This is a genomic window from Pseudomonas sp. AIG (assembly GCF_977020205.1).
In genome coordinates this window covers 55303-111077 of record NZ_CDROCK010000005.1, presented here as the reverse complement: position 1 = coordinate 111077, position 55775 = coordinate 55303, and the positions used below count along the sequence as shown (strand labels likewise).

The following is a 55775-nucleotide window of genomic DNA, read 5'->3' as shown; positions in this document are numbered from 1 at the left end:
TTGAACGCAGCACAAATCGGCTCCCTCTCCCTCGGGAGAGGGCTGGGGTGAGGGGCTACAATTCCAGTCACGCCAAATCAATGCAAGCGAACAAAAAAAGGCCTGCTTCCTTTAAGGAAGCAGGCCTTTCAATTATTTAATGACTAACTCAGCAGAACCGATCAATCACCCGAACTTCATTGTTGTTCTGCATTGAGCCCCACGCCTGTTTCAGCGTTTGCAGAACATTTCCGATGAAGTCCCTGTCGGCCGCGGCTTTCTTGCCAACATAACCGTGGCCGCGACGGTACATCTTCAGGCGGGCCAGCAAGTTCTGATGGTTGCGGTCGAACTCTTCTTCGCCAGCATGGGGCGCCAGGCAGTCGATATGCACCTGGCCCGACTTGCTGATCCACAGAATATGGCTGTCGTGGCTGTCTTTTTGCGCAGCGAACATACGAGCCAGTTCTTCGATAGTTGGTTGATTGTTCAGATTCATGATGTTGCCCCTTGACCAGTCTGGTGATCTTTCAAAGTTGATTCGCTAATACAGGTAGCCCATCGGTTAGTTGATCCCTGGCACCGAAACCAGGACGTCAGCGCTCGCCCGTGGAAAGTACGGGGTCGTGCATCTGTTGCATGTAGTCGTGTTGAATAACTGCTACGCAATAGCGTCACAACGAGGAGAAGCAGCGAAAACCGGGAGGCTCCTTGACGACATTTACCGTGTCGACCACAAGCGTCTTGAGAATTTTCGCCAGCGCTTCTCGTCCTTGTACTGGACGTTCAGGCCAGGTCAGCTTCTTCAATCTGCCTTGTGGGCAGCGTGTATCCGGAAAAAACAACTCGGCGGTCAGACGAGTTTGCTCAAGCGTGTTACCGATGTTCCCGATCGGGGAACGTCTTCATCATGCAAAAGCAAAACGACGCCGTCAACGGTTTTGTAGTGATTATTTTTGTTCACTACATATTGTCGGACAAAGCAGTTTTGGAATGAGAAAGAATCCGTTCAGGCAACGGAAAAAGGCGCGCACACGCGGTAGAACGTGCACGGATAACCGTCCACTTCACGCTGCTGCCGGGTGAAATCGCCGCCGCTCAATACAGGGATCAGCCCGGCCCAGAAGCGCTGGGCCGGCAGATTGGCGTCGATATGGAAAATCTGCCATTGACCGGGGATCTGGCTCAAGAGGGCAGAGATGACAAACTGCGCGACGCCTTGGCCACGAAAGCGTCGGGCGATGAAAAAGTAGCCGATGTTGTGTTCGGCACCGGGAATGTGGATTTCGTTATCGACGGTCACGAAACCGGCGAGTTCTCCGTCGACCTGAATCAGAAATGGTTGGGTGGCCGGGTGGCGCCAGTAGTCGATTTTCGGCTGGATGGAGAAGAAACCATGCGGAGCGAGCTTTAGCGGCAGCCATTCGCTGAAGTCGTGCATGTAGAACTGCATGAGGTTTTCGATGATTTCCAGCTCATCGCGCTGGGCTGGGTGCAGTTCGATATTGGCCATGCGCCGGGTTCCTGAAAGTGATGAGCCTTGCAGAAACACTAGCGGGTTTTATTTGGCAGCTGGTTTCGGCGTGCGCTTGGTTGTGCCTGTGGTTTTGCTGCGGGTCGATGAATTGCGTTTCTTCTTCCACGGGGCCGCCGCTTTACCGGCCGGCGGCGGGCCGCTGATGGTCAGGCTGAGGCTGGAGCAGCGCGTCACCTGTTTGCTCATCCATGCCGCTTGTTTGGTGACGAACTCTTCAAGACTCATTTCGCCGCTCTGCACCATGTCCAGCGCCTGCTCCCAGATCGCTGTGGTGCCGGGGTCAGCAATTGCGCGGGGCACTGCGTCGATCAGGCTGAACGCCGCCGGCGTAGCAGCGAGGGCCTTGCCGTTTTTCACCAGATAGCCACGGTCGAGCAAGCCTTGGATGATCGACGCGCGGGTGGCCTCGGTGCCGATGCCGGTGGTGTCCTTGAGTGTCTGTTTGAGCAGCGGATCTTCAACCAGTTTGGCGACGTTTTTCATCGCCTTGATCAGGTCGCCCTCGGTGTAAGGCTTGGGCGGTTGCGTCCACAGATCCTTGAGCTTCACTGCGGCGATGGCGCATTCGACGCCTTGGCTCAGGGTGGGCAAGGTTTGCGGCGCGGGTGCCTCGCGGCCCTTGGCCGGAGCCAGTGCCTCGGGCAATGCGCGTTTCCAGCCCGGTTCGATGATCTGTTTGCCCACCGCACGCAACGCTTCACCGGCGCAATCGAAATCGGCCTGGGTGCGATCGTATTCGTGATTGGGCAGGAACTGCGCCAGATAGCGTGCGCGGATCAGCGTGTAGACCGCACGGTGCTTGCCGCTCAGGCGTTCAAGATTCTTCGCGGCGGCGGTGGGAATAATGCCGTGGTGAGCGCTGACCTTGGCGTCGTTCCACGCTCGGGAGCGGCGCTGGGGGTCAAGATGGCCTTGCAGTGCGTCAAGACTCGAGTCGGCCTGACGCAGCGCGGCGAGAATTCCCGGTGCCTCACTGTGCTGGCTTAGCGGCAAGTATCCGCAATCACTGCGCGGGTAAGTGATGACCTTGTAGGTTTCATAGAGCGCCTGGGCGATGTCGAGGGTTTCCTGCGCGCCGAGGCCGAGTTTCTTCGAGCAGACCTCCTGCAAGGTGCCGAGATCGAAGGGCAGCGGTGCCACTTCGCGCATGCGCTCGGTTTTCAGCTTGACCACCCGGGCACTGGCAGCGCCGTTGATGGCGACGGCCGCTTGCTGGGCCAACGCCTGATTGAGGCAGCGATCCTGATCGTCACAGACATCCGACGGCGCACGCCATTGCGCGGTAAACGGAATGCCGTTGTGCAGCAGATCGACATCGATCGCCCAGAACGGTACCGGCACGAAATCGGCGATGCTGCGGTCGCGATCCACCACCAGCCGTAAGGTCGGTGTCTGCACCCGGCCTACCGGCAACACGCCTTGATAACCCGATTGCCGACCGAGCAGCGTAAACAGTCGACTCATGTTCATGCCAATCAGCCAGTCCGCCCGCGAGCGGCCCAGCGCCGAGTGATACAGGCTGAAGGTCTCGGCCCCCGGTTTCAATGCGGCCAGAGCCTTGCGGATCGAAGCTTCGTCCAGCGCCGACAGCCACAAGCGGCGGATCGGCCCGCGATAACGACAATGCTCGACCAGTTCCCGGGCGATCATCTCGCCCTCACGGTCGGCGTCGGTGGCGATGATCAGTTCGCTGGCCTCGCCGAGCAGGCGCTTGACCGCTTTGTACTGGCTGGCGGTACGCGGCTTGACGGTCATTTTCCATTTGTCCGGAATGATCGGCAGATCGGCCAGCACCCAGCGCTTGTAACGTGCGTCATAGGCATCCGGCGGGGCCGTTTCGAGCAAGTGGCCGATGCACCAGGTCACCGTGACATCCGTTCCCAGCCAGCAGCCGTCGCCGCGACGCCTGGCGCCGAGCACGGCCGCAATGTCTTTGGCCTGGGAAGGTTTTTCACAGAGGTACAGCCGCATAACCACCATCGTCGATCAAGGTCGGAACAGGTGCACAGAATGGCCGGACTTGGCGTCAGGGGCAACTTTTATCTGTATGGATATACAGATAAAAAACATTGCAGCAGGTGACGGGCAATACCGGGACGCAGGCCCGGCTATCGAGAAATTGATTAGCGCCCGGTTGGCGCGTGTGTCAGGTTTTTCGCCGATTCAAACACGCGAGTGACAGGACGATCTCGCCAGAAGATCGCCGTGGTCTGTCGACACTGACTACTCAGAAACAAGGAAGTCCATCATGGCCCAAGCCAAATCCAAAACCACCAGCGCCTTCGACCAAGTCGACGCTTTCAGCCACTTGTATGACCGTGGCAATGGTCTGGTCAACGGTAAACCGTCGTTCACCGCCGACCAGGCAGCCGACGAAATCCTGCGCAAAAACCTGTCGTGGGGCGACAAAAACGCGGATGGCAAGATCGACCTCAGCTATACGTTCCTGACCGAGAAACCGGCGAACTACAACGTCAAACTGGGCAACTTCAGCGAGTTCAGCGCCCAGCAAAAGGCCCAGGCCGTGCTGGCCATGCAGTCCTGGGCCGACGTCGCCAACGTCACCTTCACTGAAGGCAAGGGCGGCGATGGCCACATGACCTTCGGTAACTACGATGTCAGCACCGGTGGCGCAGCGTTCGCTTACCTGCCGAGCGGCGGCAGCTATGACGGCCAGTCGTGGTACTTGATCAACGATCAGTATCAGGTCAACAAAACCCCGGACACCAACAACTACGGGCGCCAGACCCTGACCCACGAGATCGGTCACACCCTTGGCCTGTCGCACCCGGGCGCGTACAACGCTGGTAATGGCAACCCGACCTACAACGACGCGAAGTACGCCGAAGACACCCGCGGCTACAGCCTGATGAGCTACTGGAGCGAAGCCAACACCGACCAGAACTTCAGCAAGGACGGCAGCGGCGCGTACGCCTCGGCGCCGTTGCTCGACGACATCGTCGCGGTGCAGAAACTCTATGGCGCCAACTACGCGACCCGCGCCGATGACACCACCTACGGTTTCAACTCCAACGCCGAGCGCGATTTTTACAGCGCCACTTCGGCGTCCTCCAAAGTGGTGTTCTCGGTGTGGGATGGCGGCGGTAATGACACGCTGGATTTCTCCGGCTTCAGCCAGAACCAGAAGATCAACCTCAATGAAGGTTCGTTCTCTGATGTTGGTGGTCTGGTGGGCAACGTTTCCATTGCTTACGGTGTAACCGTGGAAAATGCCATCGGCGGTTCAGGCAATGACCTGTTGATCGGTAACGCCGTTGCCAACGAACTGGTCGGCGGTGCCGGCAATGACATCCTTTACGGTGGTGGCGGTGGCGACACGTTGTGGGGCGGTGCCGGCGCAGACACTTTCGTGTTCGGCGCTGCCAGCGATTCGACCATGACCGCGCCGGACTGGATCATGGATTTCACCAGCGGCCTGGACAAGATCGACCTGTCGGGTATCGCCGGTTTCGCCACGGGCGCGGCGTCGCTGAACTTCGTCAGCGGTTTCACCGGGCATGCGGGCGACGCGATCCTGACCTATTTCGCGCAGACCAATCAGACCAGCCTGATGGTTGACCTGACGGGGCAGGGGGCGGTGGACTTTGCTGTGGGCGTCGTTGGGCAAGCGGTGGCGACCGATATTGTTGCGTGATGCCTGAAGAGCGGCCCTCACCCTAACCCTCTCCCAGAGGTAGAGGGGACCGATTGGGGGATGCTACAGAAATACATCGACCTGATAGCGCTTTGCCGAATCCATAATCGAAACCGCACGCTCAGGTCGATGTAGAACGAAAGACACCACCGTAGGCTCCCTCTCCCTCTGGGAGAGGGCTGGGGTGAGGGGCTTTTGATGTTGAAGGGCCGTTCGGCTGCAAACCCAACCCAACCAGCCCCAATGGGCTATACCTGAACCGGTCTCTTCGCCGTACCCAGGAGAACCCCATGAAAACCTCCGGCCCCAGTCCCGTCATCACCCTCGAACAACTTCCCGGCTGCCTGATAGTGAAATTCCACGGCATCCAGGTTGCCGCCTCTTCCCACGTCATGATCCTCAACGAAGCCAACTACCCGCCGGTCTATTACATCCCCCGCGAAGACATCGACGAAAAGTACTTCGCCCGCACCGACCACACCAGTTATTGCCCATACAAGGGCGACGCCAACTACTTCAGTCTGCAAGTGCCGGGGCATGAAGGGGCGAACGCGGTGTGGACTTATGAGAAACCGAAAATCTCGGTTGGGCCGATCAAGGACTACGTGGCGTTTTATCCGGATCAAGTGAAGTTCGAAGTGATCAAAGCTGAGGCCTGATTAAAAAGAGGCGAGAGCGCAAAAGCCCTCGCCACTTCAGCCGCCGTTAATTCTTGTCGAGATCGATATTCTTCGTCTCACGCAGACAGATCATCCCCACCACCAGGCTCACCCCGGTAATCAGCACCGGATACCACAGCCCGTAAAAGATGTCCCCGGTGTACACCACCAGCGCAAACGACACCGTCGGCAGGAACCCGCCAAACCAGCCGTTGCCGATGTGGTACGGCAGCGACATCGAGGTGTAGCGAATGCGCGTCGGGAACAGTTCGACCATCAGCGCCGCCAGCGGGCCGTAGCACATGGCCGAGATGATGATCAGCGCCACGATCAGGGCGACGATCATCGGCTTGTTGATTTGCTGCAGATCGGCCTGTTGCGGGTAGCCGGCGAGGGTGATCGCGCCACGCAGGGCGGCTTCATCGAAGCCATCGATTTTGACGTCGCCAACACTCACTTGCACGGCGCTGCCAGCAGGCGCAGCGGCGCTGGAGTAGGGCAGGCCTTGCTTGACCAGGAAGGTTTTGACCTTGTCGCACGGGCTGTCGAATTTGGCTTTACCGACCGGGTCGAACTGGAAGGTGCAGGTCGCCGGATCCGCCAGCACCGTGATCGGCGCCTGACGGCTGGCCTGATCGATCGCCGGGTTGGCGTAGTGCGCGAGGGATTTGAAGATCGGGAAGTAAAGCGCCGTGGCCAGTAGCAAGCCGAGCATCAATACCGGCTTACGCCCGACCTTGTCCGACAGCCAGCCGAAAAAGATGAAGAACGGTGCACCAATGACCACGCTGATGATCAGCAAGGTGTTGGCCACCGCCGGGTCCATTTTCAGGAACTGAGTCAAGAAGAACAGCACGTAGAACTGCGCCGCGTAGAAGGTCACCGCTTGGCCGGCGTTGATGCTGAACAGGGCGATCAGTACGACCTTCAGGTTTTCCCATTTGCCGAAGGATTCGCGGATCGGCGCCTTCGAGGTTTTGCCTTCCTCTTTCATTTTCAGGTACGCCGGCGACTCGTGCAGACTCAGGCGAATCCAGGTAGAAATGCCCAGCAGCACAATCGACAGCAGGAACGGAATGCGCCAGCCCCAGACTTCAAACTGATCGCCGGTGAAGTAGCGGCAACCGAGCACCACCAGCAGCGACAGCAACAGGCCGAGGGTCGCGGTGGACTGAATCCAGCTGGTGTGGAAGCCGCGTTTGCCGATTGGCGCATGCTCGGCCACGTAGGTCGCCGCGCCACCGTATTCACCGCCGAGCGCCAAGCCCTGAAGCATACGCAGCAGCACCAGAATGATCGGCGCGGCGATGCCAATGCTGGCGTAGGTCGGCAGCAGACCGACGCAGAACGTCGCCACGCCCATCAAAATGATCGTCGCGAGGAAGGTGTATTTGCGCCCGATCATGTCCCCCAACCGACCGAACACCAGCGCCCCGAACGGCCGCACGATAAAGCCAGCGGCGAAGGCCATCAGCGCAAAGATGAACGCTGTGGTGTCGTTGACCCCGGCGAAAAACTGCTTGCTGATCACCGCCGCGAGGGCGCCGTAGAGGAAGAAGTCATACCACTCGAACACCGTCCCCAGTGAGGAAGCGAAGATGACTTTGCGTGTATCCGGGCTGGTCTCCGCGCTGCGCACGGCGTCCAGCGGCTGAACGTGTTCTGACATATCGGTATCCCTCACAGTGATTGTTTTTGTTGTTCCACTGGTGTTGCGTGTCCGGGTGATGCCTTGAATGGGATGCAAATCCCTGTGGGAGCGAGCTTGCTCGCGAAGGCGTCCTGTCAGTCAACCTCTATGTTGAATGATCTACCGCTTTCGCGAGCAAGCTCGCTCCCACAGGTACGGTGTTTACAGCTTTGGAATTGAGGATCAGTTGTGCAGCCTTCTCGGCAATCATCAGCGTAGGCGAACACGTATTGCCCGAGGTGATGCGCGGCATGATTGACGCATCGGCAATGCGCAAACCGGGCACGCCGTGGACGCGCAGCTGTGCGTCGACCACCGCCTCAGCGTCATTGCCCATGCGGCAAGTACCCACCGGGTGGAAAATCGTCGTGCCGATCTTCGCCGCCGCTTCCTGCAATTGTTCTTCACTGTGCAGACGGGGGCCGGGCAGATCCTCCCCCGGTTTGAGCGCGCGCAGGGGAGGGGCGCTGACGAGGCGGCGGGTCAGGCGAATCGCATCCGCCGCTACGCGCAAATCTTCAGGATGGCTCAGATAGTTGGGTTGAATCAGCGGCGCCTCCTGCGGATCCGCCGAACGAATATCGATGCGCCCACGACTCTGCGGACGCAGATCGCACACCGAAGCAGTAAACGCCGGAAAGCTGTGCAACGGCTCGCCAAAACGCTCCAGCGACAGGGGCTGCACGTGGTACTCAAGATTCGCCGAGGTCTGCTCCGGCCCCGAGCGCGCAAACGCGCCCAACTGACTCGGCGCCATCGACAGCGGCCCGCTACGGTCATACAGATAGCGCAGGCCCATGCCCATCTTGCCCCACACGCTGCCGGCGATCTGGTTGAGGGTTCGGGCATTTTCCAGTTGGTAGATCAGGCGCAATTGCAGGTGATCCTGCAGGTTGCCGCCAACACCTGGCAGCTCATGAATCACGCCGATGCCCAAGCGTTCCAGCAGCGGCCGCGGACCAATCCCGGAGCGTTGCAGAATGCTTGGCGATCCAACGGCACCGGCGCACAAGACAATCTCCTTGCGCGCCTTGAATTGCTTGGTCTGACCTTCGTGACGCCCACTGACTTTTGTTGCGCGACCGTCCTCTAGCAGCACACGATCGACCTCAACCCCTGTCAGCACCGTCAGATTCGTCCGGTCGCGCACCGGTTTCAAAAACGCCTTGGCCGCGTTCCAGCGCACCCCGGATTTCTGATTGACCTGGAAGTAACCGCAACCCTCGTTGTCGCCCTGATTGAAGTCGTCGATGCTGGCGATGCCGCTCTGCTCGGCGGCACTGCGAAAGGCATCCAGAATCGGCCACGACAGGCGCTGTTGTTCAACGCGCCACTCACCCTTGGCGCCGTGGAATTCAGCCGCGCCAGCGAAGTGGTTTTCGCTCTGTTTGAACAGCGGCAGCACGTCATTCCAGGCCCAGCCCGGATTGCCTTCGTCCGCCCAGCCATCGTAATCGTTGGCCTGGCCGCGCATGTAGATCATGCCGTTGATGGACGAACAGCCGCCCAGCACTTTGCCGCGCGGATAGCTCAACGCGCGGCCATTCAGGCCCGGTTGTTCTTCGGTCTTGAAGCACCAGTCGGTGCGCGGGTTACCGATGCAGAACAGGTAACCGACAGGAATGTGAATCCACGCATAGTTGTCGCGCCCGCCGGCTTCGAGCAACAGCACGCGCTGCTGCGGATCTGCCGACAGCCGATTGGCCAGCAAACACCCGGCAGGGCCGGCGCCGACCACGATGTAGTCGTATTCCTCGAGGGAAGTCTGCATTCCCTGACCTCGCTTTTTGTTTTTATTGTCGGACACTCTAGTTGTTAGCTTTCGTCAAAAGAATGTTAGTTTTTGCGCAGCCGCTGTGCGTTTTTAAACAGCCTGGATAGACCATAGCCGACAAGGACACGCCATGTTCGACTGGAACGACCTGCAGTTTTTTCTCGAACTGCAACGCAGCGGCCGCCTGCTCACCGCCGCCCGCCGTCTCAACACCACCCACGCCACCGTCGCCCGCCACATCGAAGCCATCGAAAAAAGCCTCGGCACCGCGCTGTTCGTCCAGCACGCCCAAGGCTACGAAATGACCCCGGCGGGGGAGGCGCTGCTTAAACATGCTGAGGCGATGGAAAACGTTGCGTTGCTGGCGCAGGAAGAGATCACCCAATCCACCGCGCCACTGGGCAAGATTCGTGTTGGCGTCACCGAAGGGCTGGGCATCAAGTTTCTCGCCAGCCGCATGATCGGCTTGTTCGAGCGCTATCCGGGATTGGAAGTGGAACTGGTCGCCGTACCACGCTTTGTCAGCATCCTCAACCGCGAGGCGGAAATCAGCATTCATCTGGAGCGCCCGGCGGCGGACATGCTGGTGACGCGCAAACTCACGGACTATCGACTCGCGTTGTACGCCAGCCAACGCTATCTCGATAAGGCGCCGCCACTGCAAAGCCGCGAAGACCTGGGGCGGCATGCGTGGATCGGTTATGTCGATGATTTGCTGTTCAGTCAGGAATTGATGTTTCTCAATAGTTTCTGCCGCAGCCCTCGGGTTGTGTTCCATAGCACCAGCGTTATTGCGCAACAGGAAGCGGCGCGGTCGGGATTGGGCATTGCGGTGTTGCCTTGCTACATGGCCGAGTCGGATCCCGATCTGGTGCCGTTGCTGCCGGATGAAAGCATCGAGCGCAGCTACTGGATCAGCACGCGGCGCGAGTTGCACAAGTCGGTGCGGCTGCGGGTGGTCTGGGATTATGTGGTGGGGTTATGTGAAGCGGAGCAGGGGCTTTTACGCGGACAGTCCCGCCAACCGTAGATCCTTTGTAGGAGTGAGCCTGCTCGCGATAGCGGTGTGCCAGTCGACATCTGACTCACAGACATACCGCTATCGCGAGCAGGCTCACTGCTACAGGGGGGGGCGACAAATTCAAAGTTGATTTATATATGGATATCCGTATATTCGGATTTCCGTATGTGATGAGCCCGTCCCATGATCACCCCCACCGAAGTCTTCAAGAGCCTCGCCGACGAAACCCGCGTCCGCGCCATGCTGCTCATTTCCGATCAAGGTGAGCTCTGCGTCTGCGAGCTGATGTGCGCACTCGGCGACAGCCAACCGAAAATCAGCCGCCACCTCGCACAACTGCGCAGCAGTGGCTTGCTGCTCGATCGCCGTCAGGGGCAGTGGGTCTATTACCGTCTCAACCCGGAGCTGCCGGCGTGGGTGCGCGAAATCCTCCAAGTGACCTCCAGAGCCAACGCCGATTGGCTGAAGGACAACGCTGCCCGTCTGCAGAACATGGACGGTCGTCCTGTCCGTGAAACCGCGTGCTGCTGAGGAAGGAGAAAACCATGCGAATCCTGTTCATGTGCACAGCCAACAGCTGCCGCAGCATCCTCTCTGAAGCCATGTTCAATCACTTGGCGCCTGCCGGGTTTGAAGCGGTGAGTGCCGGCAGCTTTCCCAAAGGCCAGGTCTTGCCGCGCAGCCTGACGACGCTGCAACAGGCCGGCATCGCCATTGATGGTTTGCACAGCAAGGGCAACGACGCCTTCGAAAGCAACCCGCCGGACATCGTCATCACCGTGTGCGACAAAGCCGCTGGCGAGACCTGCCCGGTGTATTTCGGCCCGGCGCTGAAATCCCACTGGGGGCTGGAGGATCCCTCCGACGTGACGGGCGACGAAGCCAAGATTGACGCGGCTTTCCGCGCAACATTGGCGCGCATCGGACATCGCTGCCAAGCCTTTCTCGATCTGCCTTTTGAAACCCTCAGCCGTGATGAACTGAAAACCGCGCTCGACCGCATCGGCGCGCTTTAAGGAGGATTTATGTCCGAACTGCCCAACCTCGATCTCAATCTGTTCGATAACGCCAAACCGTCGCAAGCGGGCGAACACAAACCTCGCATCCTGCTGCTCTACGGCTCGACCCGCGAACGCTCGTTCAGCCGTTTGCTGGTAGAGGAGGCCGCGCGCCTGCTCGAACACTTCGGCGCCGAAACGCGGATCTTCAACCCGTCCGGTCTGCCGCTGCCCGACGACGTTCCTGTCGACCATCCAAAGGTGCAGGAACTGCGCGATCTGGTGCTGTGGTCGGAAGGGCAGGTCTGGTGCTCACCTGAACGTCATGGCGCGATGTCCGCCGTGTTCAAGGCGCAGATCGACTGGGTGCCGCTGGAACTCGGTGCCGTGCGCCCGACCCAGGGCAAAACCCTGGCCGTGATGCAAGTCTGCGGCGGTTCGCAGTCGTTCAACGTGGTCAACCAGTTGCGCGTGTTGGGGCGCTGGATGCGCATGTTCACCATCCCCAACCAATCCTCGGTGCCGAAGGCCTATATGGAGTTCGACGAGGCCGGGCGGATGAAAGCGTCGCCGTTCTATGATCGTGTGGTCGATGTGATGGAAGAACTGGTGAAGTTCACCGTGCTGCTGCGCGATCAACAGGCGCATCTGGTCGACCGCTACTCCGAGCGCAAGGAAAGTGCTGAGCAACTGATGGCGCGGGTCAACCAGCATTCGATTTGAGGCCGTCCCTCGGCGAGGGACGGCTGCGTTCACGGGCGGCAACGGCGGGCGCAATCCAGCTTTGATTGATGGTGATCAACCTTGTGTCGGTCAGTTCGGCGCAGCCTTGGAAAGGTGCTGAACTCAGTGCAAACACCTGCACAGGAGTCTTGATCATGACCATGATGAAAGCGGCGATATTCGTCGAAAAGAATCGCATCGTGCTGGATGACAAACCGATCCCCGAGGTTGGCCCGCTGGACGCGCTGGTGCGTATCACCACCACGACGATCTGCGGCACTGACGTGCACATCCTGCGTGGCGAGTATCCGGTGGCCAAAGGTTTGACCGTCGGTCACGAACCGGTGGGCGTGATCGAGAAACTTGGCTCACAGGTGCGCGGATTATTCGAAGGCCAGCGGGTGATTGCCGGCGCGATTACCCCCAGCGGCCAAAGCTACGCCTGCTTGTGTGGCTGCGGCTCCCAGGACGGGCCGGAGACCCGCCACGGTTTTCGCGCCACCGGCGGCTGGAAATTCGGCAACATCATCGATGGCTGCCAGGCGGAGTACGTCTTGGTGCCCGATGCCTTGGCCAACCTGTGTCCGATACCCGACGGATTGAGTGACGAACAAGTGCTGATGTGCCCGGACATCATGTCTACCGGATTTTCCGGTGCCGAACGTGGCGAAGTCAGTATCGGCGACAGCGTTGCGGTATTCGCGCTGGGGCCGATCGGCCTGTGCGCGGTGGCCGGGGCGCGGCTCAAGGGCGCGAGCGTGATCATTGGCGTCGACGCGGTGGCCGAGCGCATGAGCGTCGCGCGGCAGTTGGGCGCGACCCATGTGGTCAATTTCAAGGACGGCGACGTGGTCGAGCAAATCATGGCGTTGACCGACGGGCGCGGCGTGGATGTGGCCATCGAAGCCTTGGGCACCCAAGGCACGTTCGAGTCTGCGTTGCGGGTGTTACGCCCGGGCGGACGCCTGTCGAGTCTGGGGGTCTACGCGTCGGACCTGCGCATTCCCTACGATGCCTTCGCGGCAGGGCTGGGCGATTACAGCATCGTCAGCACCCTGTGCCCCGGCGGCAAGGAGCGCATGCGCCGGTTGATGGCGGTGGTGCAAAGCGGTGGCGTCGATCTGTCGCCGCTGGTGACCCACCACTTCAAACTGGATGATATCGAAGCCGCCTATGAACTGTTCGCGCATCAGCGCGATGGGGTGATGAAGGTGGCGATCACGCCTTGATCGGCAACGCGCTCCGCACTGTTGGCGGGTGCGAGGCGCAGGGATGGCGTTACAGGCACAGGCGATGAATGACCTGGTGGGCATCATCAGGATCGCTGTGGGTGGCAAACCCCATGGACTTGGCGAGGTCGCGCATGGCCGTGTTGCTGGCCGAATCCACCGAGTACAGGTACCGGAAACCGTTGTGCCGGGCGGCCTTGATCAGGTGTTCCATTAGCAACGTGGCCAGGCCCAGGTGTGTCCATTCATCGGCGACCGTCACGGCGCATTCACAGTCCTGTTCGCCCGTGGCGGCATAGCGGCTGATGCCGATTTCGATCAATTCGCCATTTTCGTGAGCCAGTGCGACGTAGGCCGCGCGTTGCTTGCTGTCGACGTCCATCAACTGATCGAGTAACGCGGTGCCCGGCTCACTGATCTGCGCAAGAAAACGCAGGTGTCGGGACTCGGGCGACAAGCGTTTGATGAACGCGTATTCGCGTTCGCAATCCGTGGCGGCCAGGGCACGGATCAAGACGTGGCGGCCATCCCTGAGCGACTCGATCCAGTATTCACCTGGGTGCGCGGCATAGGCCGGCGCCGCGCGGTCATTGTGGTCTTTGACAGTGAGCATGATAGGAGCCTCCATCGGGGCTGAACGAGCAACGCGCAGGAGAGTGCGCTGAGTCTGTTCTACACCGATGTCAGCCCCGGGAACTGATCTGGATCAGATTCCGACGCGCGGCCACTGGTTTTACCGGGCGATGGCGCTCCTCGTTCCGCAATCAGACTCAACCCGGCGGCGGTTCGCGGGTGCTGCGTTGCGCAGCGGGGCGCGGTTGCCCGTCGGGAATCGACAACGTCGCGCGCAGGCCGCCCTCAGCGCGGTTGACCAGAGTGATTCGTCCGCCCAGGCGCGCGGCGATGGTGTTGACGATGGTCAGCCCCAGCCCCGCGCCTTGGGCGTTGCCGCGACTGTAGAAGCGCTCGAACAACCGCGCCCGCTCCGCCTCATCAATGCCCGGCCCCTGATCTTCAACGCTCAAGTGATAAAACCCCTCGGCCTGGCTGAGCAGCACGGTGATCACCCCGTGTTGGGGGGAAAAGTTGGCGGCGTTGGTGATCAGGTTGCTCAGGGCAATGTCGATCGTGCCGGGGCTGGCCATGATGTTGAACGGCTGGGCGCTGTCTTCAAAGGCCAGTTCCAGCTGTTTACTCAGCAACCATGGCGTCAACTGGACCAGGCTGTTGCGCACGGTTTCGCCGAGGTCGATGCGTTGTAGCGGCGGCGGATTGGGTTTCGGTTCCAGCCGCGCCATGGTCAACAACTGATTGACCAGGCGACTGGTGCGATCGACCCCGGCGATCAGAAACGCCAGCGATTCACGCCGCTCCTGTTCGGTGCCGGCCTCTTGCAGGTTTTGCGCATGCACCCGCAGCACCGCCAGCGGCGTGCGCATCTCGTGGGCGGCATCGGCGATAAAGCGTCGTTCACGGCCAAGCACTTCCTGAATCTGCGCGAGCATACGGTTGAGCGCCGCCTGCATCGGTTCCAGCTCACTGGGCAGCGGCGCCAGTTGCAACGGTTCCAGCGAACCGCTGTGGCGGGCGCGCAGGGTCTCGGCCATGTTCGCCAGAGGCTTGAGGCCCCAGCCGATGGCCAGCCAGACCATCGCCGCGAGCAGCAGGCTGCCGATCACGTTCGGCCACAGGGTGTGGCGGACGATGCGGTCGACCAGGTCGGCGCGCACATCGTCGCGCTCACCGACCCAGATGCGCAGGTTGTTCTGTGGGTCTTCGAGGAGAAAGGCACGCCAGTGACGGTTGTTCAGATCCACCACATCGCTGAAGCCGGGCTGCGTCGGCGGCGTCTTGAAGGACGGTGCACTGGCGGTGTGCACCAGCACATCACCGGCAGGATTCCACACCTGAAAGGCGATTTTGCGTTCGTAAGGATGACCGTCGCGGAGCGGCACCGCTTCGCCCAGCGCCGAGTTGAACGCCTGGTACAGTTCGGCGTGCTGCTTGCTGGCCAGGGGCATGCGCATCACGCCTTGCAGCAGGCGCGCGTTCTGCGCCAATTGCGCGTCGTAGACCTCGGCGATTTCGTGGTTGCTGTCGTGCAGGTTGAAGGTGCTGAGGACTGCGAGGCCGGCCAGCAACAGACCGATGATCAATGTCAGCGTGCGGCGGCGGATCGAGGTCATCGACGCTCCTCCACCAGATAACCCACACCGCGAATGGTACGGATCAGGTCGGTGGAAAACTTTTTGCGCAGGTGGTGAATGTGCACTTCGAGGGTGTTGCTTTCGGCTTCTTCGTTCCAGCCGTAGAGCAGTTGCATCAGTTGATCGCGGGTCATCACCCGGCCCGGCGGCGACAGCAGTTCGTGCAGCAACTGATATTCCTTGGGCGTCAGGGCCACCGGTTGGCCCTGATAACTGACTTGCTGGGTGCCCGGGTTGAGGCTGATGCCGGCATGCTCGATCAACGCTTGAGCGCGCCCGGCACTGCGCCGCAACAAGGCGCGCAGGCGTGCCTTGAGTTCGTCCAGGTCGAACGGTTTGATCAGGTAGTCGTCGGCCCCGGCGTCGAGCCCGGCGATGCGGTCTTCGGTAGCATCGCGCGCGGTAAGAATCAGCACCGGCAGATTCGAACCGCTGTCACGCAATCGGCGCAGCACTTGCAGGCCGTCCATGCGCGGCAGACCGAGATCCAGTACGGCGACATCGAAGGTTTCACTGAGCAGCGCATGCAACGCACTGCTGCCGTCCTTGAGCCAGTCGACGGTGTAACCCTCGCGGCCCAGCGCCTGATGAATGCCTTCACCCAGCGCCACGTCATCCTCAACCAGTAATAAACGCACGCGGACTCCTGTCAGTCGAGTTTCTTGTTCACGTCCACCAGCAGGGCGGCGATCTCTTTGCGACGCCCGGCATCGGCACTTTCCCGGCCCGGACGCGGCGCGGCTTGCTGGGCTTTGATCAGCGCGGCTTTGGCTTCAGCGTAGCGCTTCTGACGGTAGAGGTGATCGCCCCAGAAGTACAGGCTGTCGATGCCGTTGGGGTTGAGTTGCAAGGCTTGCTTGAGCAGTTGCTCGGCCTTGTCGCTGTCGCCGAAACCGATGGGCCAGCCGGGCACGCGGTCATACAGCGCGGCGAGGCTGGTGTAGGCCGAGCCTTGCAGGGCTTTGGGGTCGAGGGTCAGGGATTTCTCCAGATCGGCCTTGGCGTCCTTGGCCTTGCCCAAGGCACCGAGGCCACCCTCGGCACCGGCCCAACTGCTGGTGACGATGCCTTTCCAGATCCACGCTTCGGCCACCGCCGGGCGCTGGGTGGTGAACGCGTTGGTTTCGTTGGCCAATTGCTCGAACGCGGCAGCGCGCTGTTTTTCCGCCACCTCATATTGGATGTGCGCCCAGCTTTGCTGGATGCCCTCGAGACGTTTCTGATCGGCCGGTTCCAGCGCCCAGACGCTTTGACTCAGGGCAGCGAGCAACAGGCATGCGGATAGTTTTTTCATGGCTTTGGCGACTCGTTGTCAGGTTTTTCACTGAGGCGGCGGATCAGCGGCAACTGCTTGCGCAGGCCTCGATCAACCAGATGCGGGAGCAGATTGTTCAGGCGGACGAAGAAACGTTCCGGCCAGCCCAGGTAGAGATCGCGACGATCGCCGGCAATCGCATGGATCACCGCCGAGGCCACGGTTTGCGGGTCGTCGACGTTGGCCTTGAGCGCGTCGTTCAATGCTTGCGCGGCGGCGCTGTTCATCGAGGTACGCGTGGCGCGCGGCGCGACGTACAGCACGCTGACGCGAGTGTCGGCGAGCTCCCGGCGCAGTGCCTCGGAGAACCCGCGCAAAGCGAATTTGCTCGCGCAATAACTGGCGTAACCGGGGTAGCCGATCGAGCCATAGGTCGAACCGACGTTGACCACCATCGCACTGTCGGCCTGCTTGAGCAGCGGCAACAGCAGTTTGGTCAGGCACATCGGCGCACTGATGTTCACCGCCAGCATCGCGTTGATGTCGCTGTCATCCAGCTGTTCGAGCATGGCGAAGTGATTGACCCCGGCGGCGTTGATCAGCAGGTTGATGCCACCGATGGCTTCGGCGGCGACCAGCACTTTGCGCCGGTCGCTGAGGAAGGTCAGGTCGGCGCCGACCCAGCACAACGACTCGGGGTAGCGCTTGAGCAGCGGCGCCAATGCCTCTTGATGCCGCGCCACCGCGAGCACGTGGGCACCGGCGGCGCACAAGGTTTCGGCGATGGCCAGGCCGATGCCGCCACTGGCACCGGTCAACACCACCCGCGCCTCACGCAGCTGCATGTTGAGCCTCCGCGTCACGCGGCAAGCCACGGAACATGTCGGTGTACAGGCGATAGACGACTTTCGAGGCATGAATCACGGCGGCTTGATCGGCAGGATCTTCCAGCTGATTCATCAGGTGCCGATAGGTTTGCATGTGCTCGATGTCGAGCGAACCGTGGGAACTCAGGTAGCTGAACGCGGTTTCCGGCAACGCCAGACGCTCACGAATGCTGCCCGCCGCGTGGGTGGCCAGGGCGATGCTGGTGCCTTCGAGCACATTGACCATGCCGAACAGACCCACCGGATTGCCACGGGCGATCAGGTCGTAAAGAAAGCTGACCATCAACTCAATCGACAACGACGGCTGACCGTCGCGCACCGCATCACGATCACCGCCACACGCGGCGATGTCGTTGAGCACCCAGTGCTCGTGGCCGTATTCGTCTTCGATATACTCGGCCACCGCTTTGCGCAGCCATTCCAGACGTGTCGGCAGGCGTGCACCGCAGGCCATCATCAGCGGCACGGTGTGGCGCACGTGGTAATACGCCTGAGCCAGAAACGCCCGATAACTGTCGAGACTGACCTTGCCTTGCAGGGCATCGACGATGATCGGCAGGTTGAACAGTGCGTGGCGTTCTTGTTGCGTGGCTTCTTGCAGGGTGTCAAAAAAACTCATGATGCGGACTCCTCGGAAACAGCGGATTCGGTCAATTGCGTGTGGTACTGCGCGACGATGGCGTCGCGGCGCGGGCGGCCATTGGCGGTGAGCAAGCCATTGGCGGCGCTGAAGGGGTGCGGCAGGCGCGTCCACTGATGCACCTGGGCGTAATCGGGCAAGGCTTCGTTGGCTTCGGCGACGGCAGCGGCCAGTTCGGCATCGGTGCAGTCCGGACGATGTGGCCAGAGCAGGGCGTGATTGCGCGGCAAGGCTTCGCCGTAAACGAATGCCTGGGCGATGTGGCGGCGCTGGGTCAGCTCGGACTCGACCCATTCCGGGTTGACGTTGCGCCCGAAACTGGTGACGAACTGGTGCTTCTTGCGGCCCTTGAGATAGAGAAAACCTTCCGGGTCGAACTCGCCCAGATCGCCGCTCGGCCACCACTCATCAGCGTACGGTGCATCGCCCAGATAACCGAGCAAGGCCGAGCCCTTGATCAGCACTTCGCCGTCCTCGGCCAGCCGCACTTCAACATGCGGCAGCGGTCGGCCGACGCTGCCGGGGCGGCGCGCACCGGGGCGATTGAGGCACACCACCGAGGCGCATTCGGACAAGCCGTAACCTTCGTAAACCGGCAGCCCGACCCGTTGCGCGCGATGCAGCAGATCCTCCGAGACCCGCGCACCGCCGACAGCGGCAAAGCGCAGGGTTTGCGGGTCGAAGGCTTTCTGCTCGGCGGCGCTGACCAGCAACAACAGCAACTGCGGCACCAGGATCAGACTCTCCGGTGCACGGCTGGCCAGATAACCGAGCAAGCGCGGAATCTCGACGCCGCTGGCGCCCTGAATGCCAAGGGTTTTCTGGCTTGGCAAACTCAACATGGCGCCGGCATACAGGGCGGCGTAGCAGCCAAGGTTCTCCAGCAGGATAGCCAACGGCAACAGCGCCAGATGATGCTGCGGGCCGGTCACTTCGCTGGCCTGATGCAGCTCTCGTGCAACCCGCAGCAGGCTGTCGGCGCTCAGGCACACACCTTTCGGCGTGCCGGTGGTGCCGGAAGTGAAGGTGAGTTTCGCGGTGCCGGCGGGCATGCGACGGGGGCCACTGAACGCGCGGCACCAGAACTCGCCACGTTGTACATAGCCGGCCGCGAGCAGTTCGGCTTTAAGTTCAGGCTCGGCGATCACCCGTTCGGCCTGGCTCTGTTCCAGACAATGAGCGCGTTGCGCCGCACTGAAAAACGGCGGCAGCGTCACGCAGGTCAGGCCTTCAAACAGCACGGCCAGATCCCAGAGCATCGCGTCGACGCCGTTGTCCAACGCCAGCGCAATCACCTGCGCTTGCTCATCGCGCAAACGCTCCTGGCGATACAACACCTCGGCATACACCGTGGCGTAATCGAGTTTCAACGTGTCGCCCCACAGGGCGGTCGCGTTGTCATTGCGCCGGGCATGGTCGCGCAGGGTTTCCTGGAAGCGTTGCAATTCAAGCGACATGACAGGCTCCTTCAATCGAACCGGGCAAACCCAGGCGGGTAAACAGGCCGATATTGCGCAGATGGATGAACCCGGCGCGGATGTTGCCGACGTGCACCCAAGGTTTACTTTCGTAATAACTGCCCCAGTGTTGACGCTCGTCACCCAATCGTTCCGGGTCAGCGGCGCACAATGTCACTGGCTTCAAACCCAGGCGATGGAAGCTGTTGACCAGGCCGATGTTGCCGGTGAACGTCACCCATTCCAGGCCGCCCATGGCCAGCAGATAGGTGATGGCGATGATGCTCAGGCGCGCGCTGCCGGTGTCGCTGGCGGCGAGGTTGCCGACTTCGACGATGGCGCTGCGCTCGACCGCACGATCCGCCGCCGCGCTGATCAACGGCTCGATCGACTCATCCAGATAGCGCTCGAGAAACAGTGGCTGCCGATGCGCGCGACGCACCCCGGCCACGGCGCACAACTCGCCGTCGCCGTTGTGCATGCCGAACAGCTCGGGCATGAAGTGGCGAATATCGGCGCCATGGGCCTTGCGAAAGCGTTGCTGGATAAAGGCTTCGAAAGTCTCTCGCAGGGCATCGTCGGGCAGGGCAGCGGTCAACGTCATCTGCGGCGTTTCGGCTTGACCGAAGCGCAGGGGCAGGGCGATGTTCCAGTCGAAATCGGGCATGGGCAGAACGCCTCCCTCAATAGGTTTGAGGCGAGTATCGGAGGCATTTCTTAACGAAGTCTGAAGGTGAAAAAAGGTTAACGTGAGGGTCTGTCTTCAGACTCTCTTAAGACTGGGCGGGCAGGGTAACGCCGTCGGTTCGCCCAACAACCGGAGCGAGGCGGTCGAACAAATCGACCGTCACTCACGACAATCACGAGGCGCAGCTTATGACCCGCGACACCGCCGTAACCCGTTATGGAAAACTCTCAATCACCCTGCACTGGCTGATGCTGGCGCTGTTCGTCGGCGTCTACGCATGCGTCGAAATCAAGGGCTACATGCCCAAGGGCAGCGAAGCGCGCGGCTTGCTGATGGGCTTCCACGGCCTGTTCGGCGCGAGCATCTTCGCCCTCGTGTGGATCCGCCTGCTCGGCCGCCTCAGCCCACGCCCGCCGATCACCCCAAAACCACCGGCGTGGCAGACCGGCATCGCGCACCTGACACACCTGGCGCTGTATGGGCTGATGATCGCCACGCCGATCCTCGCCTGGCTGATGCTCGCCGCCGCCGACAAACCGTTCCCGTATTTCGGCTTCCACGTCCCCGCGCCGGTGGCCATCGACCCGGACTTCGCCAAGCAACTGAAGTACTGGCATGAACTGATTGGCAGCGCGGGTTACTGGCTGATCGGGCTGCACGCGCTGGCGGGGTTGTTTCACCATTATTGGGTGCGGGATAACACGCTGGTGCGGATGCTGCCGGGCCGCACCGAATAACCCTGATCCACTACAACCCCTGTGGGAGCGAGCCTGCTCGCGAAAGCGGTGTGTCAGCCTATGATGATGTTGGCTGACACGGCCCCTTCGCGAGCAGGCTCGCTCCCACAGGTTTTTGTGGTGTGTTCGAGTAATCGCCGCTTCAGGTTTTGCGCCTGCCTGCCGATGAAATCTGCACGATTTCAACGGATGCCATTCATGAACAAGGTTGTTGCTGTACTGGCGCTTACTGCCCTCGTTGCAGGCTGCAAATCCCACCATCGCCCCAATCTTGCGGACGATGAATTCCCCAGCTTTCGTTGTGCGGCGTACTTCAAGCAAGCGTCGATCAGTGAGCAGCAGTTCGACGAAATCCGCTATCTCAGCACCCAGAACGCCAACTGCAAGGTGATCCTCGGTGAGATGTACGAGCAGGGACATGGCGTGCCGAAAAACATCGAGAAGGCCAAAGACATCTATGAGTCGGTGGCCCGACGTGCGCCGAATGTCTACAGCCGACTGGGCGATATGGCGGCAGCCGGTGTCGGCGGGCCGGTCGATCTGGTGGCTGCCCGGGACTTTTATGAGCGCTCAATTGCAGAACCCGGCAATACCGCAATGGAGCTCAAAGTCGCCGAGTTTCTGGAGAACGGCAAAGGCGGCCCGCAAGACCTTCAGGGGGCGCTGAAGCTGTATTTCAAAGCCGACTCATGGGACAACCTCCAACGCCTGCGCACCAAAGGCGTGGTGATGACGATCGAACAACAACAGCAGTACAACAAGGTTTATCTCAATAGGATGCAGTACGGCGTCAGGGAGAAGATTGAAGGTATCGAGAAAGCGCTGGCGCAAGAAAAGCTGTCGACCCCCGAGCGCAAGTCGGTGCAGCTGGAATTGACCTACACCCCCGGTTCGTTGGTGCCAGCGATCGCCTTGCGGCAAAGTTGCGGTAACAGTGCCATCGACCAAAAAGTCATGCAGAGCTTTAGCGAATACCGATACCCCGGCGAACCGATCCTTTCGCCGCAGCAGAAAAACCACACGACTGTCGCCAGCGTCAGGACCGATGGGCTGACCGATAGAGAGCGACTCAGAGCGCTATCGAAAAAATAAGCGGTGCCGTGTGGCCCGAACTGATCGGCGGGCCACTTGCCGGAACAGCGTCTCGCGTCCACTCTATGAACTGCCGACAAGGAGCGTCCGCCGACCCTCCGTCGTGACCACAGGGAGCTTGCAGCATGAGCGAAGACAACAAGGTAAAAGGCCCGGCGTCATACTTTCCCTCCATCGAGAAAAAATACGGCCAGCCCATCGATCACTGGCTGAAACTGCTCGCCGGCATCAGCGACAAGAAACACATGGAACTGGTGGCGTGGCTCAAGGAGGAACACGGCATGGGCCACGGTCATGCCAACGCCTTGGTTGCGCATCATCTGGCGGGTAAAAAGTGAGGGCAGGGCAGCGATGAATTTCTCCCACCGGCCCGTGACGGCCGACGACGTCAACACCCTGTGCAGCTTTCCCCAGGGCGAACAAGAGCTGTTCTTCATGTTCCCGAAAGCCAACTTCCCGCTGACGGAAGAACAGATGCACAGCGCAATCAGCCAGCGCTTCGACTCCACGGCTTTTCTGGCCAACGGCGAGTTCGTCGGCTTCGCCAACTTCTACCGCGCTGAGCACGATGGCATCTGCTGCATTGGCAACGTCATCGTCGCGCCATACGCCCGTGGCCAAGGTGTTGCGCGATACATCGTCGAAACCATGACCGCCGTCGGCTTCGAAAAATACCAGGCGAAAGAAGTGCAACTGTCCTGCTTCAACGAAAACACCGCCGGCCTGCTGCTTTACCCAAAACTCGGCTTCGTGCCGTACTCCATCGAAGAGCGCCCTGCGCCAAATGGTGGACGTTCCGCCCTGATCAACATGACGCGCCACCGACCCTAACCATCCTCTAATTCCTGTGGGAGCCGGGCTTGCCCGCGATGACGCCAGCCCGGCCGCCGCGAACCCACCGCCCGACACAAAACCTGTGGGAGCGAGCCTGCTCGCGAAGACGCCAGCCCAACCACCCCAAATCCCAAGCCAGACTCAATCCCATGTAGGAGTGAGCCTGCTCGCGATAACGCCAGCTCAGCCACCACCAATCCCAACTCAACCACAAATCCCTGTGGGAGCGAGCTTGCTAGCGAAGTCGCCCACCCAGTCACCCCATCAACCACTGAGCGAGATAAACAGTAAAAACCACCACTGTTTAAACGAAGCCTCAAGTAACCACCAAAACCCTACAACGCCTTGCGCCGTTACCTACGACTAAGCCAGAATCCGCCGGCTTGTGCGTCTAGGTCGCGGGTTCTATCGTCTGTCGGTCGCTGAAAAACAGTGATCGGGTTTGGTAGCCCGGTGTTAGATGTACAGCTCCACCATCGCCGAAACTTCTTCGTTTCGAATTTATGGTGGTCATGTGCAGGGCGTCCTAGGGCGCGCCGGATCCTAACACCCGGTCTACCAACCTGCGCATGGCCGCCACCCTTCGTTTGGTAGCGAAAGGGTGAAGCCTCCTCTAAATGTGTTAGGAGCTTCATCTATGTTCAAAGTAACGCCGAACCCACCCGAAACCGACCCCACATCCCCCTACGAATCCCCCGACTCCAAGCGATTCCACGAAGCCGCCGAACGCGCCCTCGACCACTACCTCAAACCCGCCAGCCAAATCATGGCCAGCACCCAACAACCCGAACGCATGTACCTCGCCAACCCCAAGTACAACAGCGAATCCCTGCTCGCCAACGCCAGCGAAACCCTCGGCTCCGCCAGCGAAATGCTCCTCAACTTCGCCGCCATGCTCGACACCCCCCACCGCAAAACCGCACTGGGCATCGCCCAAGTCGTGATGCTCGGCGAAATCGCCGTCAACCAAGCGCTGGATAACGTCGAAATCGCCAGCTAATCCCCACCCCGACGAGGGGAAACCCTCGTCGAACCCCGCTGTCACACCCTGGCTGGCACACGGCCACGGCTTGCGCCCCCCAGCCTCGGCTGTCACCCTTCGAACCGTTCTCAAGGATCAGAACCAGGAATCACGGATGAGTGGCTACGTACCCAACCCCCCGAAAAATTTTCGTTACGAAGAAGCCAAACCCGTCGATATTCACGCCCAGCGTTGGGCGGAATATGAGAAACACGGGAAAGAACCTGCGCGCGAACCTGAAAAAATCGGGATCGCGTTGAGGATTGGGGTGTTCTTTGATGGCACTGGGAATAACGCGAACAACACGGCGGCTGGATTGCTGTGTGGGGCGCAGCATCCGATTGCGCCTCAGGATATTCCTGCCAGTTGTCAGCCCTATATGAGGGATCCGGACAGCAGCTACGCCAATAGCACCACCAATGTTCAGAAACTAAGCGAACTGTACTTCGCACCTCAAAGGGCCGAAGGAGATAGTTTGCAGAAGCAAGCGTTCCGGATGATTTATATCGAGGGAATAGGAACTGAGTCAGGCAAGAAGGACAGTACGTTAGGTGGTGGTACTGGCCGAGGCGATACAGGCGTGGCAGGACGTGTTCAGTTGTCGTTCGCAGAGATCAAAACCCGTATCAAGGACGTGTTGGACAACAATCCCAATAGTGAAATTACGTCCCTGACCTTTGATGCGTTCGGCTTCAGCCGTGGTGCTGCTGCAGCAAGACACTTTGCCAACGAGGTCGTACGTGGAAAGCAGGGGCCACTCGGGGAAGTGTTGCGCAGCAACGCCAATGCCCTCAGCCGGACCTTCATCGAAGAGTACAAAAGCAGCATCAACATGGGTTTTATTGGCCTTTTTGATACGGTGCCATCCATTGCTGGCTGGTCGAATCTGGGGGACATCAAAAGTCCCATCGCAACAGGAGTCAAACTCTACCTCGACCTCCGCTTCTTCACAGATGTCGTGCAGCTATCCGCACGTGACGAATATCGGGCCAACTTCGCTCTGAGCCGCGTTAAAGCGGATCACTTGGAAATAACTCTGCCCGGGGTTCATTCTGACATCGGCGGTGGCTACCGCGATGAGGTCGAAGAGTGCGTGCTCGTCAGTCCGATGCAAACGCTAGAGGTGTCGCAATTTACCGATGTCTCCACTACGTCGATCTACCGTGATGCCGTGACGGTGAAGGCGCAGTGGCTTGCCAAAGGATGGCCAGAAGAGATGTTGGAGATCGTCACGCCTGACGCCCTTCCTCTGCCAATTGATCGGCAGGATCGGCTCAGCCCACGTATGAAGCGCGTGTATGCCGCAGTGCAGCTCAAGCGTCCTGTGAGTGGCTTGCTCTCCAGGGTATATCTACGAGTGATGCACCGATTGGCGAAAGAGAAGGGCGTTCGGTTTCAAGACATTCCCGATACGCCTGAGTTGGCAGTGCCCGCAGAGCTTCAAGCGCTGTGTGATCGATTTCTGGCGGGTAGTTACGACACCTCAATCCAAGAAGACCAATTGCTGAAGCTGAAGTACATTCACATGTCTGCAAATTGGAACCATCCTCTCGGGCGCAGAGATGGCAGTGGCGTCCACGCCGTTTACATCAATGCCCCGACGCCGGACTCGATACGCGTACAACACCCCCATGTAGCTGACTGGAAACTTTGGTGATGAAAGTACTTTTTACCCTGCTATGCGCGCTGTTCATTACTGGGTGCCAGTCTGCGGATCCACTTTCAGCAAAAAATGACCCGAAATCCGAGTGGTGGGAGTTGGCGTTTACCGAGCCGGACTACATGAAAGTCTGGGTAGAGAACAGTTCTGTTCAAGACATTAACGGCAGGATTTTCTATAAAACCGGCGGCGGCACCGCTGCGGGGGGAGAGCCTGAAGATGGCACGGAGTCCGCCCGAGGGTGGACAGGTGGGGTAGGCGGCAGCGGAAGGAGAGTGGTTGGAGCAGATTTGCCTGTCCGCATCTGGGTCCGTTGGCAATCGATTGTCGAACAGAAAACGTGGCAGGCATGGGTAGAAATCCCAGAGGACGCCAGGCAGTTGATGGTGGCGTCCGTCAATCAACGTTGCCCGCAGACGCCTGATCAGGAAGCGAGATTTATGGCGTCCGTTTATTTAGGGTTGGCCCCCGGTGGTGTTGTGCAGGTTTGGGTAAGAGACTCTTGCCACCACCCGGTCAAAGTCGCTCGAGCGCAGGCAGAAATTGAGCCGCTAGGGCCGAGCCAAGGTAAGAACGAAGGGCGTTACGCTTATCCGGTGAGTGAAAAGGCAAAGCGGTATATCGATAAATATGGCATTCCGTATGGAAGTTGGTAGGAAAGAGGTAGGAGTCACTTCTCTTGCCTGCTTTCAGTGGCGTTGTCAGGAGTGAATCGCGTCAATGCTGAACTCAACGAAGGTCCGCTTTCGGCCAATAGCGGACGCTCACAAACGACCGCTACCGACCCAAAGCAGCCGGTTGATCCTAAAAATAAATGCGTCCTCTTTTCTAATTTTGATTAGTACTAGGGCCTCACCGCGATGGACTACTTTGAGTTAGGTAAAATTGATATGCTTGACAACGGAAAGCATATCAATATCTAGTATCGACCGTATGGTATCAAGGAGTCTCTAATCATGGAAAAAATTAATCTTGAAGCGATTGATCCAAAAGTCGAACCAATTGATGAGAAGCTGCACCGCATTGGAAGATTTGCCATAGGAGCAGTGCCCGTTGTTGGAAGTCCGTTGTTGGAGATTTTTAATTCTTTACTTGAGGCCCCTCTAAATAAGCGCCGCACGGAAACAATGCTTGCGATTGGAGCAGCTTTAAACGACCTCATAGATCAAGGAGTTGTGACGGAAGCAGGACTAAAGGAAAATGAAGCATTTATAAGTACGGTTGCAGAAGTTTGCAATATCTCACTAAGGAACCATCAGGCAGAAAAGCTTGAAGCATTACGAAATGCCGTAATAAACTCTGCGCTACCTACATGCCCAAGTGATGATTACCGACAGATTTTCCTTAATTTTGTAGACGTGTGCACAGTTTCACACATTAGGCTCCTAAAGCTCTTCGAGGATCCTGAGCGGTGGTTTACAGAGAATAATCGTGTTAAACCATACCAAACCTCAGTATCTCTATCTCAAATTATTGCAAGCGCTATGCCCGAACTAATTGCAAATCATGAAATCCTTGACAGCATATGGAGTGACCTTTACCAAAAGGGGTTGGTTGAGGTAAAGCAGCTTGAAATGATTCTAAGTGCGGATAGTTGCCTGTCAAAACAGAACACAAAATTCGGAAGCAAGCTCGTGGCTTTTTTGAGTTGACTGCTTAGAAAGTGAGATTATCTTGTGAAGCAAATTTTTTATGCTGGCAATGATCGTCAACCGTGCGCAGCAGAATATGCAGTAGTCGTTGATAGTTCTGGCTCGATTCAACGAGCCCACATTGTTGTGGTGCAGTCGTCACAAAAAGGTATATGGACCAGCTTATACAATACCGACGAAGGAAGAAATAACGTATTGAATAGGATTTTGGTGCAGGATCTTTTAGGAGTTAGAGTAGAGTTTTTGACATTTAATATCATTTTAGACCTGTCCACTAGAATGGAAGGTTTTCGCCTTCCGATTAGGCTAAATTGGGATGACTATCTGCGCAAGGGTAATCCTTACAGAGCTAAGTTTTCTCTTACATCTGACTTTAAACGTTTCTTTCTTCAATTATTTCGCAGAGAAAGTAGAGAGGTCTCAATCTGGAGCGGTCATGTAGTCGGCGGTTGCGCAGAGTTCTACACCAATCTAATGGATCCAGATAGGTACTCACTCGACATTCACGAGGCTAGTAAACTTCTAGAACAAGCCGGATACAGTCGTCCTAAACGTCGTTGCTAACTCAAAACCAGTGAGTTTACAGATATGGAGTGGAACGGCCACGTGTCGGGGCGCAATGCGGATGAGAAACATTGAGCAGCCGCAATCGGCTCCGTCGACTGATATTGGCCGTAATCGGTAACTCCCGAGCGTCCGCTTTTGGCCGATATGGGTCGATCGCAGCCAGCCGTTCGTGACTTTACCAAGCTATCGTTTGTAACCGTTTGCCAGCATCACGCGGAGCTAATGACAGTGAACAGTTTTTTCATGATTGGAACTTGTTAACGTTTGACCCCACCTCCCAGCGTCGGGCGAGAAACCGTGTCGACTCGTCAGCAGTGTTGGTCACAACTACGGCGGCAGATGGTCGTGTGCTACAGCGCCAAGGGCATGACAGGACATCAAGGTATCCAAGCGCTCTTGGTCGATCTGCGACAAGGGGTTCAACGACGGTACGTCCGCAAAGCGATGTCAAATTGACATCCTGCTTTGACCAAAGCTAGGCTCAGCTGCTGCAACAACGGCAAGGACTCCACCCCATGACACCTCGCGACCAGTTTCAAAGAAATGGCTACATCCTCTCACGCCAAGGCCCCGGCGACTGGATGGCTGCACTGTGCAGCAAATTCGACGCCTTTACCCGGCCCTGGGACCAATGGGTATTTCCGCACGACAATCACTTGTGACATCTGCTGCTGATACTGGCCCGATGATCCGTCAATCGCGCCGTCTGTCCCTGATCCTGACCGCCGTCGTCGATCTGGTCCGCAAATGCTTTTCCCCCCAAGTGTATGGCTGTGATACCTCCCCAAACCGCAACTTAATCAACCGCAGAGCCACAAGTTGAACGTCAAGACCACCAGCACCGAAAGGGCCCTGCCCTCGTCAGAACAATTCACATACATTATCGGCAACAACGGCATCGGCAAGAGCATCGCGCTGGAGGAAAACGCACAAAACACAAGTGAACATACTAATGTCGTGGTCATTTCCTCTGGTTTAAGCGACAGATTCAAATGGGGCAGCAAGAAGAAAGATAGAAAAGGAGGCGGCAGCTATACCTACCTTGGCAATCGCACCGTAGGCAACGGCGTCCACATGAATACGCTGGCTGCGAATGCAGTACTGAACTACGTCATCTGCCTAGAAAAACAAAGAGATTCTGTATTGAAGGGCCTACTTCAAGACATAGGTTTTAAAAGCGAGGTATGGATAGGCCCACGCGAGGTAAAGAAGCGAAAAAGCGATAATAATTCGCAATTGGCCAGAACCTTCGCAAAAGCACCACTGGACCTTGGCTTCGTCAAAAGAAACCGCGCTATTCTGGATCACCCGCTCAAGCCATTCGAACTCATGCTAAGAAAGGACGACGAAATCCTACCGTTTTCCTTGTTCAGCTCTGGAGAGCAGAACATGGTGTCGACGGGGTTGAAAATCTTGTCTCATTGTGCGCCGAATACTCACTTCTATATTGATGAACCAGAGATAAGTCTACATCTTGAGTGGCAATTGGCATGGCCTAAGACTATGCAACAGATCGTCGCCAACGTGCTCGATTGCAAATTCACCGTTGCCACGCACTCGCCGGTAATCATTGCGAGCGCCCTGAAGCTGGGCTCTGCCTGCTATAACATGACCGGTGAGTCTAAGATGCAAAGAATCGTCGAAATTTCCAGCAATGTAGAAAACCTTATCTTCGAGGAATTTCATACTGTCACCCCGAATAACAAAGCGATCTACGAAAAATATGCGACGGTTCTCAACATGGCATTGGAGCATGCCAACACCGAGATTCACAGCATGCAGGAAGTAAAAGACGCATTAACTCTCCTGGAGGAGCACACCTTATCAGCTGCTGCCATGGCCGGTGAAAGAGCGGAACTGCGTAAGTCTGTTGAAGATTTCAAAATCGCTATTGATACCATCCTGCAAAGGGTCATTTCCCATGGATAGTGATATCACCTGTTTCTTGAAGCAGGTTTACCCGAAAGCTGCTCATGCACCCGACCGCGCCGCTGCCTACCAGCAAATCGTGCTGTTCTATAGAGCGGTAAGGAGGAATTTTCCGCCGGATAAGAATATCTGGGCGAATTTCTATAATACTGGTAAAGGAGCCTATCTTCACAGAAAGCTCCGCGAGTACCTCGCGACCCGACAAAATCAGTTGTGCTGTTATTGCCAAGACAAAATTTATCATCACGTAAACTCTAATATTGAGCACATATTACCCATCAAGCACTACCCCTATTTTGCATTTTCCTTCGATAATTTAGCCTTATCCTGTGCGACCTGTAACGCGTTGAAAAGCGCAGACGACTGGTTCAAGCTAGCGAGCGTGAAGCAGTCATACAGGAGGAACAAATTCGATTGTTTCCATCCACGCTATCATAGCTACCATGAACATATAGAAATGATTAGGATAGGAACTAACAAGGTCGACGTTAGAGTATTTTTTGGGAAAACCAAGGAAGGCAAGATTGTTTGTAAAAACCTTCTTGGCAAGGTGTCCAATTTCTTCTTAAAAGAAAAGACTTGCCCAGAAATATCGAAGGCAATTACATCATTGGAAAACTATATCAGCAACAACCCCGGTGCAGCCAGCCTCGCGCTTGAGCAGATAACAAAAATGCTTTACTCGAAAATTTAGATCAACATAGGGCTGTGAATCGCCCTTAGTGAACATTTTTTAGCGCTCGCTTCGGCCGATTGCAGTCCACCGCGAAGGACCGTTATGGGTCGATAGCGGTCAGTCGAGATTGACCGCTATCGACCCGGAGCTGCCGGTGGTAGCCGGCAGATATTTACCCCGGGAACCGCTAACACGGCTCTCCCACGAACTGCTCATTGGGTGCTATTGCTCCCAGATCCAGAGTGGTTTTTTTATCGAAGGCGGTTTCAACACTGATGTTGTCGTTGGATATTTTTATAATAGCCATGCTTGGTACAAGTAGGAGTTGTTCGTATTGGCTGCTGCCAACAAAGCTCTCGTTAGCATCAGAAAATGTTACATCTACCTTGATGCGACACTCAATATCCAACTCAAGCACCCAAATCGTTTGGTTTGAGTCGTCCCGGATAATCGAAAATTTCTGTCCTTCATCATGCTTTATCGAAACGACATCGATATCTGCGCATCGGCCATTGTAGAAATAACTTGTCCTAGCAGTAAACAAGAGACAATCTTCCAGCCCACTAACAATCTTATCACCAACCGCAGACGGAAGCCCTCCGCTGTTGTTAAACTCTTGGAACCTCACGAATCGCTGACTCGAAATTTCCTTGATATCGTCCTCCACCGAATTTATCAAAGCTAGCGCGGTAGGCAAATCCGGAACACAATGAAGTTTCTTGCTTTTAGACGCATGGCAAAAAGCGATCCAATCCTTATCCTCTGACACTACTAGAATACCATTGTGTGAGGTGTATGCCTCTAGGCACAGAAGTGCTACAGCATCGGGGAATTCGAACTTCTTATCATTACTCCTGTGAAACGGAGGTTCATTGTTAAAATATAGCTCGTACAGTTTTCGCGCCGACACTTCCTCGTAAGAAATTACTTCAGCATCGGTTGCTAGGTAAAAATCATTAAACTCATGGAAGATTATTTGCTCTGGATTAGGTCGTTCGTCGAGCTCTTCGCACAACTCATCGCGCAGCTCGACACTCAAGTATTGACTCACAAGTGCAAAGGCATCATCGACCTTTTTGCTCTTTGCTCGGTGCATGTCCAACATGTGCTTTTCGGCTTCATCGCGCACCAACTCAGTGATCACCAGCTTGATGTTCGAATTTTTTAGCTGACTCAAATGACCTATCAGCCCTCCCTTGAAGGTCCTCCCATTACGATCAAAAGCCTGCGTGTCAAAAGTGACCGCCGTTATTTCACCACAAATAAGTTTTTGACGCAGAGCTTGAAAATATGCAGGATCGATGTTCATGCCGCTTTCACTTTGGATTTGAACGATAACTACTGAATCAGGATTTTCTGATCCCCGCTGTCATATTGGGTGATTGAGAGGATTGTGATGTGTGGCCTGCCTGATTTGAGCCAGGCTGAACAGCGGCACGATCTTTAACGTGTTGCTGATAGGATCGTGAATGGCTTGTTTGAATGCGAACTCGTCACGATTATGGGTTTCGCAGAGCTCGATGATCTTGTTCACAATTGCCAAGATATCCTCAAACTCAGTCTTGAGGCCGAAGCAAATTCCTTTGAGGGCGGAGAACTCATATTTGAGTAGTCGGTGCTCTGCCGCTGATGCATCCATCATCGAGGGGTTGTAAACAATCCTATATTCGTTCTCTTGTGCCCAGTCTTTCCATTTTCGAGCTAGTCGAGTTTCCAAATCATTCCAGTACTTATCTCGGGATTGATGTGATCCATAACCTCGTGAGGCCGTGCTTCTATTTTTGTGCTCGTCTTCAAGCCAATAAGCGTCAAGCTGGCTCGTGGTCATGTGGAAAAGGCATTCGAAGAAGTTCAGTTCCAATGGCTTATCGTTGTAATCGACCTTCTGTAGTTTTGCACGCCATGGCCTTGTACCCCAGCCTTCCTGCTTCTCCCACGGGACGGTGAGCATCAAGCACCGGTCTAGCTCATCGTTAGGAATAGTGTCAAAAATCAAGCAAGCTCCACGGTGGTTATCCCCGTAGGAGCCCCAGATCGCCGAGTTAGTACAGGAGGACATAAAACATGCAACATACCAGGGCGAATGGGTAAGCCCTGGCAATGATTCTACATAGTGGCTGGGGAAATTTGATGCGGATGTGATAGGTAGTTTGCTTTGAGTTCTTGCATAGGCAACAGTAAAGGCTGATGCTCGAAGAAGAACGCTAAGCGAAAGGAAATGCGCCTCCAGTTGTACCTCTGGACTTTCATGTTTGTTGGCATGGACTTGCGCATTCAGCAGTGCATCTGAAGTGGCTGTGTTGCCATCCCAGAGGTAGGCCGGCTCGCTCAGGAGATTATATTTCAAGAAGGTATTGCATATCTCCTGGAGTACAAACGGGTTTACAACCATCAACTGGGCGTGTAACTCAGCTTTGGATACCTTTCTCTCCGAGTGCGCTAATTCATTGATGTGGGCTTGTATTCGCATGTCGGCAGTGACTAGTTTTGCAGCTTCGTCATAAATTGCCCGCATTTTCGGTGCGATATGCGATGGAGCTGATGTCATAGGTACGAATTCATCGCCTAGCATTTTCATGGCTAATTCGTGGGCCAAGCTCCAAGTGTAATGTTTGAAGAGATTCGTCCAGATGATCGTGTCGCCCGACCAATGGAACTTGGTATAGCCTTCGAAGGGGTCGTTTAAGCTTTCTGGTGACGGGAAAAAGATGTAGTTTCCTTCCAATTCGCCGATCTTGGCCGGTTTAGCGGGTTCGACACATGAGCCATCATCCCCCACTACCTCCATTGTGTTCTGCTCTCCGAGCAGGCGATGGATGGGGCGAAAACGATAAAATTCCATTGGGCTTTCTGCGGTCATCAACCCACCCTTGTATTCCTGCTAAAAAGATTATTGCTTTGTAGTCAATTGCATGGATTGGATGATGGCATTTTGATGGTCTGGTGACTAGCGTTGTGAGCTGATCACGGAAGGACGATTAAATGCTGTCCTTCCGGGTAATGACCAGATGACAGTATTCAGGCCTTCTCCAGCCGGCGCCATCCTGATGGGTGATGGTGAGCGTTGGGTTGGGATCGATAAGCAACGGATCCACGCTTGCGTACTCTTAGGGAGCCAGGCGTGCTTTGATCGTTCTCAATAATTCTTGTGAAGTGGTGCTATCAGCCAGGAAGAAAAATGCATCCAGCTCCGCTCGTACCACACCACCATGGTTAGCTCGAATAGCAAAAACTCCTGCGTATGGCGGACAGCCGAGCAGGGCTCAGTGGGCCAATATGGACGACTGCTTTTGGCCGATAGCTGACTCTTGTGAACGACTGCTCCTGGCCGAAAGCAGCCCCGTGCGCAATTCCCTATGACTCCGAGTACTGCCAGATCAACGAATCCACACACAGCCTCATCCAGCAACAATGTCAAACGCAAAACTACCCAACGCCTCCCCATTCACCATAACCCGCACCCCATGCCGCCCCACAAAATGCTTCCGCGTCGTAAAATCCTTAATCACCTGCCGCCTCCCCACAACCAACTCCCCAAACCCCGCCAACCCCACCGTCTTCAACTTAAAAACCTTCCTCGAAACCCCGCCATTCGCCTTCACATAGTCAATCGCATAATCAATCACCAACCGCTGCTCATGCGCCACCGTCGACTTCACCACAAACGACAACGCAATCGCTTCCCCCAACCTCACCACCGCCGGTTCAACCCGCACATCCAACAACTCAACCTCAGCCTTCGCCCCAGCGCCAATTACCGTCAGCGCTCGCAAATCCCCCTGCTTAATCAAACTCCGCAACGCATGCTTCGCAATCCACGCCGTGTGCTTGTTCTCCAGCGACCAACCTTCAATCGTGTCCAGCACCCACTCCGGATGCACTTTCGTCACGTCATTCAAATGATTCGCCACGGACTTGCGCACGTACAAACTCTCATCCGCTTTCAACCGATCGAGTATCCCTGCGGCCAACTGCGGATCCGCCTGAACCGCTTCCAACCGAAACGACCAAGGCAGGCGAGGGCGGCTGCCTTCGCTGGCGAGTCGGCGAACGTGGTGGTTTTCGTCTCGGGTCCAGTCGTGCATCAATTCCAGCGAGCGCTCCGGGTCGCTGCGCAGAAAGTGGCGGATGGCGAATTCGGAGGAGCCGAAGGTGGTGAAGTACTTCAGGGCGTCCATGGAGGTGTCGAACGCATGCCCGCCATAGCTCGCGACGTAATGCGGCAGGCACATGCTGACGAATCCGCTGTTCAGCCTTGGTGCGAGTTCACGCAATACATCGAGGGAATCTTGGTAATCCAGCGGCAACACGGCGTGCAGGCTTTCGCTGACACGCGCCATGCGTTGCATCACTGATAATTCAGCGAGTCCGTCCTGGGCATGTTTGAGAAACGCCTTGGCCTTGAACGCCGGGTACACGGCGCTCATTTCGCGGGCGATGTGTTGCAAGCGCTCGGCGTTGAAGATTTCCTTTAACGCCGGGGCGGCGGTGTCGGTGGTGCTCATGGTCAGGTCATCGGGGTGCTGACGAACGCTTCGAGGGTTTCGGCGTAGGCGGTGTATTGGGCGATGTGGGGGTAGCGGCGGGTGTCGATCTGGTCGGGGACGACGAGGTCAGTGAAGCTCCAGGCGACGGCGAGGCTGATGCCGGCCTGGGTGAGGGTGCCGTCGGTGGGCAGGCCGGTTTTTTCCAGTTCTTGCTCGAGGGCGGTGAACGCGGCGGCGAGTTGGCCTTCGACGCGTTCGACCCACGGCTGGTACTGAATGTCGGCCGGGCGCAGGTTGCGTTCGTAATACAGTTGCACGGCTTTTTCGCCGGCGGCGAGGCTGAGGCCGATCAGGCGCAGGGCGTGGGCGCGTTGTTTCAGGTCGCTCGGCAGCAGGCTTTTGCCGGAGCTGGTTTCGAGGTAATCGAGGATGAGGGTCGAGTCCATCAGGACGACGCCGTCGTCGAGGATCAGTGTCGGGGCTTTGACCACCGGGTTGATCTGCTGGAATTGCTCGAAGTGGCGGAACACCGAGACTGACTCGTGTTCGAGGTCGATGCCAAGGCGTTTGGCGGAGATCGCCACGCGGCGTACGTAAGGGGAGTCCAGCATGCCGATCAGTTTCATGACGCGTTCCTTCAAGTCAAACCGGTGGGAAGGCATAACCTAGCCGACGTTGAGGCAATTGTCAGTCGTCGAAGCCGGCTTGTTCGTGAATCTCATCAACATTCAGTTCCAGCCGATACGCCACCGCCACAAACAACGCCTGACACAAACACAACGTCGCACTCAGCGAGCGAAAGGCGAGGGCGCTGCCTTCGTTGACCAGCAGTACGCTGTTGGCGAGTTTCGCCAGTGGCGAGAGGTGGCTGTCGGTGAGGATCAGGGTGTTGGCCTGCTGCTGGCGGGCGAAGCGCAGGCAGTGTTGGGTTTCCTTGGCGTAGGGCACGAAGCTGATAGCAATGACCAGATCGTTGGCGCGCACGCTGCGCATTTGCTCGCGATAACTGCCGCCTAGCCCGGACACCAGATGAATTTTTTTTTGAGTGTGTTGCAAGTTGTAAACGAGGTAGTCGGCGACGGCGAAGGAGCGGCGCACGCCGACGACATAAATGTTGTCGGCGTTGACGATCAGGTCGACGGCTTTTTCGAACGCGGCGTCGTCGAGTTCACGGCCCAGGCGTTCGATGCCGGAGCGGGTGGCGTCGATGCATTCGCGGGCGAGGTCGCCGGCGCTGGCTTGCTGCGACTGGTTGGCGATCATGCTGCGGATGCGTTGCTGGTAGTTTTGCACCGGCGAGGCTTTGTGCGTGTAGGCGCTGCGGAACAGCGCCTGCATTTCGCTGAAGCCGCTGAAACCGAAGCGTTGCGAGAAGCGCACGATGGCGGACGGGTGCACTTCGCACTCGCGGGCGATGTCGCTGATGCGGTCGACCATGATCCGGTCGCTCTGCTGGCTGATGTAGCTGGCGATGCGTTTGAGCTGGCGCGGCAGGGCGTCGTATTCGTCGGTGATCAGTTGCAGCAGGCGCTCGGCATTGATCGGAGGGCTGGCGAGTGAAACCTCGTCGGAGACCGGCAGATCGGGGCGGGGCATAGGTCATCCTTCAGGCTGGTTGATCACACGGTGGGCCTGATAGTAGGGGGGCTTTTGCAGGTCTGCTTTGCTGAAACGATGCAGTGCGTGGTAAAAAATTGCGTCCGGGCGCTGCGTGGTTAGCCGTTTGTCTTCTATATACAGCCGCTCGACTGAATTTCTTGCTATAAACGCACTCCGATTGCCCGTATGAACGCTGTGTCAGAGCAGTTTCCGGACGTTGTCGGACAAATTCCCTGTATTTACAGTTGCTGAGGCCTCGATCGGGCCTTAGACTGCCGCCCCTCGTAAATTGAGTGCCGGGTGGCATTTGCAATAAACGATGCCTTTTCGCCGACCGCACGCGGTTCGCCGAAACGCTCCCTAATTCGCCTTAATGCACGTTTTTTTATAGAGATATCAATGACAAAGGACAAGTTGCTGGCCATGCCGGCAGATGACTACATGAATGCCGAGCAGCACGCTTTCTTCACTGAGCTGTTGCAGAACATGAAAGTCGAAACCCACGAGCGCATTGAGCAAAATCGTATCGCCATTGAAAGCCTGGACACCCCGGCTGACCCGGCGGACGCAGCTTCGGTTGAAGAAGAGCGCACTTGGCTGGTGAACGCGATCGATCGCGACCAGCGCATGCTGCCGCAACTGGAACAAGCCCTTGAGCGCATCAAGGAAGACAGCTTTGGCTGGTGCGATGACAGCGGCGAGGCCATTGGCCTGAAGCGCCTGCTGATCAGCCCGACCACCAAGTACTGCATCGAAGCTCAAGAGCGTCACGAGCAGATCGACAAGCACCAGCGTCAGGCCTGATTCTGTGAGGTGACCCTTTCGATAGGGGCGCCTTGAAAAGATCGCAGCCTTCGGCAGCTCCTACACGGGCGTTGCTGGCGGCTGCGATCTTTGTTTTCGCACGTCTGCAATAAGCCCGAGCCGTTCCATTGACCTGCCACAGCCCCCACGACTAACGGACCATGGATAATGGCGTTGTAGTGGCGTTTAATGCAGTCACAACAATGAGAACAAGCGTGGGGTGTTGATATGACGAGAGATGGATCTCTGGTTGGGGCGTTGCCTGCACCAGTGCTTTTGCCGAAAAACCGCTGGATCGCTCCGACCCTGCAAAGCATCGCCCTGATGCTGTTGCTGGCCGGCATGAGCCTGGCCGACTGGTCGCTGTACATCGGCATGCCGCTGGCGGTGCTGATTGTCTGGCTGCCACGCCTGCGTTCCCGAACTCTCCCCGATACACAGCCTGCCGACCCTGGCAGCGCAATGTCTGAACTGACTCGCGACCTTTCCTATACCACCAGCCACAACGCTTTGTCGGCGGCGGGCGTGGCGTTTTCGGTCAAGGAACTGGCGAGCAAACTCGAATCGCAACTCGATGCGGCAGCGCGAATCGTCAGCAATGCTGAAGTGATGATCGCGACCGAACACGCGACTTCGCAGCTCAGTCGCGAAGCCCTTGAGGCGGCGAGTCAGGCGCATCACAGCAGCGCGGCGGGGCGTACGGAACTGGTGGATTCGATCGCGCGCATGCATCAACTCAGTCAGCGCGCGAATGCCAGCCGTGAATTGATCGAAGCCTTGAGTCTGCGCAGCGATGATATTCAGCGCGTGACCCTGGTGATTCAGTCGATTGCCAGCCAGACCAATTTGCTCGCATTGAACGCGGCGATCGAAGCGGCGCGGGCCGGTGAGCATGGTCGCGGTTTCGCGGTGGTGGCGGACGAAGTTCGCGGGTTGGCGGCACGCACAGCTTCGGCAACCGGTGAAGTGGGCGAGATGGTCGCGGACATTCAACAGCGCACGGCGCAGGTGGTGGAGCAGATTCGCGAGTTGTCGAGTGATCTGCAGACGGGGGTCGAGCAGGTCGAGCACACCGGCCAGCATCTGGAGAATATCGCGCGACTGGCAGCCGGGGTGGAAACTCAGGTCGGTGAAATTGCTCAAGGTGCAGAAACCAATCGCGAACAACTCGACAGCCTGTTCAAGGCTATCGAGCAGATGCGCAGCGATCTGGCGATCAGCGATCAACAGACCCGCCGCCTCGCCGAAGCGGCGGTGCAGATGGAAGGGCAGGCAGAAACCATCAGCGAGCGTCTGGCCGAAGTCGGTCTGGATGACTATCACCAGCGCATCTACGATCTGGCCCGCGAAGGCGCGAGCCAGATTGCAGCGCGGTTCGAGGCGGATGTCGAGCAGGGGCGGATTAGTCTTGAGGATTTGTTCGACCGTCAGTATCAGCCGATCCCGAATACGCAACCGGCGAAATTTCAAACCCGTTTCGACCGATACACCGATCAGGTGCTGCCGGCGATTCAGGAGCCCTTGTTGCCACGTCACGAGGGGTTGGTGTTCGCCATCGCCTGTACGCAACAGGGTTATGTGCCGACGCATAATCAGCTGTTCAGTCAGCCGTTGACCGGTGATGCGCAGGTCGATGCCGTAAATAATCGCACCAAGCGTAAATTTGCTGACCGCACCGGAATTCGTTGCGGCAGTCATCAGCAACCGGTGTTGTTGCAGACCTACACGCGCGACACCGGTGAGCTGATGCATGACCTTTCGGTGCCGATCATGATCAAGGGCCGGCACTGGGGTGGATTGCGTCTGGGCTATAAACCGGAAAAACCGCGCTGAGGGATTGTTACTTCTGATGCAATGAATCTGTGCACGGAGCTTGCTGTTTCCGCCCGCAAGAAACCATTAATCTGCCCGCTTAGTTAGGTTGCTAATGATTTCGGGAGGGCTGCATGCAGTGCAGAGTTGATGTCGCCGTGATGATCGGCAGTGGCGTGCCGGCCGGTTTGCGCGCGTTGGGTCGCAGCGTTTGCTGGGTGGTGTTACTCAATGGCGAGCGTCGCGGCACTGCGTTTGCCAGCCGCGACGAGGCCGAGGAGTGCAAGGCTGCGTGGCTTGCACAATTGCATGCCGAACCGAGTGACAGCCTGCACTGATCAGGACTACTTGCCGCGGTGCAGGCGTACATTCAGTTCATCGACCATTACCGCTTCTTCACCATCGGCCCTTAACCATTCCTTGAGCAATTGCGCCTGTTGCGGTGACCAGAAGTCGGCGTCGATCAGTTTGGTGTTGGCGTCCAGTGGATGCGCCTCGATGAAATCGTCGATTGCGTTATCGTCTGAAGGCAACCCCAGTTGATCGAACAGGGTTTTCAGATCGTATGCTGGCAGTTCCATCGTGTACTCCTTCGGTGGGCGCCGGTATGGCGCGGTCGTTCGCTCTCTTTATCTGAGGCAACCACTCGCCAGTAGTTCGATCTTTGACTCCAGTGAGCGGGCGAGGGCGCAGGCTTCGTTGTGATCTTCGCGGAAACCTCTTACACGGCCGGTCGATGTTTCCTTTATGTGGAAGAAGGCGTTGCCGGCCGGTACGACTTGAAAGCGTGGGCAATGGTCGTTCATATCAGTGGCACGCAGGATCAGCGGTGATTCGATCCGGGCGTCTGTGGTCATGGCAAAGTGAGTCCGAGTGCACATATGAAGTCCTTTTCATCAGTTGGCCGATGTTTACAGGCCGTTTCGGGTAGTCGGAATGAGCATCGCTGCTCTAGAATCGCCAGTACCTGTTGACGACAGGGTTTATCTAAAGCAATTTTTCGCCAGCGATATGTCGGAAAAGTGCTTTTTTTCGTGAGAATTTTCCCTAAAGTTCGTAGTCAGACTGCTCTTGCCGACGCTGAGGATTTTTCCTTCAAGTTTTGGCGACATCGGGATGAGTTTCGCGAGTGACAATCCAGTAGTCTTAGCAACCTCGCGTTGAATGAGCACTCTGCTCGATTCGGGCTTTATTGATTTATTTGGCAGTGACATCGGCCTGGCCGTTTATTTGCCGTGCGCGTTTTCCGTGTGCGGTTTTTTCAGATGTGGGGATGTTTCTTTGGCAGTCAGTAATCTCGATATGCATGCTTTGTTCGTGTTGGGTGATTTGCGCGCAAAGCTGGTCAAGCTGTTCCAGTCGCGTTTTGTTTACATCACCGAGCAGAACGCCGAAGGCATTTACGTGGCCGAGATCGACACCGAAAGTGCCTTGGTGGTCGATGACAAACCGGGGCTGAAGCTCAAGGTCGGCGATCATTTCAGTGCATCGGTCTTGCCCAGCCGCGAAGGTGGCAAGATGGATATCCGCTTTCGCGAAATCAAACTCACGGTCTATGGACTCGGCGATTACGCCTTCGTCGACACCGCTGACGGGCACGCGATCCTGTTCAAGGAAGGCCACAGCGTGGTGACCGTATTCGCCGCCCATCAGCAATTGCAGGAAGGCCTGACCAAAACCCTGAAAGCCGTGACCGCCAAAGCCGCCAAGTGGCGCAAGGGCGAACTGGTGACGTTCAAGGCCAGCGAGTGAGCCGCGCGGATTTTCATTCACAAAACCTCGACACTGCACGCGAGGAGGCCCGGCGTTTGTTTACCGCCAAGGCCGAATTGCAGGGCGCCTGGCTGAACTGGGTGGCTGCGCAGATCTACCAGTTACGTCCCGCGGAATACGCCAGCATGGTCAGACGTGAGCTGCAAAGCTTGCAGGAAAAGTCTGATTCGTAACCTCGTCCTGGGCATGGCCCGGAAAAAGCAGGAACCTCGGCTACAGTCAGTTGACTGAGTATTCAGAGGCTTGCGGTCTTCTGTCAGGCCATCCTGCCATTGCTGTGAACAGCACGAGGTGCAATGCATGAACGGATTTCGACGGTTACTGGCCGCCAGCGTGGCCACATTCGGTTTGCTGACATCAGCGCAATCGGTGACGGCCGCCCAGGCGCCGATCCATTTTGCCGACCTGAACTGGGAAAGCGGCAGCCTGATTACCGATGTCCTGCGGATCATCGTCGAGAAGGGTTACGGCTTGCCGACTGACACCTTGCCCGGTACCACCATCACGCTGGAAACCGCACTGGCCAACAATGACATTCAGGTCATTGGCGAGGAGTGGGCCGGGCGCAGTCCTGTGTGGGTCAAGGCCGAGGCCGAAGGCAAAGTCGTCAGCCTCGGTGATACGGTCAAGGGCGCTACCGAGGGCTGGTGGGTGCCGGAATACGTGATCAAGGGCGACCCAGCCAAAGGCATCAAGCCGCTGGCACCGGATCTGCGCAGCGTCAGTGATCTGAAAAAGTACAAGGACGTGTTCAAGGACCCGGAAACCCCGAGCAAGGGGCGGTTCCTCAACAGCCCGATCGGCTGGACCTCGGAAGTGGTCAACAAGCAGAAGTTGACGGCTTATGGGTTGCAGGATGATTACACCAACTTCCGCAGTGGTTCGGGGGCGGCGCTGGATGCCGAGATCAGCTCATCGATTCGTCGTGGCAAACCGGTGTTGTTTTACTACTGGTCGCCGACGCCGCTGCTGGGCAAATTCAAACTGGTGCAACTGGAAGAGCCGCCGTTTGATGCCGACGCGTGGAAGACCCTGACTGACGCCGATAATCCCAATCCCAAACCGACCCGCTCGCTGGCGTCGAAGCTGTCGATTGGCGTGTCTACGCCGTTCCATAAGCAATATCCGCAGATTGCCGAGTTCTTCAGCAAAGTGGATTTCCCGATCGAGCCGCTGAACAAGGCGTTGGCCGAGATGAGCGAGAAGCACACGGCGCCACGGGAGGCGGCGGTGGCATTCATGAAGGCGCACCCGGACGTGTGGCAGGCCTGGTTGCCGAAGGATGTGGCGGAGAAGGTTTCGGCTGATTTGAAATAGGGGTTGATGCGGCCGGCCTCTTCGCGAGCAAGCTCGCTCCCACAATGGATATGTGTCGTTCACAACACTGTGGGAGCGAGCTTGCTCGCGAAGCTCTTAAAATTTCGTCATCACCGCCAATTCGAAGGTACGCGGTGTGCCCAGGTAATACGCCGGCGAAACATGTGCAAACTCGGCATACACCTCATTGGTCAGGTTACGCACGCGCCCGGTCACGGTGGTGTGCGAATCAACCTTGTAGCTGAGGTAACTGCCGAACAAGGTGTACGACGGCACGGTCATGGTGTTGGCCGTGTCCGCATACACCGACGCGACGTACCGCGCATCAACCCCACCTTGCCATTGCGGCGAAAAATCATAAGTCAGCCACAGATTGCCGACTCGATCGGGCACGTTGGTAGGCGTGTTGCCCTTGCGCGACACCACCACGCCAGCGGCATTTTTTTCGGTGAAGTCATCGTACTGCGCATCGACCCAGGCGAAGTTGCCTTCGGCCAATAGCTTGTCAGTGATCCGCAGCGAACTGGCGACTTCTATGCCTTTTGAGGTCTGCTGGCCGACCGGAATACTGCTGGTCGGGTCCAGCGGATCCGTCACGGCGAAGTCCTTTCGCTCAATCGTGTAGGCGGCAATCGTCGCCGAGCCGCGTCCGTTCAGATAATCGAATTTGCTGCCGATCTCCCATTGCTTGCCGGTCGAAACGTCGAAGTCCTGCGTGCCATTCGGTTGCTCGGCGGCGGTGCTGTATTGCACGTAGACGTTGGCCGACGGAATGAACTGGTAGGTCAAGCCAGCGCGGCCGGTGACTGGCTCCCAACTGCGCTTGAGGTGCTTGGGGTTGGCGGCGGTCACGGTGCGATGGTTGGTCACGTCGAGGTCAATATCGTCATAGCGCAAGCCGGTGAGCAGCGACAGTTTGTCGGTCAATGCCAAACGGTTTTCCACGAACAGTGCCTTGGTGGTGACCTCGTTGGTCTTGTCGCTGATCAGCTTGGGGTTGGTGCCGGGGATGTCGTAGAAATGCCCCGGACGATAATTGTTCGGGTCTACCGTGCTGGCACCTTTGACGTTCAGTGGCGAGTTGGTGGTCTGATTGACCTTGTATTCGAAGCCCCCCGACCACGTGGTGTCGAGACCGAACAGCGTGTTGTCGTGGCGCAGTTCGAACTGGTTGCCGTTCTGCTCGCCCTGATGGCGCACCTGATACGCAGTAGAACGATTAACCGCCGTGTTGTCGGCGTTGTACTGGTAGGTTTCGAGGTTGCGGTAATCGCGCTGACTGTCGAGGTGATACAGCGTGTTGCGCAGGGTGGTGTCGTCGTTGATCCGGTAGTCGATGATCGAGCGTACCCAGATCGTCCGCTGCTCGTAACGCCCATCCTCGACGTTGTAGTTGTTGAAGCGGTTGTGTTTATCGATCTTCAACTCGCCGGCCTTGGGATTGAGTACGGGCGTGCCCCAGTAAGGACTGTCTTCGTGTTCGTCCTGATATTCGAGGGCGAGGGTATGCGACAGGTCGGGCGTGAGATCGCTGAGCAGCGAGTACGCCACGCTCCAGGCATCGCGCTCCTGGCGGTCGATGTAGCCGTTGCTGGTGTTGTGGCTGACGTCGAGGCGCGCGTAGTGCTGCACGTCGGCGCCTGGCTCGGTGAGGGCGTGGTTGAGGCCGAACGCGGTTTCGGTGGTGTCGTAGGTGCCGTAGCTGACCCGCCCTTCAGCGGCCTGTTCATCTCGGGTGGCGAGTTTGGTCACGTAATTCAGCGAACCGCCCACTGAGCCTGCGCCATTGATCAGCGATGACGGGCCGCCGACCAGTTCAACGCGGTCATAGATCCACGAATCGACGGGGCGGGCGAGGCCGCCGGAAACGTTGATGCCATTGAACATCTGGGTGATCTGGCTGCTGGTGAAGCCACGGTAGGAGACGAATCCGCCGAAGCCCGGCGGCGCGCTGGCGTTGACCCCGGGCAGGGTGTTGGCGGCGTCCTGGAAGTTCTGCGCGCCGTGGCGTTCGATATCGTTGCGATTGGCGATGGCCACCGAAGCCGGTGTGTCACGCAGGCTCAAGCCGAGGCGTGAGGCCATGCCGCTGGATTGGTCGAGGCTCAGGCCCGGTTCTGCGCCGGACTCGCCATCGATGGTGATCGGCGCCAGATCCACGGTGGATTGCGCCCAGACGTTAACGGACAGGCAGCCGCACAGGCTCGCCAGTAGAGTGAGTTGTTTCATCATTGAATCCTGAATGCTTGTCTAGGAGCCAGCGCACAGGCGAACGCCGCGCGTTGGCGCAGTGGGCTGACAAATCAAAAGGTAGAGACACTCAGGCGAGCGGAGGGGCGCGGGGGTTGGCCGAAGGCCAGGTGAAGCGGGCAGGGAGGTCGGCGCTGACAATGGGTGCCAGCGGTGGGCTGTGTTGTTCCGGCAGGATCGCCAGCGTGAGGCTGGAGTTGAACGCCGGGCCCATGCCACCGCCGACCGAGCACAGCGGGCAACCAAACGCTTTGGACAGCGTTGGCAGTTGTTCTTCGGTGGGGTTGCTGGCGAGCGGCGCTTGAGTGGCCGGGTCGACTGTACAGAACTGACCGCCGATACCGTTCAGCTGCATGCCGACCATTTGTCCGTGACCGATGCTGCAGGCGAACACGTTGAACAGGACGCAGCAATAGAGCATCCAGGCCAGCAGTGAGCGATCGGAACGGGAGAATTTCATGGGGCGGCACTTTACCTTACCGCTGATCGGTCGTGCACTTGAAAAAAATCCGACTAGGATGGTTTGTTCAAATCCCTTTCCAAGGATTTCAACCATGACCTTTGTGTTGGCTCAATGGCTGGTGACAACGTTTGCGGTGATCGCCTTGATGCACGTGTATTGGGCGTTGGGTGGGCAATGGGCGGCGGCAGTAGTCGTGCCGCAGGTGCCAGTGCGCGGATTTGTCGCAACGGTGCGACCGGCGTTCAAGCCGTCGGGCTGGCTCACGTTGATCGTGGCGGCGGCGTTGCTGGTGATTGCGGCGTTGGTGTGCATGCGGGTTGGCTGGGGAGTGCCGGCGGTGACGCACAAGGCGCTGCAATGGGTGATCAGCGCGATTGCGCTGTTGATGTTTGCCCGGGCGATTGGTGATTCGAATCTGGTCGGATTCTTCAAGGAAGTGAAGGATTCGCGATTTGCGCGGCTGGACACTTGGGTGTATTCGCCGTTGTGTGCGGTGTTGGGGGCAGGGTTGCTGGCAGTGGCGTGGGTTTGAAACAGATCTGAAATTTGCGATGACTTGGCTAGCCCCTTCGCGAGCAGGCTCGCTCCCACAGTGATTTTGGGTGTTCACAGATGTGTGATTTCACCCAAAACCCTGTGGGAGCGAGCCTGCTCGCGAAAGGGCCAGTCCAGACACTGAAAACTCTGGACTAACTGCCGCTTTCAGTCCGGCGGCTACTGACCTCAGCCGGCACATCATCCCCAGCCATGCGCTTGCGGAACAACGCCGCCCGCGCCAACAGCAATGTGGTCACCGGTACGGTAATCGCCAGCAAAATCGGAATCAGCCAGGCATGTATGACCGGCCCGGATTTCAGCGCCGAAAAGCAGATGATCGACGCCAGTGCGACACACCATGCGCCCAGTGTCGAAGCCAGTGCCGGCGGGTGCATGCGCTGGAAGTAATCTTTCATGCGCAAAAGCCCGATCGCACCGATCAACGCAAATAGACCGCTGAGCACCAGCAGGATCGCCACCGGAATCTCGATCCACAGAGACAGTTCAGCATTCATTCGATCACCTCGCCACGCAGCAGGAATTTCGCCAGGGCAAACGAGCCGACGAAGCCGAACAGCGCAATCAGCAGCGCCGCTTCGAAGTAAGTGTCACTGGAATAACGAATGCCCAGGGTCAGCATCATCAGCATGGCGACGATGTACAGGTAATCCAGTGCCAAGACCCGATCCTGCGCCGACGGCCCTTTGAACAGACGCACCAGCGTCAGCACCATCGCCAGCGAGAACAGGAACAGCGTCAGCAGGATCGCGTTCGACAGTAATGGGCTCATTCGAAAATCTCCATCAACGGCCGCTCGTAGGTGCTCTTGAAGTGCTCGATGAATTGCGCTTCGTCATCCAGATCCCAGACGTGCAGCAACAGAATGCTGCGATCCAGCGCCAGTTCTGACCACACCGTGCCGGGCACCACCGTGCAGATCATCGCCAGCGTCGCCAGACCGTGGGCGTCGCGCAGCTCCAGCGGCACTTTGACAAAGCCTGAACGCGGCGGGCGACGACCCGCATTGAGCACGCCCCACGCGACGATAAGATTGGACATCACCACGTCACGACCGACGACCAGGAACAGCCGCAGGATCGTCCCCGGCCGGCGAATGCGCGCGCGTTTCGGACGCAATTTGCGCATCATCAGTGGTGCAGCGAATCCCAATATCGCGCCGAGCAAAAGGTTGCCCGGGCTGATCGACAGGTTCAGGGTCAGCCACAGGGCGCACAGTGCCAGCGACAACAACGGTGCAGGCAACACACGGTTCATGGCTGCACCTCCAGCATCGCGGCTTTGGCTTCCGGACTCGGCACAGCACGGGTGCCGAGCACTGCCATGACGTATTGCTGCGGGTTGTTCAGCGCGTCGGCGGTGGCCTGGGTGTAGCGCAGCAGGGGTTCAGCCTTGAAGGTCAGGACGATGCTCAGCCCCAGCAGCAGGAAGATCGGCGCGCATTCAAGTTTGCGCAGCAGGGGTGAAGGGCGCTCTTCGGGTGTCCAGAAACGCTGGATGCCGAGGCGCGAGAATGCCATCAACGACGCCAGCCCGGAGAGGATCAGCAGCGCCAGCAACGCCCAGGCCGCGTTGGAAATCGGCGCGCCCGTGCCCAGGCCCAGAGGGTTAAGCAAGGCGCCGATCAGGCTGAGTTTGCCGATAAATCCGGACAGCGGCGGCATGCCGATGATCAGCAGGGCGCAGGCGATGAAGCTCAGGCCGAGAAACGCCATGGTCCACGGGATGACCTGACCGACCACGGCTTTCTGCTCGTCATCAAGGTTGATGCCTTTCGGTGGTTGCAAGGATTCCTGCGGGCGCGGCAGCAATTCGCTTTCGTCTTCCAAGGGGATCTCGTTGGCCGAGCGCGAGCGTTCGATCAACTCGGCCAGCAGGAACAGCGCACTCAGTGCCAGCGTCGAGCTGACCACATAGAACAGCGCAGCGCCGATCAGGTTCGGTTGGGCGAACCCGATTGCCGACAACAGAATCCCTGCCGACACCAGAATGCTCAGGCTGGCCATGCGCTCCAGGCGTTGTGCGGCGAGAATTGCCAGCGCCGCGCAGGCCATGGTCGCCATGCCGCCGTAGATCAGCCAGTCGCCGCCAAAGAACGCGGACGCTCCCGCCTGGCCTGAGAACAGAAGGGTCCACAGGCGCAGCAGGGTGTAGACGCCGACCTTGGTCATGATCGCGAACATCGCCGCCACCGGTGCACTGGCCGAGGAGTAGGCTGGCACCAGCCAGAAGTTCAGCGGCCACATGCCGGCCTTGGCCAGGAACGCGACGGCGAGAATCCCCGCACCGGCGTGGAGCAAGCCACGGTCGGCTTCCGGCACCAACGGAATCTTCAGCGCCAGATCGGCCATGTTCAGCGTACCTGTCACGCCATAGATCAGCGCGGCGCCAATCAGGAACAGCGATGAGGCAAGCAGGTTGATCGAAATGTAATGCACCCCCGATGACCCCCGCGCCCGCCCCGAGCCGTGCAACAACAGGCCATAGGACGCGGCGAGCAACACTTCGAAGAACACGAACAAATTGAACAGGTCAGCGGTCAGGAACGCGCCATACAAGCCCATCAACTGAATCTGGAACAGTGCGTGGAAGCTCGACCCGGCGCCGTCCCAACGGGCCATGGCAAACAGCAAAGCGCTGACGCCGATGATCCCGGTCAGCACCAGCATCAGCGCCGACAGGCGATCGACCACCAGCACAATGCCGAACGGCGCCTGCCAGTTGCCCGGCAGGTAAACGCCGATCGAACCGGGCACGCCAGTGGTTTGCGTCCATTGCAGCAGCATCACCGAAATGAACAGGCCGACGAGGCTGGAGAACAGGTTGATTTTCGCCTTCAGCGGTCGGTGCCGTTCGCCGAGCATCAGCATGATGGCGGCGGTCAGCAGCGGCAGCAGAATCGGTGCGGCGATCAGGTGAGTCATCGCCATCATTCTTTAGGCTCCCGGCCGTCGACGTGGTCGGTGCCGGTCAGGCCGCGCGAGGCGAGCAGAACGACGAGGAACAGCGCGGTCATGGCGAAGCTGATGACGATCGCGGTGAGTACCAGTGCCTGTGGCAACGGGTCGGTGTAGTGCAGCAAGTCTTGCGTGACGCCATCCTTGATCACCGGCTCCTTGCCGATGAACAGGCTGCCCATGCTGAAGATGAACAGGTTGACGCCATACGACAGCAGGCACAGGCCCATGACCACCTGAAACGTCCGTGGGCGCAGGATCAGCCAGACGCCGGACGCGGCGAGCACGCCGATGGCGATTGCGATGACTTCTTCCATCAGACGGCTCCTTTGCTGGCGACGGATTTTGGCAGCGATGCAGTCTTGTGACCCCGCACCGATTGGTGGGCGAGGGCGGTGAGGATCAGCAGCGTCGAGCCGACCACTACGCCATACACGCCAATGTCGAAGAACAGCGCGCTGGCGATATGGATGTCACCCAGCACTGGCAAGGTGAAATGCCAGGTGTGCGTGGTCAGGAACGGATAACCGGCGACCATCGCGCCCAGGCCGGTGGCGGTGGCGAAGAGTAAGCCGGTGCCCATCCAGCGCAGCGGCCGCAGGCTCATTTGCGCCTCGACCCACTGTGTACCGGCGACCATGTATTGCAGGATGAACGCCACCGACATCACCAGCCCGGCAACAAAACCGCCGCCCGGTTGGTTGTGCCCGCGCATGAACAGGTAGAACGACACCACCAGGGCAATCGGCAACAGCAGGCGCACCAGCACGGCCGGCACCATCATGAAGCCGAGTGCGGTGTCGCTCGCTGAACGCGGGTTGACCAGGTCGGTGACCACGTCCGGCGCCAGCAAGCGTTGCTGGGCTGGCAGCTGCAGGCTTTCTTTCGGCGGGCGGAAGCGGCGCAGCAGGGCGAATACGGTCAGGGCCACGGCGACCAGTACGGTGATTTCACCGAGGGTGTCGAAGCCACGGAAATCCACCAGCATCACGTTGACCACGTTGCTGCCGCCGCCTTCGGGCATGGCGCGGCTGAGATAGAACGAGGAAATGTCGTTCGGCGTCTGCCGCGTGAGCATGGCGTAGGACAGCAGCGCCATGCCGCCGCCGACGGCAATCGACAGCAGCAAGTCGCGCAGACGACGAATCCGCGCCTTGCGCAGGCTGCTTGGCAGTGGCGAGACTTCTTCGATACGGCGTGGCAACCAGCGCAGGCCGAGCAGGATCAGCACCGTGGTGACCACTTCGACGGCCAGTTGCGTCAGCGCCAGGTCGGGCGCGGAGAACCAGACGAACGTCACGCAGGTCATCAAGCCGCAGACGCTGACCATGGTCAGGGCGGCGAGACGGTGATACTTGGCCTGCCACGCGGCGCCGAGGGCACAGGCAATCGCCAGCAGCCAAAGAGTCACGAAAACGACCGATCCGGGAATCTTCGGCCGGTCGCCCCAGCTCAGGCTGCTGTGCAGCATCGGAATCAGGCCGGCAAGTACCGCCGCCAATACCATCAGGAACAATTGCATCTGCAGACGCTTGGTGCCCAGACGCCGCTCGACGCGTCGGGCCATGCGCATCATCACCACCAGACTGCGCTCGAACAGGCGCTTGCCATTGAAGCGGCCTACCAGCGGCGGGTATTTGAAACGGCCGAGTTTGAACTGGTTGCGCAGCAACAGGTAGACGACGATGCCGCCGGACATGGCGATCAGGCTCATGATCATCGGCGCGTTCAGGCCGTGCCAGATTGCCAGGCTGTATTCCGGCAGCGTGCCGCCAACCACGGGCAACGCGGCGGCGGCGAGCAACGGGCCGACGATCTGCGCAGGGAAAATACCCACCAGCAAGCAAGTGAACACCAGCAATTCTACCGGTGCCCGCATCCAGCGCGGCGGTTCGTGCGGGGTGTGCGGCAGATCAGTGGCTGGCGGACCGAAGAACACATCGACGGTGAAACGCAGCGAGTAGGCAACGCTGAATGTACCGGCGATGGTCGCGACAATCGGCAGCGCCGCTTCAACCCACGCCGTGGCGTTGATGAACACGGTTTCGGCGAAGAACATTTCTTTCGACAGAAAGCCGTTAAGCAGCGGCACGCCTGCCATCGAGGCGCTGGCAACCATGGCCAGCGTCGCGGTGAACGGAATCAGTTTGATCAGGCCGCTGAGTTTGCGGATATCGCGGGTGCCGCTTTCATGGTCGATGATGCCTGCGGCCATGAACAGCGAAGCCTTGAACGTAGCGTGGTTGAGGATGTGGAACACCGCCGCCACGGCAGCCAGCGGACTGTTCAGGCCCAGCAACAGGGTGATCAAGCCGAGATGGCTGATAGTCGAGTAAGCGAGCAGACCTTTGAGGTCGTTCTGGAACATCGCGCAATAGGCGCCAAGCAACAGTGTACACGCGCCGGCCCCGCTGACGATGTAGAACCATTCTTCACTGCCAGACAGCGATGGCCACAGACGCGCGAGCAGGAACACCCCGGCTTTGACCATGGTTGCCGAATGCAGATAGGCAGAAACCGGTGTCGGCGCCGCCATTGCGTGCGGCAACCAGAAGTGGAAAGGGAACTGCGCACTTTTGCTGAGTGCGCCGATAAGAATGAGGGGTAAAAGAATAGGGTAGAGGGCATGTGCGCGAATTAGATCGCCGGCGGCCAGGACCTTGTCGAGGTCATAGCTGCCGACGACATGGCCGAGAATCATGACCCCCGCCAGCAGACATAACCCGCCGGCACCGGTGACCATCAGTGCCATGTAAGCGCCGCGACGAGCATCGGCGCGATGGTGCCAATAGCCGATCAACAGGAATGAAAAGAGACTGGTCAGCTCCCAGAAAAACACCATCTGAATCAGGTTTCCCGAAATCACCAGACCGAGCATGGCGCCCATGAACGCCAGGAAGAAGGCAAAGAAACGCGGCACCGGATCGTCCGGCGACATGTAATAACGGGCATATAAAGCGACGAGGGTGCCGATGCCGAGAACGAGCATCGAGAAAAGCCAGGCGAAACCGTCCATGCGCAAAACGAAGTTCAGACCGAGGCTGGGCAGCCACATGAATTCTTCGCGGATCACGCCGCCGTGGGCAATTTGCGGGTACAACATCGCGACCTGAACGGTGCCGATCAAAGCGACCAGACCTGCCAGCAGGGATTCGGTATTACGCGCATTGTGTGGCAGCACCGCTGCCAGACAGCTGCCAATGAATGGCAGAAGCAGTAGAACTATCAGGGACATAGGCTTCTAATCTGCGGAAGTTTGTGAAGCATCATACGTGCCAGCTCCCCGATCACCAACCGCCAGGATGTCTCAGAATCCTACAAAGTAGTCTGGAATTTTCTGTTTGGCATTGTTTCAGGTAGATGGATGTTGCTTGGGATGGCCTCATCGCGAGCAGGCTCACTCCTACAGGGGGAACGTATTTCAAGTGTAGGAGTGAGCCTGCTCGCGATAGCAATAATTCAGACTGTGAAGATTTCGGAGCTTTATTCCTGCGTTTCCCGCTCCAATTCGGCTTCGGCTTCGGCTTCGGCAACCTTCCCCTTGGTCTTCAACTCACTGACAATCACCGCCGCCACAATCAACCCCGCGCCCACCAGCGCAATCGCCGGCAACCGCTCCCCGGCAATCCGCCCGACAATCCCGGCCCATACCGGCTCACCGGCGTAGATCAATGTCGCCCGGGTTGGCGAAACACTCTTCTGTGCCCAGTTCATCGCCACCTGAATCGCCGCACTTGCTGCGCCCAGCCCCAGCGCGGTCACCAGCAGAGTCCAGGAAAAATCCGGAAGCATTTCCCCGGTCGGCACTACCAACAGGAACGACAGTACGGACGTGGTTGCCAGTTGCACGACGGTGACTCGACGCACATCGACCTGGCCGGCATAAGTGCTGATCAGAATGATCTCGGCCGCGATCGCAATGGCGCTGATCAACGTGGCTATTTCACCCGGACTGAAATTCAGCGCAGCCCCGGACGGCCCCGACAGCAACATCAGCCCGGTAAACGCCAGCATGATGCCGATGCTCGGCATCAACCCGGGGCGCCGCCCGAGCACCAGCCATTGCAGCAATGGCACGAACGGCACATACAACGCGGTGATGAACGCCGACTGACTGCTCGGGATCGTTTGCAAACCGACCGTCTGCAAGCCGTAACCGAGCATGATCGCCACGCCGATGAACGCGCCGGCCTTGAGTTCGAACAGGGTCAGTTCGCGCAGATGCCGCCAAGAGAACAGCGCCACGATACAAGCCGCCGCCGCAAAACGCAGACCGACAAAAAACATCGGCCCGCTGACCGTCATCGCATGCTGAACCAACAGAAAGGTGCCGCCCCAGACCATGGTGATCAGCACCAGCACGCACTCGGCTTTGCTGAAACGAGAGAAACGTAGGGGAGTGGGAGAGCTGTTCTGCGACGTCATGACCTTGCGCACTATAAAAAGGAGGCCGCACAATGCGCCCAACGTTGCGCAGTATACTGCCCAACCTCACCGAGTGAGCAATATAGTGCACAAAGATTCAACGCAACGGGCGTCCGTCCTGCAACACGTCAGCCTGAATGTGCGACGTCTACGCCATGCCGCCGACATGAGCCAGACCGCGCTGGCGGAAAAATCCGGGGTCAGCCGACGCATGCTGGTGGCGATCGAGGCGGGCGAAAAGAACGTCAGCCTGACCACGCTTGATCGCGTTGCCGAGGCGCTCGATGTGGCGTTCAGCGATCTGATCCAGGCGCCGGATGCCCGTGATCCAAGCCGCATCAACGAGGTGGCATGGGCGGGAACGATCCCCGGCAGTAAAGCGGTGCTGCTCTCCAAGGCCACGGCCACTCGCGAAGTCGAGCAATGGGAATGGTGCCTGCAACCGGGCGAGGTCTACCCGTCGCAAGCGGATGCCGAGGGCTGGAGCGAGCAGATTTTCGTGTTTGAGGGATGCCTGACGCTGATGCTCGGCGATCAGCCGCAGCACATCGGTACTGGGGAGTTTTTCATGTTTGCCAGTAACCAGCCGCACTCCTATCGCAATGATGGCGATGTTGCGGCGCGGTTTGTGCGCAATGTCGTTATTTGATTGGTGGCAACCATTCGTCGGATAGTGGCTTGAACCTGTAATTTCTGACAGTAGACGGTCAAACACCGTTCGACTCCAATGTAATCGCAGTGAATTTCATTGGATATCTGAAAAGGAGTTACAAAATGCTTGACGCACTCAGAATCAACGAAGCAGTGGATGGTGTCATTAACCTGAAGGACATTGGTGAATCCGCGACTGCGATTATTCCTCCTGTGGAACGTCCGTTACCTGGCGACGTGGCTGACGTCTACATCGGAAAGGATGGAGCAAAGCTGGGAACGGCAACGATGACGGCGGAGGGGGGTGTATTAGCCATCTCCAGGGAGGTTTTACTGAAATATTCAGGCAACATCGACACCCCGTTTTACTACATCTTCTTTGACGGTCAACTCGGAAATCCATACCCTTCGATGGAAGCTTTGTACAAGATCGCTTAGAACCTCAACGTAAAAATAGTTGAGTTCAGGTAGAGCCGCCCGTCTGGTCTACCAGTCGGGCTTTGATCCCTCCCGAGTGTTAAGCAAAACCAGCTGATAAGAGGAGCGATTTAGCATACTGTTACCCTGAATAACGCCTCTTAGTAAAAAGCTATGCGTGAGCAGATCCACACGGAGTCATCCGTTTCTTTGCGTTTTGCAGACGTTCTGATCATCGGCGGCGGCCTCAGCGGCACGATGCTGGCGGTGCAGTTGTTGCGTCTACCCGGCCGGCGCAAGGTCCTGATCATTGAGCCGCGTAATGAATTGGGACGCGGCGAGGCCTACAGTGCAGTCGAGCTGGGCCACACACTCAACGGCAACGCGGCGCGCATGAGCGTCGATCCGGATAATCCTGATGATCTGACGCAATGGCTGACCGAGCACATTGCCGGCGGAGGCTGGCCGGAGTCTGCAGAGCAGAACGTACCGGTCAGCGAACTGTTCCCGCCGCGTGGTTTGTTTGGTGTCTATGTGCAACAGCGTCTGGCCGAAGCGCGCACTGTCGGGGCGCGTTATGGTTCGAGCGTTGAACACATTCGAGCGGAAGTCGTCGATCTGCAGGTCGATGCCGATTCGGTGCAGCTTACGCTGAGCAATGGTCAGTCATTGTCTGGAGTCTGCGCAGTGCTGGCGACTGGAATGTTCCCTGCCGCACGAACTCCGCAGAAAGCTTCCAGTGGCCTCAACGCCGCCGCCCTCGATCCCTGGGATGTCGCGGCCATGCGCCAGCTCGATCCGCAATCCACCGTGATGATCATCGGCTCCGGCCTGACCATGGTCGATGCCGTGGTTTCGCTGGAGCAGGCCGGGCATCGCGGGCCGATCGAAGTCTTTTCCCGACATGGCTTGCTGCCCCACGTGCGCCGACAACCGCCGGTTTGGATCGACTTTCTTGGCAGCGATCACAGCCTGCGTACGCCACGACAGTTGTTGCGTGAATTGCGTCGGCAATGCCGGGCAGCCATCGCACAAGGTATCGATTGGCAGGCGCCGCTGGACACGGTGCGGGTGCACATAGCCCGGCTGTGGAGTCAGGCGACTGACCAGCAGCGTCGACAATTCGTACGGCATGTGCGGCCGTGGTGGGAAAGCCACCATCACCGTTCACCGCCGTTGAGCGCGAAGCTGGTTGAGCGATTGCACAAAGAAGGGCGATTGCGGATTCAGGCAGCTTCGTTCAAAGGGCTGGAGCCGAGTGCGGAAGGTTACGTGAGTATTCGTATTCGACGTCGCGGTGAGTCGCAAACCTGCGTGGTGCAGGGCGCCGCGCTGATCAATTCCAGTGGCATCGAGTACGACTGGCGCCGGGTGGCGCGACCGTTGCCGCAGCAGTTGCTGGTGCGTGGTCTGGTGCAGCCGGGGCCGTTGGCATTGGGAATCGCGGCGGCAGTGGATGGCGCGGTACTGGATGCCGAGGGGCGTGCGGCTAGCCGATTGTTTGCCATGGGACCACCGTTACGCGGGATGTGGTGGGAGAGTACGGCGGTGACGGATGTGGCGTTGCAGGCCAAGGCGTTGGCGATGCGGTTGGTGGGTTGAGGTTGTTCTTTCGGGCCTCTTCGCGAGCAGGGGATTCAGTTTGTAAACACCATTTGTGCCACACCGCAGCACCTGTAGGAGTGAGCCTGCTCGCGA

General features: G+C 58.1%; 57 protein-coding genes. 28 read left to right on the top strand and 29 right to left on the bottom strand.

Annotated elements, in window-relative coordinates; genetic code table 11:
• Positions 1-148 precede the first annotated feature (148 nt).
• From ACWR1S_RS05350 to ACWR1S_RS05340, 3 genes are all read right to left on the bottom strand, one after another.
• Positions 149-478 carry a hypothetical protein gene (locus ACWR1S_RS05350; protein WP_454562698.1) on the bottom strand — a complete coding sequence of 110 codons (330 nt, stop codon included), beginning with the start codon at positions 476-478 and terminating at the stop codon, positions 149-151.
• A 510-nt stretch (positions 479-988) separates the two neighbouring features.
• Positions 989-1492 (bottom strand): GNAT family N-acetyltransferase, encoded by a 504-nt coding sequence (locus ACWR1S_RS05345; RefSeq protein WP_454562697.1) that lies wholly within the window; start codon positions 1490-1492, stop codon positions 989-991.
• Between the two features lie 48 nt (positions 1493-1540).
• Positions 1541-3487 (bottom strand): DNA topoisomerase III, encoded by a 1947-nt coding sequence (locus tag ACWR1S_RS05340; RefSeq protein WP_454562696.1) that lies wholly within the window; start codon positions 3485-3487, stop codon positions 1541-1543.
• Positions 3488-3764: 277 nt separating this feature from the next.
• Here ACWR1S_RS05340 and ACWR1S_RS05335 point away from each other — a divergent pair, with 277 nt between their 5' ends.
• Positions 3765-5171 (top strand): serralysin family metalloprotease, encoded by a 1407-nt coding sequence (locus ACWR1S_RS05335; RefSeq protein ID WP_454562695.1) that lies wholly within the window; start codon positions 3765-3767, stop codon positions 5169-5171.
• A gap of 290 nt (positions 5172-5461) precedes the next feature.
• Positions 5462-5830: a DUF427 domain-containing protein gene (locus ACWR1S_RS05330; RefSeq protein WP_454562694.1), complete on the top strand. Its 369-nt coding sequence runs from the start codon at positions 5462-5464 to the stop codon at positions 5828-5830.
• 46 nt (positions 5831-5876) lie between these two features.
• On the opposite strand, the gene ACWR1S_RS05325 is transcribed toward ACWR1S_RS05330, so the two are convergent.
• Positions 5877-7499, bottom strand: a complete 1623-nt coding sequence (locus tag ACWR1S_RS05325; RefSeq protein WP_454562693.1) for an MFS transporter — start codon at positions 7497-7499, stop codon at positions 5877-5879.
• Positions 7500-7626: 127 nt separating this feature from the next.
• Positions 7627-9291 carry a GMC family oxidoreductase gene (locus tag ACWR1S_RS05320; RefSeq protein WP_454562692.1) on the bottom strand — a complete coding sequence of 555 codons (1665 nt, stop codon included), beginning with the start codon at positions 9289-9291 and terminating at the stop codon, positions 7627-7629.
• A 133-nt stretch (positions 9292-9424) separates the two neighbouring features.
• On the opposite strand from ACWR1S_RS05320, the gene ACWR1S_RS05315 reads away from it, so the two are divergent.
• From ACWR1S_RS05315 to ACWR1S_RS05295, 5 genes are all read left to right on the top strand, one after another.
• Positions 9425-10324 (top strand): LysR family transcriptional regulator, encoded by a 900-nt coding sequence (locus ACWR1S_RS05315; RefSeq protein WP_454562691.1) that lies wholly within the window; start codon positions 9425-9427, stop codon positions 10322-10324.
• 174 nt (positions 10325-10498) lie between these two features.
• Positions 10499-10846, top strand: a complete 348-nt coding sequence (locus tag ACWR1S_RS05310; protein ID WP_454562690.1) for a metalloregulator ArsR/SmtB family transcription factor — start codon at positions 10499-10501, stop codon at positions 10844-10846.
• A 14-nt stretch (positions 10847-10860) separates the two neighbouring features.
• Complete coding sequence (locus ACWR1S_RS05305) at positions 10861-11331, top strand: arsenate reductase ArsC (protein ID WP_454562689.1); 471 nt, start codon at positions 10861-10863, stop codon at positions 11329-11331.
• A 9-nt stretch (positions 11332-11340) separates the two neighbouring features.
• The gene (gene arsH / locus ACWR1S_RS05300; protein ID WP_454562688.1) at positions 11341-12036 is read left to right on the top strand and encodes an arsenical resistance protein ArsH; all 696 of its coding nucleotides are present in this window, start codon (positions 11341-11343) and stop codon (positions 12034-12036) included.
• A gap of 155 nt (positions 12037-12191) precedes the next feature.
• Positions 12192-13265, top strand: a complete 1074-nt coding sequence (locus ACWR1S_RS05295; RefSeq protein WP_454562687.1) for an NAD(P)-dependent alcohol dehydrogenase — start codon at positions 12192-12194, stop codon at positions 13263-13265.
• Between the two features lie 49 nt (positions 13266-13314).
• Here the strand turns inward: ACWR1S_RS05295 and ACWR1S_RS05290 are convergent, their stop codons facing one another.
• From ACWR1S_RS05290 to ACWR1S_RS05255, 8 genes are all read right to left on the bottom strand, one after another.
• Positions 13315-13878: an N-acetyltransferase family protein gene (locus ACWR1S_RS05290; RefSeq protein WP_454562686.1), complete on the bottom strand. Its 564-nt coding sequence runs from the start codon at positions 13876-13878 to the stop codon at positions 13315-13317.
• 157 nt (positions 13879-14035) lie between these two features.
• A complete protein-coding gene (locus tag ACWR1S_RS05285) occupies positions 14036-15451 on the bottom strand; it encodes an ATP-binding protein (RefSeq protein WP_454562685.1) in 1416 nt (471 codons plus the stop codon).
• Complete coding sequence (locus tag ACWR1S_RS05280; RefSeq protein ID WP_007910671.1) at positions 15448-16110, bottom strand: response regulator; 663 nt, start codon at positions 16108-16110, stop codon at positions 15448-15450. The genes ACWR1S_RS05285 and ACWR1S_RS05280 overlap by 4 nt, the downstream gene beginning before the upstream one ends.
• A gap of 11 nt (positions 16111-16121) precedes the next feature.
• A complete protein-coding gene (locus ACWR1S_RS05275; RefSeq protein WP_454562684.1) occupies positions 16122-16766 on the bottom strand; it encodes a tetratricopeptide repeat protein in 645 nt (214 codons plus the stop codon).
• Positions 16763-17572, bottom strand: coding sequence for an SDR family oxidoreductase (locus ACWR1S_RS05270; RefSeq protein WP_277761694.1), 810 nt, complete (start codon positions 17570-17572; stop codon positions 16763-16765). Before ACWR1S_RS05270 ends, ACWR1S_RS05275 begins: the two co-directional genes overlap by 4 nt.
• A complete protein-coding gene (locus tag ACWR1S_RS05265) occupies positions 17559-18233 on the bottom strand; it encodes a TenA family transcriptional regulator (RefSeq protein ID WP_454562683.1) in 675 nt (224 codons plus the stop codon). The genes ACWR1S_RS05270 and ACWR1S_RS05265 overlap by 14 nt, the downstream gene beginning before the upstream one ends.
• On the bottom strand, positions 18230-19711 hold the full coding sequence (locus tag ACWR1S_RS05260) for an AMP-binding protein (protein ID WP_454562682.1): 1482 nt from the start codon (positions 19709-19711) through the stop codon (positions 18230-18232). The genes ACWR1S_RS05265 and ACWR1S_RS05260 overlap by 4 nt, the downstream gene beginning before the upstream one ends.
• Positions 19701-20378, bottom strand: coding sequence for a thermostable hemolysin (locus tag ACWR1S_RS05255; RefSeq protein ID WP_454562681.1), 678 nt, complete (start codon positions 20376-20378; stop codon positions 19701-19703). Before ACWR1S_RS05255 ends, ACWR1S_RS05260 begins: the two co-directional genes overlap by 11 nt.
• A gap of 209 nt (positions 20379-20587) precedes the next feature.
• Here ACWR1S_RS05255 and ACWR1S_RS05250 point away from each other — a divergent pair, with 209 nt between their 5' ends.
• From ACWR1S_RS05250 to ACWR1S_RS05200, 11 genes are all read left to right on the top strand, one after another.
• Positions 20588-21136, top strand: a complete 549-nt coding sequence (locus ACWR1S_RS05250; protein WP_454562680.1) for a cytochrome b — start codon at positions 20588-20590, stop codon at positions 21134-21136.
• Positions 21137-21196: 60 nt separating this feature from the next.
• Entirely contained in the window at positions 21197-22228 is a 1032-nt protein-coding gene (locus tag ACWR1S_RS05245; RefSeq protein ID WP_454562679.1) for a tetratricopeptide repeat protein, read from the top strand.
• A gap of 125 nt (positions 22229-22353) precedes the next feature.
• Complete coding sequence (locus ACWR1S_RS05240) at positions 22354-22566, top strand: DUF4287 domain-containing protein (RefSeq protein ID WP_454562678.1); 213 nt, start codon at positions 22354-22356, stop codon at positions 22564-22566.
• A gap of 13 nt (positions 22567-22579) precedes the next feature.
• Positions 22580-23059 (top strand): GNAT family N-acetyltransferase, encoded by a 480-nt coding sequence (locus ACWR1S_RS05235; protein ID WP_122607137.1) that lies wholly within the window; start codon positions 22580-22582, stop codon positions 23057-23059.
• Between the two features lie 640 nt (positions 23060-23699).
• Positions 23700-24062: a DUF6124 family protein gene (locus ACWR1S_RS05230; protein ID WP_108226440.1), complete on the top strand. Its 363-nt coding sequence runs from the start codon at positions 23700-23702 to the stop codon at positions 24060-24062.
• A gap of 136 nt (positions 24063-24198) precedes the next feature.
• Entirely contained in the window at positions 24199-25740 is a 1542-nt protein-coding gene (locus ACWR1S_RS05225) for a DUF2235 domain-containing protein (RefSeq protein WP_454562677.1), read from the top strand.
• The gene (locus ACWR1S_RS05220; RefSeq protein WP_454562676.1) at positions 25740-26399 is read left to right on the top strand and encodes a DUF2931 family protein; all 660 of its coding nucleotides are present in this window, start codon (positions 25740-25742) and stop codon (positions 26397-26399) included. Before ACWR1S_RS05225 ends, ACWR1S_RS05220 begins: the two co-directional genes overlap by 1 nt.
• Before the next feature lie 300 nt (positions 26400-26699).
• Positions 26700-27395: a hypothetical protein gene (locus ACWR1S_RS05215; protein WP_454562675.1), complete on the top strand. Its 696-nt coding sequence runs from the start codon at positions 26700-26702 to the stop codon at positions 27393-27395.
• Positions 27396-27419: 24 nt separating this feature from the next.
• The gene (locus tag ACWR1S_RS05210; protein ID WP_454562674.1) at positions 27420-27959 is read left to right on the top strand and encodes a hypothetical protein; all 540 of its coding nucleotides are present in this window, start codon (positions 27420-27422) and stop codon (positions 27957-27959) included.
• Positions 27960-28781: 822 nt separating this feature from the next.
• The gene (locus tag ACWR1S_RS05205) at positions 28782-29891 is read left to right on the top strand and encodes an AAA family ATPase (protein WP_454562673.1); all 1110 of its coding nucleotides are present in this window, start codon (positions 28782-28784) and stop codon (positions 29889-29891) included.
• Positions 29884-30585, top strand: a complete 702-nt coding sequence (locus ACWR1S_RS05200) for an HNH endonuclease (RefSeq protein WP_454562672.1) — start codon at positions 29884-29886, stop codon at positions 30583-30585. Before ACWR1S_RS05205 ends, ACWR1S_RS05200 begins: the two co-directional genes overlap by 8 nt.
• A 169-nt stretch (positions 30586-30754) precedes the next feature.
• Here the strand turns inward: ACWR1S_RS05200 and ACWR1S_RS05195 are convergent, their stop codons facing one another.
• From ACWR1S_RS05195 to ACWR1S_RS05175, 5 genes are all read right to left on the bottom strand, one after another.
• Positions 30755-31876, bottom strand: a complete 1122-nt coding sequence (locus ACWR1S_RS05195; protein WP_454562671.1) for a PIN domain-containing protein — start codon at positions 31874-31876, stop codon at positions 30755-30757.
• 60 nt (positions 31877-31936) lie between these two features.
• Positions 31937-33427: a DUF2971 domain-containing protein gene (locus ACWR1S_RS05190; RefSeq protein ID WP_454562670.1), complete on the bottom strand. Its 1491-nt coding sequence runs from the start codon at positions 33425-33427 to the stop codon at positions 31937-31939.
• 538 nt (positions 33428-33965) lie between these two features.
• Positions 33966-35072 (bottom strand): DNA alkylation repair protein, encoded by a 1107-nt coding sequence (locus ACWR1S_RS05185; RefSeq protein WP_454562669.1) that lies wholly within the window; start codon positions 35070-35072, stop codon positions 33966-33968.
• 2 nt (positions 35073-35074) lie between these two features.
• Positions 35075-35680 carry a glutathione S-transferase gene (locus tag ACWR1S_RS05180; RefSeq protein WP_454562668.1) on the bottom strand — a complete coding sequence of 202 codons (606 nt, stop codon included), beginning with the start codon at positions 35678-35680 and terminating at the stop codon, positions 35075-35077.
• A gap of 61 nt (positions 35681-35741) precedes the next feature.
• Positions 35742-36650, bottom strand: coding sequence for a MurR/RpiR family transcriptional regulator (locus ACWR1S_RS05175; RefSeq protein WP_454562667.1), 909 nt, complete (start codon positions 36648-36650; stop codon positions 35742-35744).
• A 402-nt stretch (positions 36651-37052) separates the two neighbouring features.
• Here ACWR1S_RS05175 and ACWR1S_RS05170 point away from each other — a divergent pair, with 402 nt between their 5' ends.
• The 3 genes from ACWR1S_RS05170 to ACWR1S_RS05160 all read left to right on the top strand — a co-directional run bounded on the left by ACWR1S_RS05170 (position 37053) and on the right by ACWR1S_RS05160 (position 39607).
• Positions 37053-37457 carry a TraR/DksA family transcriptional regulator gene (locus ACWR1S_RS05170; RefSeq protein ID WP_003225981.1) on the top strand — a complete coding sequence of 135 codons (405 nt, stop codon included), beginning with the start codon at positions 37053-37055 and terminating at the stop codon, positions 37455-37457.
• 228 nt (positions 37458-37685) lie between these two features.
• Complete coding sequence (locus ACWR1S_RS05165) at positions 37686-39290, top strand: methyl-accepting chemotaxis protein (protein WP_454562666.1); 1605 nt, start codon at positions 37686-37688, stop codon at positions 39288-39290.
• 113 nt (positions 39291-39403) lie between these two features.
• Positions 39404-39607 carry a hypothetical protein gene (locus ACWR1S_RS05160; RefSeq protein ID WP_454562665.1) on the top strand — a complete coding sequence of 68 codons (204 nt, stop codon included), beginning with the start codon at positions 39404-39406 and terminating at the stop codon, positions 39605-39607.
• 6 nt (positions 39608-39613) lie between these two features.
• Here the strand turns inward: ACWR1S_RS05160 and ACWR1S_RS05155 are convergent, their stop codons facing one another.
• Positions 39614-39850: a DUF2789 family protein gene (locus ACWR1S_RS05155; RefSeq protein WP_127926807.1), complete on the bottom strand. Its 237-nt coding sequence runs from the start codon at positions 39848-39850 to the stop codon at positions 39614-39616.
• 48 nt (positions 39851-39898) lie between these two features.
• Positions 39899-40150, bottom strand: coding sequence for a hypothetical protein (locus tag ACWR1S_RS05150; protein ID WP_127926808.1), 252 nt, complete (start codon positions 40148-40150; stop codon positions 39899-39901).
• Between the two features lie 400 nt (positions 40151-40550).
• On the opposite strand from ACWR1S_RS05150, the gene ACWR1S_RS05145 reads away from it, so the two are divergent.
• From ACWR1S_RS05145 to ACWR1S_RS05135, 3 genes are all read left to right on the top strand, one after another.
• Entirely contained in the window at positions 40551-41021 is a 471-nt protein-coding gene (locus ACWR1S_RS05145; RefSeq protein WP_016982993.1) for a hypothetical protein, read from the top strand.
• Entirely contained in the window at positions 41018-41215 is a 198-nt protein-coding gene (locus tag ACWR1S_RS05140) for a hypothetical protein (protein WP_242206337.1), read from the top strand. Before ACWR1S_RS05145 ends, ACWR1S_RS05140 begins: the two co-directional genes overlap by 4 nt.
• A 127-nt stretch (positions 41216-41342) precedes the next feature.
• Positions 41343-42359 (top strand): ABC transporter substrate-binding protein, encoded by a 1017-nt coding sequence (locus ACWR1S_RS05135; RefSeq protein ID WP_454562664.1) that lies wholly within the window; start codon positions 41343-41345, stop codon positions 42357-42359.
• Positions 42360-42455: 96 nt separating this feature from the next.
• Here the strand turns inward: ACWR1S_RS05135 and ACWR1S_RS05130 are convergent, their stop codons facing one another.
• Together ACWR1S_RS05130 and ACWR1S_RS05125 are read right to left on the bottom strand one after the other, a co-directional pair.
• On the bottom strand, positions 42456-44588 hold the full coding sequence (locus ACWR1S_RS05130; protein ID WP_454562663.1) for a TonB-dependent receptor: 2133 nt from the start codon (positions 44586-44588) through the stop codon (positions 42456-42458).
• 91 nt (positions 44589-44679) lie between these two features.
• Positions 44680-45069, bottom strand: a complete 390-nt coding sequence (locus ACWR1S_RS05125; RefSeq protein ID WP_016982997.1) for a DUF2946 domain-containing protein — start codon at positions 45067-45069, stop codon at positions 44680-44682.
• 94 nt (positions 45070-45163) lie between these two features.
• Between ACWR1S_RS05125 and ACWR1S_RS05120 the strand changes: the two genes are divergently transcribed.
• Entirely contained in the window at positions 45164-45604 is a 441-nt protein-coding gene (locus ACWR1S_RS05120; RefSeq protein ID WP_212622368.1) for a DUF3995 domain-containing protein, read from the top strand.
• 157 nt (positions 45605-45761) lie between these two features.
• Here the strand turns inward: ACWR1S_RS05120 and ACWR1S_RS05115 are convergent, their stop codons facing one another.
• The 7 genes from ACWR1S_RS05115 to ACWR1S_RS05085 form a co-directional block, all read right to left on the bottom strand.
• Positions 45762-46124 carry a Na+/H+ antiporter subunit G gene (locus ACWR1S_RS05115; protein ID WP_007910752.1) on the bottom strand — a complete coding sequence of 121 codons (363 nt, stop codon included), beginning with the start codon at positions 46122-46124 and terminating at the stop codon, positions 45762-45764.
• Positions 46121-46399 (bottom strand): K+/H+ antiporter subunit F, encoded by a 279-nt coding sequence (locus ACWR1S_RS05110; RefSeq protein WP_007910754.1) that lies wholly within the window; start codon positions 46397-46399, stop codon positions 46121-46123. Before ACWR1S_RS05110 ends, ACWR1S_RS05115 begins: the two co-directional genes overlap by 4 nt.
• A complete protein-coding gene (locus ACWR1S_RS05105) occupies positions 46396-46884 on the bottom strand; it encodes a Na+/H+ antiporter subunit E (RefSeq protein ID WP_454562662.1) in 489 nt (162 codons plus the stop codon). Before ACWR1S_RS05105 ends, ACWR1S_RS05110 begins: the two co-directional genes overlap by 4 nt.
• The gene (locus ACWR1S_RS05100; protein WP_454562661.1) at positions 46881-48560 is read right to left on the bottom strand and encodes a monovalent cation/H+ antiporter subunit D; all 1680 of its coding nucleotides are present in this window, start codon (positions 48558-48560) and stop codon (positions 46881-46883) included. Before ACWR1S_RS05100 ends, ACWR1S_RS05105 begins: the two co-directional genes overlap by 4 nt.
• Entirely contained in the window at positions 48557-48901 is a 345-nt protein-coding gene (locus ACWR1S_RS05095; RefSeq protein ID WP_007910763.1) for a Na+/H+ antiporter subunit C, read from the bottom strand. Before ACWR1S_RS05095 ends, ACWR1S_RS05100 begins: the two co-directional genes overlap by 4 nt.
• On the bottom strand, positions 48901-51819 hold the full coding sequence (locus tag ACWR1S_RS05090) for a monovalent cation/H+ antiporter subunit A (RefSeq protein ID WP_454562660.1): 2919 nt from the start codon (positions 51817-51819) through the stop codon (positions 48901-48903). The genes ACWR1S_RS05095 and ACWR1S_RS05090 overlap by 1 nt, the downstream gene beginning before the upstream one ends.
• 248 nt (positions 51820-52067) lie before the next feature.
• Positions 52068-53009, bottom strand: coding sequence for a DMT family transporter (locus ACWR1S_RS05085; protein WP_454562659.1), 942 nt, complete (start codon positions 53007-53009; stop codon positions 52068-52070).
• Positions 53010-53094: 85 nt separating this feature from the next.
• On the opposite strand from ACWR1S_RS05085, the gene ACWR1S_RS05080 reads away from it, so the two are divergent.
• The 3 genes from ACWR1S_RS05080 to ACWR1S_RS05070 all read left to right on the top strand — a co-directional run bounded on the left by ACWR1S_RS05080 (position 53095) and on the right by ACWR1S_RS05070 (position 55679).
• Positions 53095-53658, top strand: a complete 564-nt coding sequence (locus tag ACWR1S_RS05080) for a helix-turn-helix domain-containing protein (RefSeq protein WP_160057355.1) — start codon at positions 53095-53097, stop codon at positions 53656-53658.
• Positions 53659-53783: 125 nt separating this feature from the next.
• The gene (locus ACWR1S_RS05075) at positions 53784-54098 is read left to right on the top strand and encodes a hypothetical protein (protein ID WP_454562658.1); all 315 of its coding nucleotides are present in this window, start codon (positions 53784-53786) and stop codon (positions 54096-54098) included.
• Positions 54099-54251: 153 nt separating this feature from the next.
• Entirely contained in the window at positions 54252-55679 is a 1428-nt protein-coding gene (locus tag ACWR1S_RS05070; protein ID WP_454562657.1) for an FAD/NAD(P)-binding protein, read from the top strand.
• Positions 55680-55775 lie beyond the last annotated feature (96 nt).

Excerpts from the sequence above, each read along its gene's own strand:
- ACWR1S_RS05350 (WP_454562698.1), bottom strand. The coding sequence starts at position 478 with ATGAATCTGAACAATCAACCAACTATCGAAGAACTGGCTCGTATGTTC.
- ACWR1S_RS05345 (WP_454562697.1), bottom strand. The coding sequence starts at position 1,492 with ATGGCCAATATCGAACTGCACCCAGCCCAGCGCGATGAGCTGGAAATC.
- ACWR1S_RS05340 (WP_454562696.1), bottom strand. The coding sequence starts at position 3,487 with ATGCGGCTGTACCTCTGTGAAAAACCTTCCCAGGCCAAAGACATTGCG.
- ACWR1S_RS05335 (WP_454562695.1), top strand. The coding sequence starts at position 3,765 with ATGGCCCAAGCCAAATCCAAAACCACCAGCGCCTTCGACCAAGTCGAC.
- ACWR1S_RS05330 (WP_454562694.1), top strand. The coding sequence starts at position 5,462 with ATGAAAACCTCCGGCCCCAGTCCCGTCATCACCCTCGAACAACTTCCC.
- ACWR1S_RS05325 (WP_454562693.1), bottom strand. The coding sequence starts at position 7,499 with ATGTCAGAACACGTTCAGCCGCTGGACGCCGTGCGCAGCGCGGAGACC.
- ACWR1S_RS05320 (WP_454562692.1), bottom strand. The coding sequence starts at position 9,291 with ATGCAGACTTCCCTCGAGGAATACGACTACATCGTGGTCGGCGCCGGC.
- ACWR1S_RS05315 (WP_454562691.1), top strand. The coding sequence starts at position 9,425 with ATGTTCGACTGGAACGACCTGCAGTTTTTTCTCGAACTGCAACGCAGC.
- ACWR1S_RS05310 (WP_454562690.1), top strand. The coding sequence starts at position 10,499 with ATGATCACCCCCACCGAAGTCTTCAAGAGCCTCGCCGACGAAACCCGC.
- ACWR1S_RS05305 (WP_454562689.1), top strand. The coding sequence starts at position 10,861 with ATGCGAATCCTGTTCATGTGCACAGCCAACAGCTGCCGCAGCATCCTC.
- arsH (WP_454562688.1), top strand. The coding sequence starts at position 11,341 with ATGTCCGAACTGCCCAACCTCGATCTCAATCTGTTCGATAACGCCAAA.
- ACWR1S_RS05295 (WP_454562687.1), top strand. The coding sequence starts at position 12,192 with ATGACCATGATGAAAGCGGCGATATTCGTCGAAAAGAATCGCATCGTG.
- ACWR1S_RS05290 (WP_454562686.1), bottom strand. The coding sequence starts at position 13,878 with ATGCTCACTGTCAAAGACCACAATGACCGCGCGGCGCCGGCCTATGCC.
- ACWR1S_RS05285 (WP_454562685.1), bottom strand. The coding sequence starts at position 15,451 with ATGACCTCGATCCGCCGCCGCACGCTGACATTGATCATCGGTCTGTTG.
- ACWR1S_RS05275 (WP_454562684.1), bottom strand. The coding sequence starts at position 16,766 with ATGAAAAAACTATCCGCATGCCTGTTGCTCGCTGCCCTGAGTCAAAGC.
- ACWR1S_RS05270 (WP_277761694.1), bottom strand. The coding sequence starts at position 17,572 with ATGCAGCTGCGTGAGGCGCGGGTGGTGTTGACCGGTGCCAGTGGCGGC.
- ACWR1S_RS05265 (WP_454562683.1), bottom strand. The coding sequence starts at position 18,233 with ATGAGTTTTTTTGACACCCTGCAAGAAGCCACGCAACAAGAACGCCAC.
- ACWR1S_RS05260 (WP_454562682.1), bottom strand. The coding sequence starts at position 19,711 with ATGTCGCTTGAATTGCAACGCTTCCAGGAAACCCTGCGCGACCATGCC.
- ACWR1S_RS05255 (WP_454562681.1), bottom strand. The coding sequence starts at position 20,378 with ATGCCCGATTTCGACTGGAACATCGCCCTGCCCCTGCGCTTCGGTCAA.
- ACWR1S_RS05250 (WP_454562680.1), top strand. The coding sequence starts at position 20,588 with ATGACCCGCGACACCGCCGTAACCCGTTATGGAAAACTCTCAATCACC.
- ACWR1S_RS05245 (WP_454562679.1), top strand. The coding sequence starts at position 21,197 with ATGATGATGTTGGCTGACACGGCCCCTTCGCGAGCAGGCTCGCTCCCA.
- ACWR1S_RS05240 (WP_454562678.1), top strand. The coding sequence starts at position 22,354 with ATGAGCGAAGACAACAAGGTAAAAGGCCCGGCGTCATACTTTCCCTCC.
- ACWR1S_RS05235 (WP_122607137.1), top strand. The coding sequence starts at position 22,580 with ATGAATTTCTCCCACCGGCCCGTGACGGCCGACGACGTCAACACCCTG.
- ACWR1S_RS05230 (WP_108226440.1), top strand. The coding sequence starts at position 23,700 with ATGTTCAAAGTAACGCCGAACCCACCCGAAACCGACCCCACATCCCCC.
- ACWR1S_RS05225 (WP_454562677.1), top strand. The coding sequence starts at position 24,199 with ATGAGTGGCTACGTACCCAACCCCCCGAAAAATTTTCGTTACGAAGAA.
- ACWR1S_RS05220 (WP_454562676.1), top strand. The coding sequence starts at position 25,740 with ATGAAAGTACTTTTTACCCTGCTATGCGCGCTGTTCATTACTGGGTGC.
- ACWR1S_RS05215 (WP_454562675.1), top strand. The coding sequence starts at position 26,700 with ATGGAAAAAATTAATCTTGAAGCGATTGATCCAAAAGTCGAACCAATT.
- ACWR1S_RS05200 (WP_454562672.1), top strand. The coding sequence starts at position 29,884 with ATGGATAGTGATATCACCTGTTTCTTGAAGCAGGTTTACCCGAAAGCT.
- ACWR1S_RS05195 (WP_454562671.1), bottom strand. The coding sequence starts at position 31,876 with ATGAACATCGATCCTGCATATTTTCAAGCTCTGCGTCAAAAACTTATT.
- ACWR1S_RS05190 (WP_454562670.1), bottom strand. The coding sequence starts at position 33,427 with ATGACCGCAGAAAGCCCAATGGAATTTTATCGTTTTCGCCCCATCCAT.
- ACWR1S_RS05185 (WP_454562669.1), bottom strand. The coding sequence starts at position 35,072 with ATGAGCACCACCGACACCGCCGCCCCGGCGTTAAAGGAAATCTTCAAC.
- ACWR1S_RS05180 (WP_454562668.1), bottom strand. The coding sequence starts at position 35,680 with ATGAAACTGATCGGCATGCTGGACTCCCCTTACGTACGCCGCGTGGCG.
- ACWR1S_RS05175 (WP_454562667.1), bottom strand. The coding sequence starts at position 36,650 with ATGCCCCGCCCCGATCTGCCGGTCTCCGACGAGGTTTCACTCGCCAGC.
- ACWR1S_RS05170 (WP_003225981.1), top strand. The coding sequence starts at position 37,053 with ATGACAAAGGACAAGTTGCTGGCCATGCCGGCAGATGACTACATGAAT.
- ACWR1S_RS05165 (WP_454562666.1), top strand. The coding sequence starts at position 37,686 with ATGACGAGAGATGGATCTCTGGTTGGGGCGTTGCCTGCACCAGTGCTT.
- ACWR1S_RS05160 (WP_454562665.1), top strand. The coding sequence starts at position 39,404 with ATGCAGTGCAGAGTTGATGTCGCCGTGATGATCGGCAGTGGCGTGCCG.
- ACWR1S_RS05155 (WP_127926807.1), bottom strand. The coding sequence starts at position 39,850 with ATGGAACTGCCAGCATACGATCTGAAAACCCTGTTCGATCAACTGGGG.
- ACWR1S_RS05150 (WP_127926808.1), bottom strand. The coding sequence starts at position 40,150 with ATGTGCACTCGGACTCACTTTGCCATGACCACAGACGCCCGGATCGAA.
- ACWR1S_RS05135 (WP_454562664.1), top strand. The coding sequence starts at position 41,343 with ATGAACGGATTTCGACGGTTACTGGCCGCCAGCGTGGCCACATTCGGT.
- ACWR1S_RS05130 (WP_454562663.1), bottom strand. The coding sequence starts at position 44,588 with ATGAAACAACTCACTCTACTGGCGAGCCTGTGCGGCTGCCTGTCCGTT.
- ACWR1S_RS05125 (WP_016982997.1), bottom strand. The coding sequence starts at position 45,069 with ATGAAATTCTCCCGTTCCGATCGCTCACTGCTGGCCTGGATGCTCTAT.
- ACWR1S_RS05120 (WP_212622368.1), top strand. The coding sequence starts at position 45,164 with ATGACCTTTGTGTTGGCTCAATGGCTGGTGACAACGTTTGCGGTGATC.
- ACWR1S_RS05115 (WP_007910752.1), bottom strand. The coding sequence starts at position 46,124 with ATGAATGCTGAACTGTCTCTGTGGATCGAGATTCCGGTGGCGATCCTG.
- ACWR1S_RS05110 (WP_007910754.1), bottom strand. The coding sequence starts at position 46,399 with ATGAGCCCATTACTGTCGAACGCGATCCTGCTGACGCTGTTCCTGTTC.
- ACWR1S_RS05105 (WP_454562662.1), bottom strand. The coding sequence starts at position 46,884 with ATGAACCGTGTGTTGCCTGCACCGTTGTTGTCGCTGGCACTGTGCGCC.
- ACWR1S_RS05100 (WP_454562661.1), bottom strand. The coding sequence starts at position 48,560 with ATGATGGCGATGACTCACCTGATCGCCGCACCGATTCTGCTGCCGCTG.
- ACWR1S_RS05095 (WP_007910763.1), bottom strand. The coding sequence starts at position 48,901 with ATGGAAGAAGTCATCGCAATCGCCATCGGCGTGCTCGCCGCGTCCGGC.
- ACWR1S_RS05090 (WP_454562660.1), bottom strand. The coding sequence starts at position 51,819 with ATGTCCCTGATAGTTCTACTGCTTCTGCCATTCATTGGCAGCTGTCTG.
- ACWR1S_RS05085 (WP_454562659.1), bottom strand. The coding sequence starts at position 53,009 with ATGACGTCGCAGAACAGCTCTCCCACTCCCCTACGTTTCTCTCGTTTC.
- ACWR1S_RS05075 (WP_454562658.1), top strand. The coding sequence starts at position 53,784 with ATGCTTGACGCACTCAGAATCAACGAAGCAGTGGATGGTGTCATTAAC.
- ACWR1S_RS05070 (WP_454562657.1), top strand. The coding sequence starts at position 54,252 with ATGCGTGAGCAGATCCACACGGAGTCATCCGTTTCTTTGCGTTTTGCA.